We start from the raw sequence: 49,506 nt of genomic DNA on the forward strand, positions 1-49,506 counted from the left end.
CCCCGGGCCATTGCTGGTACGGGTTTTTTTGTAGGGCTTTATCCGTCACCTCCGCGTACGCGGAGGTCCATAGTCCGGCGAGCTGAACCTACGCGTCCACTGTTAGCGAGTCTGACTTAATGTGGCCTTACCGACCTGTTAGGTGCCAAGTGATTTTCGGTATTGGCTTGGGGTCTGCCCAACTTCCTTTGACTTTTGGTGCTGACTCTCAATACGGGTAAGCCTTCTTTCCCTCAGTTCTTATCTAACCCTCAACTCTGTCTTGGGGACGTCCACAGGCCGATTTTTTCGGGCTGGGTACCGTTGTGTTATAGTTTTATCAATCCCTGACGTACCACGCACTGAGTTGTTATGCATCTGAACAATAAAGAAAGCGCGCTTTTCCTCGATTTTGACGGTACTTTAGTCGATTTTGCGGCTACACCCGAGGGCGTTGTGGTTTCTGAGGCACTGCGTGGCTTGCTGGAGGACCTGTGGGTCCAGTTTGGTGGTGCGCTGGCGTTGGTGTCCGGGCGTTCCATCGATTCGCTGGACAGTCTGCTTAACTTGCCCCAACTTCCAGTCGCTGGCGGGCACGGTGCGGAGTGGCGCTGGCCAGGTGGAACGCGTTCAAGCTTGGAGATTGATAGCCTCGATTTTGCTGCGGCCATTGATAAGCTGCGCGCGTTTGCAGATGCCCAGGGCTTGTTGATGGAAGATAAATCGCATTCGGTGGCTCTGCATTTTCGGCAAAAGCCGGAACTGGAGAACGCTATCGATCATTTTATACGCGAGCAAATCAGCGAGCTTCAAGGTCTGAGGGTGATCTACGGAAACTGCGTACGAGAAGTACAGCCCTTGGGTGTTGATAAAGGTGTCGCAGTGGCTCGCTTTATGCAGGAACTGCCGTATCGAAATCGGATCCCATGCTACCTTGGAGACGATACCACCGATGAAGACGCCTTTGCCTGGGTCAATGCCAACCAGGGGGTTTCCATCAAGGTGGGGGATGGAGCCAGCTGCGCAACTCACCGGCTTGCGGATACCGCTGAAGTCTTGAATTTTTTAAGAAGTTTGTTGAGGAACTGAAGTATGACGATACCAGAGCGCAATTTGGAGTTGGCCCTGATTGGAAACTGCACCATCGGAGCGCTCGTAGATCAAAAGGCTGAAATTGTTTGGTGCTGCATGCCCCGGTTTGACGCCGATCCCATATTCAGCTCGTTGCTTAAAACCGACTCCCCTGAAGAAATTACAGGCACGTTTGCGATTGATATAGAAAACTTCAGTCACAGCGAACAGAAGTACGAGAAGAACACGGCCTTATTGAAAACCACCCTTTACGATCACGCGGGTAATGGCGTGGAAGTCATTGATTTCATACCGCGTTTCATGCAATACGGTCGCACATACCGGCCCACGATGATTATACGCAAGTTGGTGCCCTTGGGGTCTCCTAAAGTGCGTGTGCGTATGCGCCCCGCCTACAACGATGGGGCAAAGTCGTATCAGAAGGTGCAAGGCAGTAACCACATTCGATTGGTCGCGGACGAAAAGCCATCGATGCGTCTTACGTCCACCTTGTCGGTGACTGCCATTATGGACGAACGCTCCTACGTTCTGGATGGCGAGCATTACCTGATACTCGGGGACGATGAGTCCATTCAGGAGTCGATCTACCATTTGGGCGAGCGTTTTTTGCATGAAACCGAACGGTACTGGCTCGAATGGACCCGTTACCTGGCCATTCCGTTTGAATGGCAGGACGCCGTGATTCGAGCCGCCATTACTTTGAAGCTCAGTGCTTTTGAGGATACAGGCGCAATTATTGCCGCTATGACTACTTCGATTCCTGAAGCGGAACACACTGAACGCAACTGGGATTATCGTTTTTGTTGGTTGCGCGACAGCTTCTTCACGGTTCACGCCCTGAACCGCTTGGGCGCAACTCGAACCATGGAGCAATACCTCCAGTACCTTGTGAATATAGTCGCGTCTATGGACGAGGAGCCGCTCCAGCCAGTATTTTGTATAAATGGTTCCAAGGAAATGCCAGAGCGAATCGCAACGGCGTTCCAAGGTTATCGAGGTATGGGGCCAGTGCGCATAGGTAATCAGGCGGCAGAACAAGTGCAGCACGATGTCTATGGAGCCGTCGTGCTATCGGCAACTCAGATGTTCTTTGATGAACGCATTCGCCGCAAGGGTGATATGCCCTTGTTCAAATTACTTGAGCGGGTTGGTGAGAAGGCTTTAGCGCTTTACGATCAACCCGACGCCGGGCTATGGGAGTTGCGGGGCCGGCAGCACGTGCACACGTTTTCGAGCATGATGTGTTGGGCTGCCGCCGATCGGTTAGCAAAAATTGCTGGCAAAATGAAACTGCATGACCGGCAGGTGTATTGGTGTGAATCTGCGAAACGAATTCGTGAGGCCATCGAAAAACACGGCTTTAACAAACAGTTAAATAGTTACACGGCAACCTGGGGCGGTGACACCATGGACGCCAGTTTGCTGATGGCTTGTGAGCTGGGCTACATTGATGGTACCGATCCGCAGTTTCTCGGCACCATTCGAGCGGTGGAACGAGTACTTAAGCCCTCGACCAGCCGATATTTGTTTCGCTACGTGGTGGAGGACGACTTCGGTTCTCCTGAGAATGCTTTTACCATTTGTTCATTTTGGTATATTGATGCTCTTGCGGCTGCCGGGCGCACAGAAGAAGCTCGGGAGTTGTTCGAGGATTTGCTAGGAAGGCGCAATGCTTTGGGCTTATTGTCCGAGGATATCAACCCGCAAACGGGTGAGCTATGGGGCAATTTCCCGCAAACCTACAGTATGGTTGGCATCATCAACAGCGCCAGGGTGTTAAGTAAATCGTGGGAGTCTGCTTTATGAGTCGATTGGTCGTGGTGTCAAACCGCGTGGCGAAAATGGATAGTTCCAATACCGGATCGCAGGGAGGCTTAGCAGTCGGCGTTATGGCGGCCATGGGCAAAGCGGGAGGCTTGTGGTTTGGGTGGAGCGGCAAGGTCGAAAACCGGGACGACATAGAGCCAAAAATAGAGACGCAGGGAAATATTGATTACGCCACGGTTAGCTTAAAAACGGCCGAGTACAATTTGTACTACAAAGGGTTTGCCAACAGCGTTCTCTGGCCATTGTTTCATCAGCGACCGGATTTGATGATGTACGATGCCAACGACTATCGCGGGTACTTGGAAGTTAACGAAAAAATTGCCAAGCACCTCCTGCCGTTGCTGCGACCCGATGACACCATTTGGATACACGATTACCACCTCATACCTCTGGGTAAAATGCTGCGCGACGCGGGCGTGACGTCTCCCATCGGGTTTTTTCTGCATACCCCTTTTCCGCCGCTGGACTTACTGCGTACCGTTCCTGATTACAAGGACATTCTCCTTTCATTGATGTCTTACGATTTGGTCGGCTTTCAAACTCAAGCCGACTATCGCGGTTTTTACATGAGCGTTACCTATGGCTTAAAGGGGAAGGCGCTGCCTGGTGATCGTTATGAATACCAGGGCTATTCGTGTACGGCGGGGGTGTATCCCATCAGCATTGAAACCGATGCTCTGCGCGGCGTGGGAAAAACGGGTGAGGCGTCGGAAGAGTTTAAGCGGCTGCACTATAGCCTTGCAGATCGGCAATTGATCATCGGTGTAGACCGGCTGGATTACTCTAAGGGACTTGAACAGCGGCTGCTGGCCTACGAGCGGTTGTTGAGAAAGTACCCGGAGTTTTTGCGTAGCGCGGTCTATTTGCAAATCGCCCCGACGTCTCGCGGCGACGTAGAAGCTTATAAGGATCTGGCTAAGAAAATTGATCGGCATGTGGGGCATATTGTTGGCACCTATGCAGATTTTGACTGGGTGCCGCTGCGCTATTTGAATAGGGGCTTCCGGCGTAACACTATTCTCGCCATGTACAACCTCGCTAGCGTGGGCTATGTGACACCGTTGCGCGACGGTATGAATTTGGTTGCCAAGGAGTATGTGGCGGCTCAGAACCCCGATGATCCGGGAGTGTTGGTGCTTTCGGAGATGGCTGGCGCCGCCGCAGAATTGGACGCGGCAGTGCACGTAAATCCTTACGATATCGAGGGAATTACCCAGGGGCTGAACAAGGCTCTGAAAATGCCGAAGGAAGAGCGCAAAGAACGCTGGCAGAGCATGATGGATGTGTTAAAGCGTAGGGATATCCACTACTGGCAAGAAAGCTTTTTAAAAGACTTGTCGGCGGCGCCTCACGGGGATTAAGACGATCACTTGTGGCTGAGCAGTTGATCGATTTCCTGTAGTTGATTGACCAGTTGATCGCTGTTGACGGATAAAGGCCGAAAGTATTCCTCCGCCATGGGTGCGACGCCGCAGTCTACCGGTAAGCTCGACCGGTGTTCCACCAATTGGTACAAGCGCGGAATAAAAATGAACTGTAACCACTGCGGAAATCGCAAGGTATCCACTGCGAATGGCTGGCTACTGGCCAGAGCCTCCCGCGAAGGTGACTGACTCTCCCAAAGCTCCAGGGATCGCATTTCCCTTTCCAATTCAAACAAAGCTTCTGCAACGACTAAATGACGGTTGGTCATAACTTGCTCACTCACTCGATGATGCGTGTAAAGGGTGGCAGCGAATTCAGTATGGCTTTACCGTAGCGCTTGGTCACGATACGCCTATCCAATAGAGTAATTTTCCCTCGATCAGTTTCACTGCGTAACAGACGGCCGCAGGCCTGCACCAGTTTCAGAGCCGCGTCCGGCACAGTAATTTCCATGAATGCATTGCGGCCTCGAGCCTCCACCCATTCCGCCAGCGACGCTTCAATAGGGTCGTCCGGCACCGAAAACGGCAGTTTGGCAATCACTACATGTCGGCAGTAGTCACCGGGTAGATCAACGCCCTCGGCGAAACTGGCTAACCCAAAAAGGACACTGCCTTCACCGATATCTACCTGCTTGCGGTGCTGACTCAGCATTTCTTGTTTGCTGAGGGCTCCTTGTACCAATATGCGTTCGCGCCAGTCTTTGGGTAATTGCTCATAGACATCCAGCATTTGTCGGCGCGAGGAAAACAACACTAAGCTCCCTTCGTCAGGATCCAGTAGCTCGGGTAGAGCGTCAATGACTGCGCAGGTGTGGGCGACAGCGTCCCCGGCTTCTATCGCTTGTGCGGGTACATGCAAGGTGGCACGGCTAAAATCAAACGGGCTGGGCATTTGGCAATAAGCGCTCTCAGCGGGTGTGCCGGCGCGCATGCGAAAACCGTCGAATTTTCCCAGAGCGGCCAGAGTCGCGGAGGTAACCACCGCTCCGCAGCAATGTTGCCACAGGCTCTGCTCCAAGGTCCGCGCCGCCAGAATTGGGCTCGAGCAGACTTCGATATCGATACTGCCACCCATTTCCACGGGCGTCAGCCAGCGGGCCTTGGGTACCGCTTTGTCGCTGTCGGGAACGGCATAGCTGTTCCAGAGTTCTCGGTTTGCTTCCGCTCGTGCCTGCCAGGTCCCCAGTACGGGGTAATGGTTTTCCAGATCCACTTTGGGTACCGAGCAGTGAGGGTCTTCCAACGCCTGAGTGAGTTCACTCAACATCTTGTCCAGCAGGCCAGACAAACGGTCAAAACCCCTCGCCAGCTCCACGGCCATAAGAGTCATTGCATCGGGCACTACACCGCCGGCAAAGCGATAGTGGGACTGACGGGGATCCAGCACCACCTCCTGTGCCAAAGCGTCCAGGGCCGGGTAAATCTGGTCTACCCGTTGCTTGCAATCGGTCAGCGCGGCGGGCAACTGTTCGGCGTATCGGTCGATGTCACCCGCGCCACTGATGTGGCTGAGTAGGGTGCCCAGGTGTTTATTGCACTGATTTAGCCAAGTGCCCGTAGCGATGATGCGACTATGATAAGAAAAGTGATTGAGCGCCTTGGCCGGAAGTTGGTGGCCTTCGTCAAAAACGTAAATGGCGTCGGCTGGTGCGGGCAGTATGGCTCCGCCCCCCAAGGCGAGATCGGCCAGCACCAAGTCGTGATTGGTGACAATGCAATCCATGCTGTCCAGGGATTCTCTCGCCCGGAAAAACGTACAACTGGAGACATTGGAGCAACGCCGGCCAGTACATTGTCGGTGATCTGTCGTAACGGGTTGCCATTCCACCTGCTCAAGACCACCGGGCCAGCTGTCGCGCTCACCGTCCCAGCGGTTAGCCGCCAGCGCGTCCACCATGGACTCGTAGAGCTTCACCGCCTGGGTATCTATTTGCGGGCGCTCGTCTTCGTATAGTGCGCGGTTCGGGTCCAGGCCGCTCTGTACTTCCGTTAACAGATTGTCCAGCTTGGTCAGGCACAAGTAACGGCCGCGGCCTTTGGCGAGGGCATAGCTGAATGATAGCTCGCTGTGTTGGCGCAGATCGGGCAGATCCTTGTGAATAATTTGCTCCTGGAGCGCTACAGTGGCGGTGGAGACAACAAGCTTTTTACCCAGAGCCTTGGCCACCACCAGGGCTGGTAACAGGTAAGCCACGGTCTTACCGGTACCGGTGCCGGCTTCCACGACGCATACCTGCCCCTGACTTTCGCGCACGCCTTCGTCGTCCAGCTTGATACTGCCGAGAGTCTTGGCAATCTCGGCAATCATCAGTTTTTGCCCATAGCGGGCCTTTAGCCCCTTATTATTCAAGAACTGTGTGTAGGCGTGCTGAATTTCTTTCTTGAGCGAATCGCTTAACATAGGGCCGATGCTTAGGTTGCGTGGCAGTGCTAGTTAAATAGACCGTTTTTATCTATTCGCTTGGTTGCCTTGGGCTGCAGGCGCCCGCGCAACGCCTAAAGCCGAGCAATGTTAATTGCCCGGCTCAATGGGATTCTTTACCAACTTGGCATTCACTGGGTTGGCGTACATCTCCAACGCGATGTGCCGGTGTTCGTCCGGAATTGCCGCCATGCGCTGACTGAACTGAGCCTGCTCATCGGGCAGTTCAGATGGATCGAAAGGGGTTTGCCGGTCTGAATAGAGTACCTGCGGTGGTTCGCCATGTATCATTTGCCAAGCGAAGCAATTGCTGGCGTGTAGAACATAATTGTTGCGAATTTGGCGATCCAATTCCGCCACTACGGCGTCGTTGTCCGGATAGTCGCCCTGCAACGGTTCGCCGAAGGCGACATGTACGTGACCTTTTTGTCCGGCAATGCCCATGGCGATGCTTTTAACATCCTCATGCTGGGCTTTTTGATAACCACCACTAAAGCGTTGCTGATAAAGCTCCCGGGCTTTGGCAGCATCGCAGGGGTCCCACTGGTAGGAAATCGATACAGGCACGATATTCAGTTGCCGGATGTACTCAGCGAAATTTTGATTCTTGGCGCGGTTGAGGGAAAACATTCCCACCACGGCGGAATTGGTCTTATCCAGGCCGTCTTTCGCACGTCCCTCCCGTTGAGCAATCCAGATGTTGGCTTGGTCGTGGGTGATGGAATGATGAATGTAAGCGGAAAGCTTCTTGGCGGCTTTCAGCTTTTCCCGGGGAGCCTTGGCCGAGCGATTGACCACGAAACTTTTGTTCAAACGCATTAGATCTGACACGTAGGGCTTGGTCAGCAGGTTGTCACCAATGGCAATGCGCAGGGTATGGAAGCCGGCGTGATGAATCGTCCAATTGACGAAGGCCGGGTCCATGGCTATATCCCGGTGATTACTGACAAACAAATAGGCACCGTTGGCGTCCAGCCGTTCCAGCCCTGACGTGGTCAAACGGCTGGTGGTTTCCTCGATCATCCGAGCCAAGTAATGCTTAACGACAGTTTGGAAGTCGAGGATCGTCTCTACCCCTGTCGTTTGCCGACGCAAGTACCGACTGACCAGCGGGCGCAGCAGCCAACCCATTGGTTTGGCGGCTCGCGGAAACCTGAGTTGCGTTACTGCGTGCAACAACTCTTGGTCGTTGAGCAGGCGCTCCAACGTGGGTCTAACTTCGTCGTCGTTGTAGGGACGGATATCGTCAAAAACTTCGCTTGAAACCATGAAACAGAGTCACCGGATACAGTGGTCGGATTGGGGTACCGAAGGGTGGGAGAGATCCCAAAAATAGCCGCACAAGATACCGAAAATGGCCTCAGAATGCTACTCTACAGTATGTAGGCTGCTCTTTCGTGGTGCGCCCGCAAAACGATGCCGTAGATGGGCCATCGACCCAGTGGCCTTAACCCTATAATATGCGGCCCCGGGCTCAAGAGCGAGAGCGCCGCCCAGGCTCCAAACAATAACAATACCGCGATTCGCGGGGGCTATTGAAAGCTGCTATGAAAATTCTCCTGGTCGAAGACAGTGCCACCCTGCGCCACGCCATGTGTCAGTACATCCGCGAGGCGGGTCACGAGCCGCTGGTCGCCCAAAGTGGTGAGGCGGCATTGCAAATGCTGGAAGACACCCCGGTTGACCTCATCATTATGGACGTGGAAATGCCCGGGCTGGACGGGTTTGAGACTACCCGCTTAATACGTGAGTGGTTGGGTGGCCATTGGGTTCCCATCATCTTTCTCACGGGTAAAAACGAAGACTACAGCTACCGGGAGGGCATAGAGGCCGGTGGCGATGATTATTTGATCAAGCCCATCAGCCCGGTCATTATCAAGGCCAAAATCCGCGCTATGGCTCGGATTGCGGAGATGCGCGATCAACTTAAGCAGCTTAACGCCGAACTGGCAGTTTTAAGTCAATTGGACAGCCTTACCCAGATCCTGAACCGTCGTACTTTTAACGAGCAGGCTGAGCACGAATGGCTGCTGGCAGTGCGCCATCAAAGCCCCACCAGCGTCTTGATGATCGACGTGGACCACTTCAAGCCCTACAACGACCACTATGGGCATCCTGCAGGGGATGAGTGTCTGAAGCGGGTTACGGAAGCCATGAAGAAGTGTCTGCATCGGCCGTCCGATTTATTGGGTCGCTATGGTGGAGAAGAATTTATTGCTCTTTTGCCAAACACCGACAGTGCCGGGGCTGAGCGGGTGGGCGAGTGCATTAATCAAAGCGTGCGCGCTCTGGCGTTGGAGCACAAAAACTCTCCGACTGCCTCCGTGGTCACCGTGAGCGTTGGTGGGGCCACCTGCAATTACACCACCGGCCACAAGCTGGAGGATGTCATCAAAAGTGCCGACCGCGCCCTCTACAAAGTCAAAAACAGTGGCCGGGATTCTTGTCGGGTAGAAGATCTGGCATCACACAGAACGCTGTTGATTGCCGCCCGCAGCGCCAATCAATTGTTCCGTACAGCCGAGCTGCTTCAGGAGGATTGCAATATCGTCACGGCGGACAGCAGCGACGAATGCCTGGAGATTGCCGAGAATGTGCACCCGGATTTGATTGTTTTGGACGCGGACGCGGCCTTTCACAATGACAACTACCTGTGCAGGCAATTGGCTCAACGATCAGCGACCGCGATGATCCCATTGTTGGTGTTGACCGACAGCGACAAGCCCGAGCAACTCTTGAACGCGTCGGCCCCCCGACCGCGCACCCTGGCGTGGCTACAAAAACCCTTTACCAAAGAAAGCCTGCGCGCCAAGGTGCAAATTCTGTTGGGTTGATTAAAGGGTGCGCAAAGAGTTGTACCAGTTCACGTCGCGCGCCTCTTTGTGTACCTGATCAACCACATCCAGTACCAGGCTGAATAACGCCATTCTCACCAATACGCCGTTGTCCGTTTGGCGAAAGATTGCCAGATTAGGGTTTTGATTCAGGTCGTTATCCAGCTCGTTGGCATTGGCGCGGGAGTCGCGGGGCAGGGGGTGCATAATGACCGTATTCGGCTCGCAATACTGCGTGTAAATGGCTTGATTCAAGCGGAAGCGGCCTCGGTAAATGTCGGCCTCTTCCTGACTGGCAAAGCGCTCCTCCTGGATGCGGGTGGAGTAGGCGATGTCCACCCGGGAGATACTTTGAGGTAGATCCTCGGTAATGCTCACGGAATGGCCGACTGCACGCATCTCCTCTACGATCGGTTCGGGCATGGCCAATTCTGGGGGAGACACCAGAGTGACCTGAATATTTTCGAACAGACACAGCAGCTTGCACAGGGAGTGGACAGTACGGCCATACTTGAGATCACCGATCATGGCGATACGCAGCCCGTCGATGCCCCGTCCCTTGGAACCCAGCTCCTTGCGGATGGTGTACAAATCCAATAACGCCTGGCTGGGGTGCTCGTTGGCGCCGTCACCGCCATTGATGACCGGTACCCGGCTGGCCTCTGCAAACTCCGCCACTGAGCCGGAGTCTGGGTGGCGCATGCAGATCACGTCACTGAAGCCTGACAGAACCCGCGCGGTGTCGTGCAGGGATTCCCCTTTGGCCAGGGCCGAACTCTCAAAACCAGTGGTTTCGCGAACTTCGCCACCGAGGAGATTGAAGGCACAGCCAAAACTGATGCGCGTCCGAGTGCTGGGCTCAAAAAACATATTGCCCAGGATGGCGCCTTCCAAGACGCGTGTTACCTTGCGCCGCAACGCATAAGGGGCCATGGAGTCGGCCACTTCGAACACGCGCTCGATATCGGCGCGCTGGAACTGTTGGATGGACAGTATGTGGGAGCCAGTAAAATTCACGGGTGTTTCCTTAGTGATAGCGCGAAAGGCCGCCATGAACGGCGTGGGTGCTGGACCCAGGCGGCGCTCTGGTCTAATCTTCACGTCGCCGGGAAAAGACCGCCAGTATACCGATTTACCCAGGGGTTCAAAAAGCCATATTCCGGCCGATAACAAAAAGTGAGCCGGAACCCCATTACTGTCGACACCTAAGGAACCACCGTGCCCGAGCATCCAGATACTTTGGCCAAATATTGCACTGCCGATACCGCCGAGAAAATTCTCAGCGGCCGGGCATTGCGTTGGCACGGCCCCCATTTACTGGGCGACCCTTTTGAATTGACCCACCAGAGCCCACTGGGGTTCGATCCATCTACCCTGCTCGATGGCGTTATCCGTACCGCAAGCGCCATGATTTTCGCCCGGGAGCTGCCACGCAGCAATTCGCCCCTGGTGGCGGTTATTCGCCGCTGGCGGGACGAGGAGCGCTTTAACTCCCCGGAAGAGGCTGAGGAGGTGCTGAAAGAGCTGATGGGTCGCATGGTGGACCAGCGTCAGGGTGCCATTGATGAGCTGATGGCCGACTGGCGGTCGTTTACCCGGCAACTGCGTATCTGTGCCTTTGGGGCCAAGGTGGACAACCTGGCATCCTGGCAGCGCTATGCCGATAATCACCGCGGTGCTGTAATTCGTTTTCGTTGCGGTGAATATTCGGCGCTTACGGACCCCCGTCCGGTTCAATACCAAAACACTCGGCCGGAAATCACCACCGTCAAGGAACAGCTCAACGCCATTCTTCACAATGAAGCGGTTACCGCGCGGGACCACTTCTTGGACAAGTTTTTGGTCAAACCAGCACAGGCCAGTGCGGAGCAGGAGTGGCGCTGCTTCCGCCACGCCGTGAATGAAGCGAGCAGCAAACAGAGCGACGACCGCCGTTGGTACGACGATCATCCGTTCGAGCGCAGTGAGGTCAGTGGGGTCTATTTCGGGGCTTTCATGGCCATTGAGCACAAGCAAAAATTGCTGGCCATCGTGAAAGAGCATTACGCCGACGCCAAGCTTTTCCAAGCCGAGCCCGTACCGGGTAAGTACGAAATTGAATTTGTCCGTATTAAGAAAAACTAGCCGGCTAGCGCGGTGGAGTCAGCGGTATTTCAGTCGTGCTGGCGATGGCCGGGCGTTTCGGTAACGAGGGTGCCAGCCGCGCCATGGCCTGCTCTGCGGTAGCGCGATAGGTGGTTAGCTTACCCCCCATCAAAGACAGCAGGCGCGGCTGTTCAGGATTGTCTGTGTGGAACAGCACTTCTCGCGAGCGCCCGAAGGCACTTTGCTCCGACCGGGGCAAAACCCGTAAACCCGCAAAACTGTCGATCTCCCCCACCGGCGGAATCTCCAAGGTGGGAAAGTATTGGCACAAGGTTTCCAGCAAATAATCTCTCTCACGGTCCAGACAGTGAGCGTCTTCGGGTGCTCCCGCGTGGGGGGTTTCCGTCGTGCCCAACAGTAAACGCCCCTCCCAGGGCAGCGCGAACACCGCGCGTCTATCCTGAGGCGCTTCCAAATAGAACCGGTGTTTGAGCAGGGGCGGGAGCAATAAATGGCTACCCTGCACCAGTTCCACGGCCGGACTAGGCTGCTGGGGGGTGACCCGGGCCAGCGTTTGAGTGACCCAAGGGCCGCTGCAGTTTACCAGCACGCGGCTGCGCACAGATCGGCTTTGGCCGCTCTGTCGATACTCGATTTCACAGCCTTCGGCGTGCAGTTGGGCGCCGATAAACTCGGCGGGAATTCGCACGTCTGCCCCCAGTGATTGGGCTGAAGCCAGTACCGCCGCCGTGAGTAGAGCGTCGTTGGTTTGCGCTTCGTAGTAGCGAAACACCTGCCGCAGCCCCTGGGTTTTCAGTCCATCCAGTTCGGCCCAATCGCGTCGAGATACCCGTGAAAAGTTTGCTTCGGAGCTGAGGCCGGCCAGTATTTTATACAGCCAAAGGCCAGAGTAGATAGTGGCAGGGGAGCGACTGCTGTCGTGATAAATAGGAATGTGCAGGGGTTGTAGTCGGACCAGTTCGGGAGCCAGCTTGAGCAGCAGCGCACGCTCGCGCAGACTCTCGCGCACCAGGGAAAGCTGCCCAGACTCCAGGTAGCGCAGTCCCCCGTGGATCAACTTGGACGAGGCGCGGGAAGTGCCCGCCGCGATGGCTGACTGCTCCAGAACCAGCACCGAATAACCTGCCGCCGCCGCAGCCTGGGCCACTCCGGCGCCCTGGATTCCCGCCCCGATTATCACTAGGTCGTAAGACATGTGGCTCCTTGTGAATACTCTGGAACCCAGCTTACCACAGCGATGAGTGTCTACATGCGCTCCATAACTTCGATGCCAAGCAGATCTAGGCCTGTGGCCAGTGTTTGCGCCACAAGATGGCACAGCCGAAGTCGGCTGGCGCGCACCTGCGGACGCACATCGGATCGGAGTACGGGGCAGGCTTCATAAAAGCGCATATACAAACTGGCCAGTTCATAGAGGTAGGTGCACAAGAGGTGCGGCATGGCATCCTTGGCGACCTGATCCAGCACCTCGCTCAGTTGCAGCAGCTTGAGCGCCAGTGCGTGTTCTTGCTCAGTGGCCACCAAAATGTCGCCCGTCAGAGTCGATGGGTCGGTATTCGATTTGCGAAAAATGCTTTGCACGCGTGTGAAAGCGTACTGCAAATAGGGTGCTGTATTGCCCTCAAAACTGAGCATGGTGTCCCAGTTGAACACATAGTCGTGGGTGCGTGTTTTACTCAGATCAGCGTACTTCACCGCGCCCAGTCCCACTTTGCGGCCAATGTCCGCTCGTTCCGCCTCGCTCAGTTCAGGATTCTTTTCCGCCACTAGGGCCGAGGCTCGGTCCACGGCTTCGTCCAGCAATTGTGCCAGCTTGACCGTGCCACCGGTGCGGGTTTTGAAGGGCTTGCCGTCGGCTCCCATCATGGTGCCAAAGGCGTGGTGCTCCAGGCTCACGTCCTCCGACACTAAGCCCGCTTTGCGCGCGAGAGTGAAGACTTGTTGCATGTGCAGAGACTGACGGGCGTCGATAAAGTATAGAATTCGCTGGGCGCCCAACTGCTGGGCGCGGTACCGAAGTGCAGCCAGGTCTGTGGTGGCATACAGATAACCGCCCCCCTGTTTTTGAATCAAGACCGGGGAAGGGTTGCCGTCTTTGTCGGCCAATTCGTCCAGGAACACCACTTTGGCCCCTTGGTCTTCCACCGCTAAACCCTGTTGCTCAAGCTCTGCAACCAAGGGCGCCAAGTCGTCGTTGTAGGCGCTTTCACCGCGTACATCCGCTTCGGTGAGCAGGACGTTCAATTTTTGATAAATCTCAGTGCTGTGCGTCAGGGAGATACGGGTAAATTCCCGCCACAGCTCCAGCACACCCGGGTCTCCGGATTGCAGTTTGACCACATAGTCTCGGGCCTTGTCGGCGAATGCTGAGTCCCGATCGAAATGCTGCTTTGCCTGCTGATAAAAAACTTCCAGATCTTGCAATGCCATCCCGGCTTCGCGCTCTTCGCCCAGTTGCTCCTCCAGTTCGGCAATCAACATGCCGAACTGAGTGCCCCAGTCCCCCACGTGGTTTTGCCGAATGACTTGGTGACCTTGAAACTCCAGCAGCCGCGCTACGGCATCACCGATAATGGTTGAACGCAGGTGGCCCACATGCATTTCTTTGGCGAGGTTGGGGCCGGAATAATCCACGACCAAAATGTCTGGTTGTTGCACCGGTGCTATACCCAAACGCGGGTCGCTTTGAGCGGATGCCAGCTGTTCTCCCAGCCATGTTTTGTCCAGATGAATATTAATGAACCCGGGGCCAGCCACTTCCAATTTTTCAGCGATGCCCTCCAGCTCCAATTGACCGACAATTTTCTGCGCCAGCTCGCGGGGGTTGGTGCCCATGGCCTTAGCGGCGCCCATGGCACCGTTGGCTTGGTAATCGCCAAAACCGGATTTTTTGCTCGCCGCCACCAACGGTTGGTGTTGGAAGGGGATGCCGGCTGAGAGCATGGCTTGCTGAACTTTACTGGTCAGTAGATCGCGAATATTCATAAATCGGTCTTGGTGGATTGTCGATGGGCGAGCGCGATTGTAACCGCCGGGCTTGGCCGGTGTCATCTATTGCCGCCGATAATCGCGCGGCTGAGAGCGCCGCTTTGAGAGGGCCAGAGTATCAGGGTATAGTGGTACGAAACCATGGGTGGGAGTTCGGCAATGACTGACCCCAGAGGGCAATCGGCGCAATTGGACGCGCAGCTCGACGGTTCCGTACTGTGGCTGCGCTTCAACCGGCCCGAGCGCAAGAATGCGCTTACCTTGGCGATGTATGCGGCGGCGGCCGATGCGATTGCCAAAGCGCAAAAAGATCCGGCTGTTCGTGTCTTAGTTTTGGAGGGGCGCGAAGGGTGTTTTTGTGCCGGCAATGATCTCGCCGACTTTATGCAGGCGCCTGCCTTGACCGAAGAGCATCCGGTCATCGACTTTATGCGCGCCTTGCAAACCTTTGCTAAACCCGTTGTGGCGTCAGTGCGAGGGCCCGCCGTGGGCATCGGTACCACGGTACTGCTGCACTGCGATTTGGTCTACGCCAGCGACAACGCCTACTTTCAACTTCCCTTCGTTAACCTGGGACTCTGCCCTGAGTTCGCCGCCAGTTACTTGCTGCCGCGTTCTTTGGGGCACGTCAAAGCGTCCGAACTGATTCTACTGGGGGAGGGTTTCGATGCCCAAACCGCGCTTGCTCTTCAGCTTGTCAATGAGGTCCTGCCGGATGCCGATCTGGACGTCCGCGTCAGGGAGCGACTCGCGCGTCTAGCCGCGCAACCGCCCGCCGCCCTGCGGCGCTCCAAGGCTTTGCTCAAGCAATCCCAACAGGCGGGTATAGCCGCTGCCATGAATGCTGAGGTGGCGGCCTTTACTGAAGGGCTCGCTTCCGAAGAGTGCGCGGAGGCTATTGAGGCGTTTTTTGCCAAGCGAGCGCCGGATTTTTCTCGCTTCCAGTAGTTCAAAAATTTACGCAACAGCGAAACAGAGGAATAGCCGTATGGCGCCGTGGGATTACACAGGTCGAAATGTTTTGGTGGTTGGCGGAACCAGTGGTATTAACCGCGGCATTGCCGAGGCCTTTGCGGCTGCGGGCGCGCGCGTGGCGGTGGCTAGCCGTTCGCAGGAAAAAGTGGACGACACAATAGCGGCGCTTCAGGCGCTAGGTGCGGAGTCCATGGGCTTTTGCGCCGATGTTCGGGACGCGGAGGTTGTTCGCTTGGGAGTGCAATCGGTACACGAGTCTTGGGGCGAACTGGATGTTGTGGTCTCAGGCGCAGCGGGTAACTTCCCGGCCATGGCCACGGGCATGTCGGTCAACGCGTTTAAGTCAGTGGTCGACATTGATTTGCTGGGCAGCTTTCATGTGGCGCAAGCGGTTTACCCCTTTTTACGTAAACCCGGCGGGTCGTTGATCCATATCTCTGCGCCTCAGGCGCACATTGCCATGCCCGGCCAGTCGCATGTATGCGCTGCCAAGGCCGGTGTGGATATGTTAACGCGTACCCTAGCTTTGGAGTGGGGCGCGGAGGGTATTCGAGTAAACAGCGTTTTACCCGGCCCCATCGATGGCACCGAAGGCATGCAACGATTGGCGCCCAAGGAGCATCACCGACAAGCGGTGGCACAGTCCGTCCCCCTTGGCCGGCTGGGGCAACCTGAGGATATTGCCAGAGCGTGCCTGTTTCTGGCGTCGGAGCAAGCGGCTTACATTGCCGGGGTGGTGCTGCCGGTAGACGGCGGTTGGTCACTCGGCGGCGCGGCGGCTACGGGCGCCGCTCTGGGAGCCATGCTAAATAGCAATTCACCCAAATCGAAGGAGAAATGATGATGACTCAGTTAGCGCAGATGCAATGCGAACCGTGTAAAGCGGGTGGACCGCAAATGAGCGAATCTGAAATTCGGGATTTGATTACAGAGTTGCCGGATTGGAATGTGGATACGGTCGACGGCGAGCAGTGTTTGTCCAGGACCGTTAAGTTCAAAGATTTTGCCGGGGCTCTGGCGTTCACGCAACAGGTGGGTGAGCTTGCGGAAAAGGCCAACCATCATCCGGTGTTGACCACTGAGTGGGGCAAGGTAACGGTGTATTGGTGGACCCACAAAACTGGTGGTTTGCACCGCAATGATTTTGTAATGGCCGCCAAAACTGATCGTCTTTTGGAATAGCCTATACAGGCAATGCTCGCGAAATTTTCCGACCTTTGGTGGCCGCACACGGTAGAAATGCGCAACCTTAGACTGAACCGGAGGGCGCCATGAGTGCTGAAAGTGCTACTTACGTGAAACCCGAAATTCCTGCGGATGAGGAGGAGCGGCTGGAGGAATTGCGTGGGCTGAACCTACTGGGTGTCGCCGCCGATGAACGTTTCGATCGCTATACGGCCCTGGTGGCGAATCTTTTTGAGTTTCCCGTTGTATTGATCACTTTGATTGACGCCAACCGGCAGTGGTTCAAGTCGGCTTGCGGTTGGAGTTTCCGGGAGACCACTCGCGACGTGTCGTTCTGTGCTCACGCCATCAACGAACCGGAAGTGATGGTGATCCCGGACGCGTGTAAGGATGAGCGTTTTGCCGGGAACCCGTTGGTCACGGGCCCACCGTACATTCGTTTTTATGCGGGGGCGCAGGTGCACGGACCCAGCGGGAAAACGCTTGGTACCTTGTGCTTGATTGACCACAAGCCGCGCACGTTCGATGATTGCCAGATTTGGCGCCTGCGGCAATTTGCAAATCTGGTGGAAAGCGAAATTCGGCATAAGAACGATCTGCAGCAGGTGCGTGCGTCGGTAGAGTTTTCCGCCTACTACGATCCACTCACCCGTTTGCCCAACCGCCGTCTACTTACTGACCGTTTGACGCAGTTGCTGGCGCTTTCCCAAGCGTCCGAGCGTCAACTAGCGGTTCTGTTGATGAATGTTGCAGGTTTGCGTTTGGTGAATCAAAGCCTGGGTACAGAAGCCGGCGATGAGCTGCTCGCGCAAGTGGCGGATCGCTTGCGGGACGTGTGTCCAGGTGGCGGTACGGTGGCGCGTTTGCAGGCCGATGAGTTCGTGATGGTTGTACCCAACTTGGCGGAAGACGCTAACGATATTGATCAGGTCGCAGACCGGGTTCGGGGGGAGTTGGAAAAACCTTTTCTTTATGAGGGCGGTGAACAGTATTTGCGTATTTTGATCGGCGGCAGCATCTTTCCCGAGCACGGCGTTTCCCCCCAGGTGTTGATCGAAAAGGCCTCAGCGGCCATTCGTTTTTCGGGGCGGGAAGATTTGGGGATTCGCTACTTTACGCACGCCGAATCCGTGAGTATTTCCGAGCGCCTCAAGATAGAGTCCAGCATGCGTGGTGCTTTGGAAAAGAATCAGTTCTGTCTTCACTACCAGCCCATTGTCTCTCTGCATACGGGCGAGCTGGCCGGAGTCGAAGCGCTGCTGCGCTGGCACTCTTCTGAGTTGGGCGTTATGCACCCGGAGGAGTTTATTCCCATTGCCGAGCAGGCGGGACTGATCGTGCCGGTGGGCCGCTGGGTGCAGGCGGAGGTGTTTCGGCAAATTAGAGCGTGGTGCGCACAGGGGGAGTGGAATATTCCCGTGGCACTCAATGTGGCTCCAGTGGAGTTGCTGAAAGCGGATTTTGCGCAGGTTCTACTGGACCAGTTGAACAGCGCCGGAATTCCCCATGATTTACTGTGGGTGGAAGTGACGGAGTCTCTTCTGCTCAGCGATGATCCCCAGGTGGATTCGAACCTTGCGCTGCTTCATGAAGCTGGGTTGCGCGTCAGCATCGATGACTTTGGCACCGGTTACTCCAACCTTTCCCATTTGCGTCGACTACCCATTAGCACCTTGAAGATCGATCGGTCGTTTATGAGTGGTGTGCCTGGGCAGCCCCATGAGATGGCCCTGGCCGAGGCGATTATCAATATTGCCAAGACTTTGGACTTGAATATGGTTGCTGAAGGGTTGGAAACTCGCGAGCAGTTGGACTTTTTGAAGCGCGCCGAATGCCAGTACGCTCAGGGGTTTCTCATTTCTAAAGCTCTTGCGCCAGATAAAATACCGTCGCTACGCGGTCGTCCGTTGCTCTAGCAAGTAGCGCAAGACCGGTCCGGGTTACCTGGGTTGAACGTGTAAGCGAGCCTGATCCTGGTCGACCTGAAATCGAAAATGCCTAAGTACATTCATGCCCAATAAGCCATCCACACCGTGGGGCATGGAAAAGTCCAGTACGGCTATGTGCACATCGGGAATGGTGTGGGCTCCGAGCTGAAGTTGATCAACACGGTAGACAGTCCCTTTAGCCGCGCCGCCAGCGGTGTTGAAAATTTGCGGGCCAAGCTCGGTAAAACGGGTCTGGTGACGTAGACGGTCAAACGCTTCGTGGGACAGGGTGGTTACGCTGGCGCCGGTGTCGATTAGCAAGTGCACATCGGTCGTGCGATTGAGGCGCAGGGGCAAGTGGAAATGGCTTCCAATGGCGGTAAGTGCAAATGAATCTGTGCGCGGCTCGGTGCTGGCAACCCTCTCTCGGGGTGGACGGCCAGCGCCCTTTAGCAGCGCCGCCACGTCCGCCGCTATGGCGGGGTTGGTCGAGAGGTGTTCAAGCAGCTCATGGCCGAGGTCTTGCTGACCGTGCTGTAAATAAAGCTCGGCCAAGCGCAGCTGATAGCGTGGTTCAGTAAGATCCAGTGATTGCAGAGTTTCGTAGAAGTGGCTTAGCTCGCGCCAGCGTCTCTCAGCCGACAATTGATCGTCTACCCTAGCCACGAAATCCTTAAATGCATTTACCACTGTGGGTTGTTTGTCGCTCTGGGTGAGCGCATAAGTAAAAGTTAACTGGAAGGTGTTGGCCGCTTCGAAGAAGTAATCGGCATTCATCTGGTGTTGCGCCAGCACCAGCAATACGTCGATATCGTCGTAGTTCACCGAAAGTAGGGCGTCGACCAGGCTGATTAAAGCGCTTGCATCGCCTTGCGCTAGATAGTTGTCCAAGAACTGCAGCGCAATCTCTTTTAGCTTCTCACTGGCATGGAGGTCTGTGCGTTCAGTTTCCCGGTACAGCGCCATGGCCTCACTCAGAGCGGGGGCTGCCAATAGCGCCCGAAATTGTTCAGGTACAGACTTGCTGACAGGAGCGGGTTCTTGCTCAGCGTTGTACTCAGCCTGTGTAGTTGCTCGGGGATTCGAGAGTGTGGCGGTTTCAGTAGACTCGTTCTGGAACCAAGGGCTGGAAGGATAAGGGGTAGAGGCTTCCTGTGGGGGGGGGGCGGGCAACCTGTCGGGCCCACGGGCCCACCAGCCAATCGCAATGCCCAGGCTCAGAATCAGTGCAGTGAATAGCGGACTGGCTGGAAACCTGGGGCGCATTGGATAGTACCGTGAGTATAGGTGCGTGGCAGCGGCTAAGCCATGCGGTAGCGTTCGTCCACCTGATCAATGGACTTGATGGGCTTCACCAGCTTGCGCAGCAGGCCATCTTTGATGCTGTAAATCCAACCGTGAATGGTCAGTTCCTGCCCTTGCTTCCAGGCATTTTGCACAATGTTGGTGTGAGACACATTGGCCACTTGTTGTATGACATTCAGTTCGCACAAACGGTCAATGCGCTGAGCATCATCCTCTATCGCATCCAGTGCTTCTTGCTGATGAAAATACACATCGCGAATATTGCGCACCCAGTAGTCCAACATGCCCAGCTGCTTGTGCTCCATCGCCGCTTTTACACCGCCACAGCCATAATGGCCGGTAACAATAATGTGTTTGACCTTAAGGTACTCCACAGCAAATTGCATCACGGACAGGCAGTTAAGGTCCGTCTGAATGACCAGGTTTGCGACATTGCGGTGCACGAACAGCTCACCGGGCAATAAACCGACAATTTCATTGGCAGGCACTCGACTGTCGGCGCAGCCGATCCACAAAAATTCCGGCGTTTGCTGCGCGGCGAGTTTATTGAAAAACTCCGGATCTTTTTCCTTGGTCTGCTCCGCCCACTGGACGTTGTTGGTAAAGAGGGACTCTAAATCCGGCATGGGATCTCCTGCTTCCTTTGGCTCGTCAAGGGTTCCAGTATATTTCAATATCGTCGTGAAATGGTACAGTAGGGCGAGCATACCTTACGGGAGCAACGCACAGTGGCGGGACAACAACAGAATGGAGCCAGAACTCTGTACTGGCACGATTACGAAACCTGGGGCGAGAACCCTGCTCAGGATCGTCCCTCTCAGTTTGCCGGCATACGTACTGACGAACAACTGAACATTATCGGTGAGCCGCTGATGCTCTACTGCCGTCCGGCCCCGGACACACTGCCCAAACCGGAAGCCTGTCTGGTGACGGGCCTTACCCCTCAGCTGGCTTTAGAGCAAGGTGTGCCCGAACGGGAGTTTATCGCGGCTATACTGGCCGAGCTGGGGCAACCCGGTACCTGCGGGGTAGGGTACAACTCCATTCGCTTTGACGACGAAGTCACCCGCTACACACTCTATCGCAATTTCTACGATCCTTATGAGCGCGAGTGGCGCAATGGGAATTCCCGCTGGGACATCATCGACATGCTACGCATGACACGCGCGCTGCGCCCGGAGGGCATTCAGTGGCCCAATTACGATGATGGCCGACCCTGTTTTAAGTTGGAAGAGCTCACCCGAGCCAACAATCTCAGCCATGAGTCGGCCCATGATGCCCTGTCGGATGTCTATGCCACCATTGCTATTGCTCGACTGGTGCGAGAGAAACAGCCCAAACTGTACCAATACGCCTACCGGCTGCGGGACAAGCGCTTCGCCGGTTCTCTGGTGGATATCGACAGCCACAAGCCGCTGTTGCATATCTCTTCTAAATTCCCCAACGAAAACGGCAACGCCGCTCTGGTACTGCCCCTGATGCGGCATCCGGACAACAATAACAGTGTGTTGGTGTTCAATTTGGCTTCCAACCCCGCGGATCTGTTAAATCTGGACGTGGAGGGTTTGCGCGAGCGCCTGTTCGTGAAGACCGAAGACTTGCCCGAAGGCTCGGAGCGCCTGGCTCTGAAAGAAGTTCACCTAAACAAAACCCCAATGCTGCTTCCCCCTAACATGCTGGACGACAAAACCGCGCGTCGCCTGCGAATCAACCGGGAGCAATGTGAAGCCCACTGGCGGCAATTGGCCAACCTGACTCTGGATGAGCGTCGTGCGCTGCAGGTGAAGCTCCACCAGCTCTACCGGGAGCGCTCCTTCACGCCCAAAACCGACCCGGAGCAGATGCTCTACGACGGGTTTTTTGACGACAGCGACAAACGTCTTATGGCCCAAGTGCGCAAAATGAGTGGGGATGAGCTGGCCCAGCAGCACTTCGACTTTAAGGACAGCCGGCTACCCGAGTTACTGTTTCGCTACCGGGCTCGCCACTACCCAGAATCGTTAAGCAGCCAGGAGCAGGCCAGCTGGCGCACGTTCTGCCGTAGCCGCTTGACCGACCCTCAAGCGGGGGGCAGCCTTACTTGGGATCAATTGGTCCAGCGATTGGCCACCTTGCGATCCGGGACGTTGAGTGATCAGCAGCGGGGCATTCTGACTGAATTGGAGCGTTACGGACGCGAACAGCTGCAAAGGCTTGGACTGTCGGTGTCGAGTCCAATCGCAGGGGAGCTTGCCCCAGAGAATTCGACCGCGGCACCTTCTTCGTCTTAAATTGGTGCTCGACTAGAGCCCTCTGACTGTAGCCAGCCGAAACCATCGCCAGCGCTCTGGGATTTCCCTCCAATCGACGGTACAATACGCGCCGCCGCACAGCGGCCCCAGGGCAGTTTTTTGCTCGTTGGGCCCCCTGGCATCCAAATCGAAGTACAGCATTCAGCGGGAGCTCCCTATGTCATCCGTCAAAAAAGTGGTTCTGGCCTATTCCGGTGGCCTGGATACGTCTGTCATCGTCAAGTGGTTGCAGGAAACCTATAACTGCGAGGTGGTGACCTTTACCGCCGATATCGGCCAGGGTGAAGAGGTGGAGCCGGCCCGTGCCAAGGCACAGGCGCTGGGAGTTAAAGAAATCTACATCGACGATTTGCGCGAAGAATTCGTACGCGATTTCGTTTTCCCCATGTTCCGGGCCAACACCATTTATGAAGGTGAATACTTGCTGGGCACCTCCATCGCCCGTCCGCTGATCGCCAAGCGCCTGATTGAAATTGCCAATGAAACGGGCGCCGATGCCATTTCCCACGGTGCTACCGGCAAAGGCAATGACCAAGTGCGCTTCGAACTGGGCGCCTACGCGCTCAAGCCCGGCATCCAGGTGATTGCGCCCTGGCGCGAGTGGGACCTGACGTCTCGGGAAACCCTGATGGCCTACTGCGAGAAGCACAATATTCCCGTGGACTACGCCAAGAACAAGAAGAAGTCCCCTTACTCCATGGACGCCAACCTGCTGCACATCTCTTACGAGGGCGGCGTGCTGGAAGATCCCTGGACTGAGGCGGAAGAAGAGATGTGGCGCTGGAGCGTGTCCCCCGAGGCGGCTCCAGACCAGCCCACCTATGTGGACCTGACTTTTGAAAAAGGCGACATAGTGGCCATCAATGGCGAAACAATGTCGCCGGCTACGGTTTTGGCCACCCTGAACAAACTGGGCGGCGAAAACGGCATTGGCCGTTTGGATATTGTGGAAAACCGCTACGTGGGCATGAAGTCCCGGGGCTGTTACGAAACACCCGGCGGCACCATCATGCTGCGAGCGCACCGGGCCATAGAATCCATTACCCTTGATCGGGAAGTGGCGCACCTAAAAGACAGCCTGATGCCCAAATACGCCGAACTGGTGTACAACGGCTATTGGTGGAGCCCAGAGCGGCAGATGCTGCAAACGGCCATTGATGAGTCCCAGAAGCACGTCAACGGCGAAGTGCGTCTGAAGCTCTACAAAGGCGGCGTTCACCTGGTCGGCCGTCGCTCGGCGGATAGTCTGTTCGACGAAAAAGTCGCCACGTTTGAAGATGATGCCGGCGCGTACGATCAGAAAGACGCCGAAGGCTTCATTAAACTCAACGCTCTGCGCATGCGCATTGCCGCCAGCAAAGGGCGTAAGCTCAGCTAAGCGCCCGAAAAACTTAGCAGGCTCTGCCGAACCAATGTGGGGCGGCAGGGTCTGCTAAGACGTTTGACTCCGGTTTCATCGAAGCCGATTTTTCGCGGGCCAAACCACTCTTCAGAGGGTTTGGTGTGCCAGGATCGCACCCTCCCAGTGTTTCACTCAACTCTCTCTCCTTGTTGCGCAGTAAACGGGACATTGTTTGATGGAAGTCAAAAAATGTGTCAGCGCTTTAAGGGAAAATGCCCTCGCCAACCGGCAGTCTTGCGCCCCTAATGACAGGGCGTCGGCACGCTTGAGGCAGGATTTAGGCAACTCTTTTTGCGCTAGCGCAACACAGTACGGGAATATCCTATGACTAGCAGTTTGGCCGCGGCCGGCAACCACCCGGTATACGATTACAAGGTGGTTCGTCAGTTTTCTGTAATGACCGTGGTGTGGGGTATCGTGGGCATGGCCGTTGGGGTTCTGATCGCCGCCCAACTGGTATGGCCGGGCCTCAATGACATTTGGGCACCATATACGAACTTTGGCCGTTTGCGCCCCCTGCACACCAATGCGGTCATTTTTGCCTTCGGTGGCTGCGCGCTCTTCGCTACTTCCTATTACGTGGTTCAACGCACCTGCCAGGCCCCGCTGTTCGGCGGTTGGCTGGTGCCGTTCACCTTCTGGGGCTGGCAACTGGTGATCGTCTCGGCCGCCATTACACTGCCGCTGGGTATCACCACCACTAAAGAATACGCTGAGCTGGAATGGCCCATCAGTATTCTGATCACGATCGTGTGGGTGGCCTACGCCATCGTGTTTTTTGGCACCATCGCCAAGCGCAAAATCTCCCACATCTATGTGGCCAACTGGTTCTTTGGGGCGTTTATCCTGGCTGTGGCCCTGTTGCACGTGGTCAACAATGTTTATGTTCCCGTAACGTTGTGGAAGTCTTACTCCGTTTACTCGGGTACCACCGATGCCATGATTCAGTGGTGGTATGGGCACAACGCCGTGGGCTTTTTCCTGACCGCTGGCTTCCTGGGCATCATGTATTACTTTGTGCCCAAACAGGCAGAGCGACCCATCTATTCGTACCAGCTGTCCATCGTGCACTTTTGGGCCCTGATTTCCATTTACGTGTGGGCGGGTGCGCACCATCTGCACTACACCTCGTTGCCTGACTGGGCACAAAGCCTCGGTATGGTGATGTCTCTGATTCTCCTGGCGCCCAGTTGGGGCGGCATGATCAATGGCGTTATGACGCTCTCCGGCGCCTGGCACAAACTGCGCACTGACCCGACCTTGCGCTTTCTGGTGGTGTCTTTGTCGTTCTATGGTCTGACGACTTTTGAAGGGCCCATGATGTCCATCAAAACCGTGAATGCGCTCTCCCACAACACGGACTGGACCATTGGTCATGTGCACGCGGGTGCTCTGGGCTGGGTGGCAATGATCTCCATCGGAGCCATGTATCACCTACTGCCGATTTTGTTCGGCCGCAAACAGATGTACAGCATTAAGTGGATCAACGTGCATTTCTGGCTTTCTACCGTGGGTATTGTTCTCTACATCGTAGCCATGTGGGTGAACGGAATTATGCAGGGCTTGATGTGGCGTGCGTTTAACGAAGATGGGACGCTCACCTACACCTTCGTCGAATCCGTGCAAGCCAGCTATCCCGGTTACGTGGTGCGTTTTGTGGGCGGCGCTATCTTTTTGTTGGGTATGTTACTGATGGCCTGGAACCTATGGCGCACCGCCACAGTGCCCGAACCGGCCAATGAGTCCGGGGAGGCAAAAGCATGAAGAATCACGATCTGGTAGAAAAAAACATCGGTCTGATGACCGTGCTGATTATCTTCGCCATCAGTTTCGGTGGCTTGGTGCAAATCGTGCCGCTGTTTTTCCTCAAGGAAACCACTGAACCGGTAGAAGGCCTGATGCCTTTGGGGGCCCTGGAACTGGAAGGCCGGGACATTTACATCCGCGAAGGTTGTCACGTTTGCCACACCCAAATGGTGCGGCCGTTGCGTGCGGAAGTGGAGCGCTATGGACACTATTCCGTGGCGGGAGAGCAAATCTATGAGCATCCGTTCCTCTGGGGTTCCAAGCGCACCGGTCCGGACCTGGCCCGCATCGGTGGTCGTTATTCTGACGATTGGCACAAAGTGCATTTGTTTAATCCGCGCCTTGTCGTTCCGGAATCCAACATGCCGGCTTATCCCTGGCTCTATGACAATGTTCTGGACGGGCGCCATACGGAACGCAAAATGCGAGCTTTGCGCCGGGTAGGGGTGCCGTACACCGATGAAGATATTGAAGGCGCTGGTGAGCGGGTGAAAGGCGAAACCGAAATGGACGCCCTGGTAGCCTACTTGCAACAGTTGGGTACTTTGCTGACGGAGAAACGGTGACATTATGGATTCAGGACTCTTGGGAACCATTTCCACCCTTTTGATGGCTGCGGCTTTCGCAGCGATATGTTGGTGGGCTTTTTCTCCGCGCCGCAAGAAGCGCTTTGAAGATGCGGCCGAGGTGCCCTTCAAGAAAGATGAGAATGACCCTGAAACTCCGTCAGAGGATGACGACAGCGATACCCCGGCAGACCGGGACCAAGCTGAGCAAAACGATTCATCACGGCAGGACAAGCAATGAGCACTTTTTGGAGCCTTTGGATTATCGGGCTAACCGTCACCAATCTAGGGTTGGTGCTTTGGGTCCTGTTGGCGAATCGTAAGGTGGCTGTCCGGGATGACGAAGACCCAGAAAACAAAAAAAGGAGTCACGTCTACGACGGCATTGAGGAATACGATAACCCGCTGCCGCGCTGGTGGTTCAACCTGTTTATTGCTACTTTCATCTTTAGCGCTGTTTATCTCGTGCTCTACCCGGGCATGGGTGCCTTCCCCGGCGTGCTGGGGTGGACCTCCGAGGGTGAGTTGCGCCGGCATCAAGCTCAAGCTCAGGAGCTTTATGCTCATCAATTCGGTGCTTTCGCGGAAACCCCAATTGAGGAATTGGCTCATAATCCGCAAGCCATGCGTATGGGTTTGCGATTGTTTGCTAACAACTGCGCCGCCTGCCACGGTTCCGACGGCGGCGGTGGCTACGGATTCCCCGATTTGACCAACGGTGATTGGCAATGGGGTGGCAGTCCGGCACAGATCAAGAAAACGTTGATGGATGGCCGCGTTGGTATCATGCCGGGATGGGCCAGCTCCCTGGGAGAGCGGGGCATAGCTGACGTGACAGAGTATGTGTTGAAAATGTCTGGCCGCGATCACAATGAAGCGGCGGCTGAACGCGGCGGTCAGTCCTATGCTCAGTTCTGTGCGGCCTGTCATGGGCGCGAGGGGCAGGGTAATCAAGCTCTGGGTGGCCCGGACCTAACCAATGACATTTGGCTGTACGGCGGCGAGCCGAGCGACATTCGTCAGACACTGCGCGAGGGCCGTACCGGCGTCATGCCGGCGCAACGTAACTTGCTTCGCGAAGATCGCATTCACTTGTTGGCGGCCTATGTGTACAGTTTGTCACTGGACCATGAGGAATAAATTCAAGAAGCACACCTGTCACCGGCTGTGTAAGGGAGCTGGCCTTAAGCTGGCTCCCGTTTTGTTTGGAGGTGGATCGGCTTGAGTAAAACTCCGACATCACCCAAGCCGGGTGATCAGGAACCCGGAATTCGATACGTTAATCTGTACGAAGCCGAGGACAAAGTTTACACCCGCCGCATTATCGGCTTTTATCAAAAGTTGCGTCGCTATACCGGCCTGCCGTTGATTCTCGGGTTTTTGCTCATGCCCTGGCTGATCATCGACGGCCGGCCCGCCATGCTGTTCGACCTGCCCGCCCGTCAGTTTCATATCCTCTGGCTAACCTTCCGCCCCCAAGACGCCATGTACCTGGCTTGGTTATTGTTAATTGCGGCCTTTTTGTTGTTTACCGTTACGGTGTTGGTGGGGCGTGTGTGGTGCGGTTTCACTTGCCCACAGACCGTGTGGACGCAAATGTTTATATGGGCGGAGCATTTGTGTCAGGGCGATCGCAATAAGCGCATGAAGCTGGATGCACAACCGTGGAATACCGAGAAGGTACTTCGCAAAGGTGCTACGCAAAGTATTTGGCTGCTTATTTCCCTGATCACTGGGCTAACGTTTATTGGTTATTTTGTTCCCATACGGGAACTGATTGTGGGCCTTGTGACTCTGGAAGTGCATCCGGCCGCCGCCTTCTGGGTGTTTTTCTTTATGGGCGCCACCTATCTCAACGCGGGGTTTATGCGTGAGCAGGTGTGCAAGTACATGTGCCCCTACGCGCGCTTTCAGTCGGTCATGTACGACCAAGATACCCTCGCGGTGCTTTACAACCACCATCGCGGAGAGCAACGGGGCCCGCGTAAAGCAAACGAAGATTACCGCGCAAAAGGTATGGGGGACTGTATAGATTGCTCCTGGTGCGTGCAGGTCTGCCCGGTGGATATTGATATTCGCGAAGGCTTGCAGGCTGAGTGCATCGATTGCGGTTTATGCGTTGACGCCTGCAATCAGGTTATGGACAAAATGAGTTATCCACGGGGTCTAATCAGCTTTACCTCCGAGGATGCCATTGCCGGGGGCCGAACGCGTATCCTGAGGCCGCGCTTGTTTGGCTATGGCGCGATTTTGCTACTGATGATAGGCGTGTTCATTTACAGCATTGGCACTCGTGCTCCGGTAGGGCTTGATGTGATTCGTGACCGGGGCGTAAACATGTATCGTTTGAGCGGGGACATGGTGCAAAATGTTTACACCCTGCGGATTCACAACATGGACCGAGGCGTGCATCACTACGATGTCCAGGTGCATGGCGATTTCCCGTTCAGTGTACAAGGCTATCGACAGTATCCGGTGGAAGAGGGTGAAATCCTAACCGTACCGATTCGAGTGCAGGTTCCGCGCGATGAACTGGACCGCACCCAGACCAACATTACCTTTGAGCTGCAATCCCTGGAAAACCCAGAGATTCGCGCGGTAAGAAATTCGACTTTTATTGGTCCTTAATTCGTCCATTCGCAGGTGATGTGTGCTTCGTAAGGTTAGTTCCAGGCGATTCCCAGGAGGCTTTTCGAAAACGCCGTAAACCCGTCCCTGGGGGCTCTCTCACAAGGTCCCTCTTGTGAGAGTTTCGAAAAGCCTCCTGGGAATCGCCTCCCCGGCTGCAATCAAGTCATTTTTATCATGGACGTTCCGCTGTCTTTGGCAAAGATTCAGGGTAATGGGGAAAAGATCTCAGGAGCCCGATGCTACGGGGGGGTGCAGGGTGAGTGTTCAGCAAGCCTCAAAAGAGGGACCTTTCGGCCGGCGCCCCGGTGAGGCAGTCCCCATGGACGATTCACAGGGAAGTGATGAGTGTCCCAAAGCGCCGGGAGCGCGTAGGGACTGGGTTTACGACGTTTGCTGAACACTCACCCTGCGCGGCCCGAGAGCTCGCTTACGTGGCTGTTCCGGGCAGCAGTACGCGGGCATGACGACTCTACCCTTTTAAAAGCAAACAATCTCAAAACAGGAACCAGAACACAACATGCAACAGCGACGCGACAACGACATTCAGCCGTGGTATCGGCAGTTTTGGTTCTGGTTTCTGATGGCACCGCTTATCGCGGTGTTCTTTGTGGTCGGCGTACTTCTGACCGTCGCCTTCTACAACGCCGACGACGTGGTGCTCGACAACTACTACCGCGAAGGGCGGGGCATCAACCAAGTCTTTGAGCAGGATATCCGCGCCCAGGAAATGGGCCTGCAGGCCTCCTTGAAATTCGACCGGACTACCGGAGAAGTCATGGCCGAAGTCAACGCCGATACGTCCCTGCCCGAGCAACTGCTCTTATTAATGGACCATCCGGTCAGCGCCCGGCTCGACCAGCAAGTAAAGTTACGCCAAGTTCAGCCAGGGCAATATCGTGGCGACATGGACATCAAACCCCAGCATCGTTGGTATTTGTACCTGCTGCCCGAATTGCCGCCCGACCTGCGCGCCGAAGCCGAGTGGCGGCTGCGCGCGGAAATAAATTTCGAGCGTACCGATCAGGTGGAGTTAAAGCCCCGTGTTACCCACAACTAGGGCTAGTTAGTTAGAGCATTTTATGAGTTGTTATCACTGCGGGCTGCCCATTCCCGATCGAGCTTTTTACCCTGTCACCATCAGTGGCCGGGAAGAGCGTATGTGCTGCATAGGCTGTCAGGCGGTGGCGACAGCCATTGTCGATGGTGGATTGGAAAGTTTTTATCGTTTCCGCACAGAGGCTAATAGCCGACCGGATGCGGAACAAACGCTCGCCATAGAACGCTGGCGCGTGTACGACCTCCCGGAAGTGCAATCCGAATTTGTGTTGGAGCTGGACGAGCATCAGCGTCAAGCCAGCCTACTGCTGGAAAATATCACCTGCGCGGCGTGCAGCTGGTTGATTGAAAAACACCTGCACAGTCAGCCGGGCGTGCGCTCGGTCACCGTCAATATGGTCACCCACCGCTGCACCCTGGTGTGGGATGCCGACCAGCAACCGCTCAGTGAACTGTTACTGGAATTGGCCGCCATCGGCTTTACTCCACATCCGGCCACTGATAAACACCAGCAAGACCTGTTGCGGCACGAGAACCGCTTGGCTTTGATGCGCTTGGGGGTGGCGGGTTTTGGCATGATGCAGGTGGGGATGCTGGCGGTGTATATCTACACCGGCGCTACTGGAGAATGGTTGCATTTCTTCCGCTGGATCAGCTTGCTACTGGTCACCCCTGTAGTGTTGTTCAGCAGTTGGCCATTTTTCCGCGGGGCCTGGATCGGGCTCCGGCGCAACAATCTCACCATGGACGTACCCATTGCCCTGGGCATTGGCCTGGCTTACATCGCCAGTGCCTGGGCCACGGTGTCCGGGGGTGGTGAAGTTTATTTCGAGGCCATTTCCACCTTCGCCTTTTTCCTTCTCGCCGGCCGCTATGTGGAGATGCGCGCCCGGCATAAAAACCGACAGGGCTTCGGCAACCTGGCGCAGCTGATGCCGCTGACTGCAAGACGCTTGGACGAAACCGAGGAAACTCTGGTGCCGGTCAAAAGCCTGCGCCCCGGCGAGCGCGTCCTGGTGCGCGCCGGGGAAACGTTTCCCTGTGATGGCCGAGTTCAAACAGGCCACAGCGCCGCCATGGAAGCCCTGCTGACCGGAGAATCGCGGCCTGTGCCAAAGACGGCAGGTGATCCTGTGATTGCCGGCACGCTGAACAGTGACAGCCCGCTGACCGTGGAAGTGGTCGCTACTGGCGCGGGCACCCGCTTGTCCGCCATCGAGCGACTGGTGGATCAGGCCGCTCGGGACAAACCCTGGCAAGTGGCCCTGGCGGACAAAGTGGCACGCTATTTCGTGGCTGCAGTCTTGGTAGTGTGTAGCGCCGTGTTCGCCTTCTGGTGGTGGTACCAGCCGGATCGTGCTCTTTGGGTGGCGCTATCCGTGTTAGTGGTGACCTGCCCCTGCGCTCTGGGGCTGGCTATGCCGACGGCGTTGGCGGCCGCGACCACAAACCTGCGCCAGCGGGGCTTTCTGGTGGCGCGGGGACATGTACTGGAAGGCCTGACGCGAGTAAGCCGCGTGATTTTCGACAAGACCGGAACGCTCACCAAGGGCTCCTTTGTTCTGGAAGAGGTACGTCTGTGTGACTCAATGCCCCGGGAGCAGGCTCTGGCCATTAGCGCGGCGCTGGAAGCCAGTGCCAATCATCCGCTGGCAGCGGCCTTTGAGCCCTGGCGGGGCGAGAGTCAGGCAACGGATGTGCGACAGTACACCGCGGCCGGCGTAGAGGGGCGTGTGGAGGGCCGGCGTTATCGACTCGGCAACAATGAATTCGCGGCCGAGATTTTGCCCACACAGGCGCCCCCGCCGGCGCCAGACGACAAGCTCTGGCTACTGCTGTGTAGCGAAGAGAAGCCTTTGGCTTGGTTCGCCGTTGCCGACGAGGTGCGTCCGGGGGCTTTACAACTGGTGCAGCAATTGACCCGCGAGGGATTGGCCGTGGAGTTGCTCAGTGGCGACCGCTCTGGTGCCGTGGCCGAACTGGCAGGGGTTTTGGGGATCAAGGATTTCCGCGCTGGAGCCAGCCCAGAGGATAAACTGACGCGCCTGCGCGAGGTTCAGGCCGCAGGCGACCGGGTACTGATGATGGGCGACGGTATCAACGATGTTCCGGTGTTATCAGGGGCCGATGTGTCCGTGGCGGTCGCGTCTGCCTCGGACCTGGCCCAAACCAAAGCGGATAGCGTGCTGCTCAATGATAATCTGACCACCCTGGCTGCTGCCATCACTCTGTCGCGCCGGACGCGGCGAATCATCGCGCAAAACCTGGGGTTTTCGCTGTCTTACAACCTGCTGGCATTGCCTCTGGCGGCTGCGGGCATGGTGGCGCCCTGGGTGGCGGCATTGGGTATGACGGCGAGCTCCCTGGTGGTGGTGTTGAATGCCATGCGTTTAAGTCGGGGCGGGGCAGGAGAGGGTGTACACTGAACTTTGGCGGACACATTATGGGAAATCGGAAGTGGACAGTCTTTATCTTTTAATTCCAATCGCTCTGGTGATCTTTGCTATCGCCATCCGATTGCTGTTCTGGGCCATTACCAGTGGCCAGTACGACAACCTGGAAACCGAGGCGCATCGAATCCTGTTCGACGAGGACGAGGAACCCGCAGAACGGCAAGAGGATCAATCCAAGCGTGATTGATCTCCTGCACACTCTGGCCCCTGTTCTGGTGGCGGCCTTTGCCCTGGGGCTGTTCAGCAGCGCTCACTGTGTGGGCATGTGCGGCGGCATCATGGGGGCGCTCACTGTGGCGATTCCCGAAAGCGCCCGCGGGCGCCGTGGTCGCTTGATTTTGAGCTACAACCTGGGGCGACTGCTCAGCTATAGCTTGATGGGCTTATTGGTGGGCCTTCTGGCTGCACCCCTCGGTGAGGGTGTAACGGGCACTGGGCTGCGCGTGCTGGCTGGACTTCTGCTCATTGCCATGGGGTTGTATTTGGGTAACTGGTGGCGGGGCCTGACTTGGCTGGAGCGAGGTGGCTCGCACCTGTGGCGCTACATTCAGCCCCTGAGCAAGAGCTTAATGCCCGTCAAGCGCGCCCCTCAAGCGCTCCTGCTGGGTGGTTTATGGGGTTGGTTGCCCTGCGGTCTGGTCTATACGGCCCTGGCCTACGCCTTGGCTCAGGCGCACCCGTTATCCTCCGCAGCCGTTATGCTGGCTTTTGGTCTGGGCACACTACCCGCTGTACTCGCTACCGGCTTCGCCGCGCACACCTTTACCGATCTGCTACGTCGACCCCGGCTGCGCTGGAGCTTTGCCGTTTTGATCATTCTGTTCGGTGTCTGGACGCTCGTCTGGACGGGCTATCATACGCTGCACCACCACGCTGATGGCGCCCATTTCAGCGCCCCCGAAACTTCTCCACACCGCCACTGATTCTCTAGTGACTCCGGGTTGGGACTCGGTATATGATGGCCCTCGGCATCTGAAAAATGCCCGGCTCAGTCGTTCCCGCGGTCCCCCAGGGTTTAATACCCACTCTCGGTACTGTGCAGGCGGTACTGACCGGGTCCTGGGAAATGAAAAGACGTGATAATTAGCAGCACATGGCACCGGTCGAAAGCGGATAGGACTGTATATGAGTAACCGCTGGCGCCCGCTTGTGTTTTTTGTTTTGTGTTGCGTGACGGCGTACGCCAGAGCCGAAGCCGAACCAGAAATCGAGCCGGAAACGGAGGAATTGGGCCAGGACTGCGTGCGCTACGAGTACGAGCCACGGGATCTGGCTGAGCAGAGCGAAAGCCGCTTGGTGTTCGATGCGTTTGACGACCATCGTGGTAAAACCATCCGCAATATTCGCTACGAAAGTCGCGATATCTTTGATGAATCCCTTCCAGAAGAAAACAATTGGCTTTACCGCAGCCTGAACCGCCTGCACATCAATACCCGCGAGGATGTCGTCGCCGCGCAGTTGTTGTTCTCCGAAGATGAACCCCTGGATATTGGACTGGTACGGGAGTCCGAGCGGATTCTACGCAGCCGCGGTTATCTCACCAGCGCGTTTATTGTTCCAGACGTTATTTGTCCCGATCACATCGATGTGTTGGTGGTTACCAGAGACTCTTGGGTAACCGAGCCGGAGCTCACCTTTGCCCACGAAGGCGGTGAGACCAGCTCTGGAATTGGAATCAAAGATAGCAACTTTCTGGGCACAGGGGAGCACATCTCCATCGGCTACTCCCGGGACGTTGAACGAACCAGCGTCCGCTACCAATACCAAACACCACACCTGTTCCGGACGCGCGTCGCAGCGCGGATCTATTACACACAGCTGAGCGATGGCCGTGACCTTGCCATGAAAGTGGAGCATCCCTTCTATGCTCTGGATACTCCCTGGGCCGCCGGTGTCGAAACCCAAAACCTGACACTCACCAACGTGATTCGGGAAGGGGATGAGATTATTAGCGAGTATGGCCACCGCATACGGTTTCAAGAAGTGTACGGCGGCCTGTCCCTATTAAGAGGCGAAGATAACACCACACTACGCTGGCTGGCCGGTTTGACGTTTCATCAGGATCGCTTTCAAGAGCAGCCGGAAACCGTCAATGGCATTCCGGAGGATCGACGCACCAATTACGCTTGGTTGGGTTTAACCTACTCCCGCAACGAATACGCCACTTACCGCAATCTTTACCAGATTCAAAGAACCGAGGATGTGGCTCTGGGGCCAAGCTACGAGTTGCGCGCGGGCTTCGGTAGTCAGGATATGGGCAATAGCACTGACGTCATGCGCTATGCCGCACAGTATGACCATGTATTTGGCATGGGCAACAGCCATGTGGTGGAGCTATCAGCTTTCCTCGACGGTTACCATTTCACCGGCGCCGATGGTTACGATACGGCTGTAGCCGGTGTGTCCGGCGCCTACAACCGGTTTCGAAACGGGCAAAATCGCTGGTTCGTCCATCTGGAGTACGGGCAGGGGTGGGAGTTACGTCAGCACGAGGAGCTGACCGTGGGTGGCATCTCTGGCTTGCGTGGTTATCCCATCGACTTTCAGCGCGGCGAGCATCGATATATATTAAATGTGGAGCGCCGGTACTTCTCCAATGTGCATCTACTGAACGTGGTACGTATGGGTGGGGTTGCGTTTTTTGACGCGGGCCGAGCTTGGGGTTTGGAAGCCAACGGGAGCAACCCTCATTTAGCCAATGTCGGGTTGGGCTTGCGCTTTAGCTCCAGTAAAGCTCGCGTCGGCAACATTCTGCACATCGACATCGCCAGACCTCTAGCGTCCAGAGAAGGGGTGAGCGAATACCAGCTTTTGTTAAAAACCGAGGGGCATTTCTAAGTTATGCGCATACTACACACCATGTTGCGAGTGGGTAATCTGGAGCGTTCGTTACATTTCTATACTCAGGTTTTGGGAATGAAGCTGTTGCGCAAGCACGATTTTCCGGATGGCAAATTTACGCTCGCCTTTGTGGGCTATGGGGATGAGAGAGAACAGGCGGTGTTGGAACTCACCCACAACTGGGAAACAGAACACTATGAACTGGGCAACGGCTACGGCCATGTTGCCATCGGCGTGGACGATGTTTATCAGACCTGTGCTAAAATTCGCGCGGCGGGCGGCAACATAGTGCGCGAACCCGGTCCGATGAAACACGGCAACACCGTGTTAGCGTTTGTTGAAGATCCGGATGGTTACAAAATTGAACTGTTGGGTGGCCACGAATGAGGCCTATAGCATTTACAACGATAATGATAAGGAATAGATAATGAAAAAACTGATTGGAGTACTGGTTGTAACCGCGGGCGCGTACTTGGCATTGACCTATTACGGTGGTTACGCGGGCGAACAAGCCCTGAGGCAGCAGATAGAACAAAGCGCCGCGCAAGGTGAGGTGCACGGATACGAGGTGGAGCTGGTCAGCTATGAGCGAGGCTTGACCTCCAGCCACACGGTTATGGCCATGCGTTTTGATCTGTCCCACTTGGGCCTCGATGAACTGAACCTTACCAGTACGTCACGCATTCAGCATGGGCCAATATTGTTTACGGCCAAAGGCCCGAAGCTGGGATTATTTGCCTCTCAATCAGACGTGGAGATTTCTACCAGCAGCGACGAAGTGAACCAAATGCTGGCGGAGATTTTATCAGACGGCTTGAGCGATATCCTGATGATTGGCCACTTCAACCAGACCTACAGTGCTTACGCGAGCTTGCCTATGGTGAGCCAGGAAACTGGCGGTGGGCTTCTTAAAATCGACGGCGGCAACCTCTCCATGCAGGGCACCTATGATGGCCAGCATACCGAGGGTACGCTGGAATTGGGTGCGGTACACTTTAATGATGGTGAGAGTGTCACCTTGATGCTTAGTCCCTCGGTCCTGGATTTCGATCTGCATACTCTTGAGGACCTGGTGAACTACGAAGGGCTGTTTAACTATCGGGCGGACAGTTTGACCGTATCGGTTGCCGGAGCTCCTGAATTTGTTCTGGGTAATCTGGGTATGACGATGTCACAAGAGTTGGTAAATGAGCGTCTGGACTCCAGCTTTGCCTTTACCGTTGGCGAAGTTCACGGCAGCCCGATAGCCACAAAAAACTTTGTTTACGAATTTGGACTTAAACAAATTTCGCCCGCCGCTGTAGTGGCATGGCAGGAGCTTGCAAGAGATATTCAACAAGGACCGGGCGAGGTGGATTTTGCAGGGCACGAGGCTGAAGTAATGGCCGTGTTGGAGCTGCTATTGCAAGAGGGTCTGGAGTTCTCTGTGCGCTTGGCGGCGGACATTCTGGAGGGCGATGCGGACATTCATTTTGTAGCCAACTACGTTGGACTGCCGGATAACCGTGCGTTATCTGAAGTGGTTGACGTAATGGACTACTTTGCCATCGCCGACGCCGACTTGGAAATCAAGCTTTCTGAATCGGTCGTCATGCAAACGCCGTTGTACTTTATGCTGGCCCAGTACCTGGACGCCTACTTTACTCAGGAGGGCGAGCACCTGATCATGCGCGCATCGCTGAAGGGTGGCCGTTTGAGTATCGCGGATCAACCCTTTCCTTTGGAATTCCTCTTGGGTGGCTGATTCTCCGCAGCATAAAAAAGCCGCGCCATGACTGGCGCGGCTTTTTTGTTTAAACGACTTGCGCTGTCTAGTTGCTGACCGCCTTATCCACATGTACGTCCATTTGTGGGAACGGAATGGTAACTCCCTGTTCATCAAAGGCGAGCTTCATTTTTTCCGTTAAGTCCCATTTTACTGGCCAATAGTCCGCCGTGTTCACCCAGGGGCGCACCCAAAAATCCACACTGCTGTCGTTGAGTTCGCCCACGACAATGGTTGGCGCCGGCTCTTCCAGTACGCGCTCATCGCTTTGCAATACGCCGGTAATGATTTCTCGTACTTTGCGGATGTCGTCACCGTAACTCACTCCGAATACCATATCCACGCGCCGGGTTTCCCGGGTGGAATAATTAATGATGTTATGGCCGTAGATTGCACCATTGGGGATGGTGACTTCTTTGTTGTCCGGCGAGCGCAGGACCGTGGAGAAGATACTAATTTTTTCCACCACACCGGCCGAATTCCCAGCCTCGATATAATCGCCGGTTTTAAACGGGCGAGCGGTCAACAGCATAAAACCGGACGCGAAGTTTTGCAGTGAACCCTGCAATGCCAAGCCGATCGCGAGGCCAGCCGCACCCAGAACGGCAATCAGCGATGTGGTATTAACGCCCAACTGATCCAGCGCCGCCACGATCACAAAAATCAGTAACAGAGCGTAAACAAGGGTTTGTATAAACTCTACAAGAATGTTGTCCAGCTTGGTTTTGGCCAGGACCTTGCCTAGCACCGAGACCAATAGGTTACTAACCACTTTACCGACAATGAAGATGAGCAGCGCAGCGGCCAGGTTTATGCTCCAGGGCACAAGATAGGTGCTGGTAAAGACGTTCATTTGTTCGGTATTGAACATGGGCACTCCTTCTCATAATGCGGGGGATGTGGCGCCCAGTGTAACGTGAAATGTTGGGAATGGCGAAAACCCGCTGGTGCCTGTTGAAGGGCACCGCGGGTGAAGAGGACAAGCAAAGTGGAAATTAGGAGATAGCGCCAGTCGTGCGAACGCGCTTGCTGCCCTTGATGGGCTTGGCTCTTCTGGTTTCCTGACGGCGCTCAATGCCGCTATCAATCACATTTTTCAGGGCGATCAGAAAACCCGCTACGATAAAGGCGCCCGGCGGCAGAATGGCCACCAAAAAGCCTGGATAGTTGGGGAAAACGGTTAAGGTCCAGCCGCGCGCGCCCTCACCAAACAGTAGATGCATATTGGCAAACAGGGTGCCGCTGCCGAGCAATTCCCTGACTGCGCCTATGGCCAGTAGTACCAACAGGAATCCCAGCCCCATGGTCAGTCCATCGACCGTTGAAGGCAGGAGTTTGTTCTTGCTGGCAAAGGCATCAGCGCGCCCAAGGATGGCACAGTTAGTAACGATCAATGGGATAAAGATGCCCAGAATGGTGTACAGCTCGTACGTAAACGCATTCATGAGCAGCTCGATGCAAGTCGTCAGCGCTGCGATAATCATAACAAAGGCGGGCAGTCGTACGGCGTCGCTCACCCCTTTGCGGATTAACGACACGATCATGTTGGAGCTGGTCACGACCATCAGTGTCGCAAGTCCCAATCCCAGGGCGTTGACGACGGAACCGGTCACTGCCAGCAGCGGACACAGGCCGAGCAATTGCACCAGTGCCGGATTGTTGGTCCAGAGCCCGTTTTTGCTGATCTGTCGGTAGTCGACGGTATCGCTCATAAGTTGCCTGATCGGTTGGTCGGTTAGTTGCTGGGCGTTGTTTCACGGGTTGAGACGTTGCCATTCTCAGCCGATTCGGGGAACAGCAGTTCGCGATTTTCCTCTACATATTCCAGTGTGCGTCGAACCTGATTGATGACTGCCCGCGGGGTAATGGTAGCACCGGTAAACTGATCAAAATCGCCGCCATCTCTGCGCACGGCCCAGCGTTCCGCTGGAGGGTCGCCCAAAGCTCGTCCGTCGAAGCTGAGTATCCAGTCGCTGCGGGATAGATCCACCTTGTCACCCAGGCCGGGTGTTTCCCGGTGGTTTAGCACCCGTACGCCGGAAACGGTGCCTTCGCGGTTGACGCCAACCAGCATGCGAATGGCTCCGCTGTACCCGTCTGGAGCCACGCTGGGAATAATCACAGCGGTCACTTGATCGTTTTGGCGCGCGCGGTGGATCAGCCCGCCAAAGTTGAGTCCCAGTTGTGCCCAACCCTCTTGGGGGATTACCAGTGTGTCTTCCAGCAAATCGTTAGTGTGTTGCTCTTGAGGAATAATTTCAAACAGTGCTGCCTGAGCGGCGGCGCGCTCGGCCAGCTCAATTTGGTCTCGCGTCAGTTGGTAGGTGCCAGCCAGAAGCCCGGCAGTCACCAGGGCGAAACAGGCCAACAACAAACTATTTTTACCAATGGACCTGCCGAGCATCAGTGTTCCCCCTTGTTCGTCGCCGGACGACTCTTCTTATGCCCGTAAGTGCGCGGAACTGTGTAGTAATCGATAAAGGGCGCGGCGAAGTTCATCAGTAGAACAGCAAAGGCGATGGCGTCCGGGTAGTTACTCCAATAGCGCATTACGTACAGCAGGACGCCCACCAGGGCTCCGTAAACCATCCGGCCGCGGTTGCTCACGGCGGACGTGACCGGGTCGGTGACGATAAAAAACGCCCCCAACATAGTGGCGCCAGATAGCAAGTGAAACAGGGGCGAACCACCGCTGTGAGAGCTGCCACCGTCGTAGAACAGTGCCGCCATCAACGTCAATGTCACCAGCATGCTCACTGGGGCGTGCCAGGTGAATACGCGCTGGTAGAGCAAGAACAAACCGCCCAGCAAAAAGCCGATGTTAACCCATTCCCAGCCGGCGCCGGCCCATACACCTTCGCTCAATGTGGGGTCAGTGGTGTAGACGTCGTCCAGAAGCAAGCTAGAGTTTTGTTTCACCACATCCAGTGGTGTGGCGGCGGTGTACCCATCAATGGGAACACCCCCCCAAATTTGCCGCATGCCTTCGATAAAACCCACCTGATCGGCCAACACGCCAGCGGGTGCCGCCCACTGGGTCATGGCGACCGGAAACGAAATCAACAACACCACATAGCCGACCATGGCGGGATTAAAAGGATTAAATCCCATGCCGCCGTACAACTGCTTGGCGAGGATAATGGCCGTGGCGCTGCCCACCACCACCAACCACCAAGGGCAGTAGGGGGGTAGGGCGAGACCGAGAAGCACACCGGTAACCAGGGCGCTGCAATCGCGTAGATAAAACATCACTGGCCGGCCGCGCAGCTTCATCACCAGGGCTTCGCACAGCACAGCGGTGGCACAAGCGAGGGCAACGTTGAACAGACTGCCCCAGCCAAAGAACAGAGTCAGGGCCAGCAAGCCGGGCACCGTGGCCACCATCACCAGGCGCATAATCTGGCCGGAGTCTCGCCTGTTGTGTGTGTGGGGTGAGCTTACCCGTAACATGTGTGTGCGGTCCTTGGTGATTGACTCGGCGTCGTAGTGCGCCTAGCGATTGTTCAGTTGCTGTAGTTTGTCTTCTAACTTGCTGACACCTGTGCGGAACGCTTCAACATTCTCGTCACCCTCCGCCTCAGCTTTGGCCAAACGCTCCTGGGCTTTTTCCAGCCGAGCCTTGAGCGATTCGATCTGATTTCTCAGCTTGTCCTCAGCACTCATGGTCGCCATAGCGGCGGCTTTGGCTTTCGCTTTTTCTATGGCCAGAGAGGCATGATCAGCATCGCTACGAGACGCAGAGCTGGGCTGCGCCACTGTGCTGGGGGCCAATTCGTCCAACTCTTTCTGGGAGGTGGCAATTTTTTCTTTCAGTTTGTCCACGCCCTGTTGCAGCGCGTCTGCTTTGTCACTGCCTTCCGCGCGAGCTTCGGCGGCTTTTTCTTCCGCTTTCGACAGGCGCTTGTAGAGCGACTCCAAACTGGAGCGCAGCTTTTCTTCTGGTGACTGGTTCACCTTGGCGCGCGCGCGAGCAATGGCAGCGGCCACTGGATCTTGTTCTTGCGTGGTTGTAGGCGTATCGCTGCTGGCTTGGAACTGTTGCAGTTTCTTTTCCGCCTCGCGGACTTTAAGTTCCGCTTGTTTGATGCGCGCTTGCTGCTTATCCAGTTGCTCCTGACTGACCGTACCGCCAGGCTCGTTGGCAGTTAACGGCTCGCGAGCTTTGGTCAGGCTGCTCTGCGCCGCGACCAGATTGCGCTCAAGCTTGGCCTGTTGAACGGCGCGCGATGGCTGGCCACCCGTTGCTTGCGCTTGAGCCGTGGACACGGGCCGTAGCTCACTGTCGGCGGCGGGCGCCTGCTCGGCCACTGGGGCTGATTTTTGTTCGGCCAGTTTGCGCTTGGCTTCTTCGGCGGCTTGCTTTCTGGCGGCCCGCTTGGCTTCTTTTTCGGCTTCCTCTTTGGCAATACGCTCCTGCCGGAACTCAAAACGCCGCCGTGCGCGATCGGATTTTTCCTTCTCCTGTTGCTGGTGCCGAATGGTCCCCTTGGCAGCGCGATAATATTGCACCAAGGGAATATTGCTGGGGCACACGTAGGAGCAGGCACCGCATTCGATGCAATCGAACAGGTTGTGGCTTTCCAGTTTTTCGTAATCTTCCGCCTGGGCATACCAGAACAACTGTTGCGGCAACAGACTGGCCGGGCAGGCTTCAGCACACAAGCCGCAACGTATACACGCCTGGGCGGGTGCGGGCGGTGGCAGCTCAACTTTGCTGGGCGCCAAAATACAGTTGGTGGTTTTGATTACCGGTACTGATGCATCCGGCAAACTGAAGCCCATCATGGGGCCGCCCATCACCAAGCGCGAGGCGCGCTGGGCGTCAAAGCCATGCTGTTCCAATAAGTAGTCGATGGGCGTGCCCAGCAGCACCTCCACATTGCGCTGGGTTTGCAGCGCCTCTCCCACCACAGTGGTAATCCGGGACACCAGTGGCTCGCCAAAGCGCACCGCCCGATACACGGATGCCGCGGTGCCCACGTTTTGGCAAACCACACCAATGGTGGCGGGAATCTGTCCGCTGGGGACTTCGCGGCCCGTGAGTATTTGAATCAATTGCTTTTCGCCACCGGAGGGGTACTTGGTGGGGAAGGGCACCACCTGTACTTCGGTCCCGGCGGCCGCCTTTTGCAGGGCGGCGATGGCTTCGGGTTTGTTGTCCTCTACACCCACAAGAATATGCTCGGGGTAATCCAGTAGCTTTGCCAATAGCAAAGACCCGGCGATCACCTCGTCAGCGCGAGTCTGCATTAGAACGTCGTCGGCGGTGATGTAAGGCTCACACTCGGTGCCGTTGAGAATCAGCGTATCAATGCTGTGATCAGCGCGCGGGTTGAGTTTCACCGAAGTGGGAAAACCGGCACCACCGAGGCCTGCGATTCCCGCAGCACGAATTCGGCTCAGTAGTTCGCTTTTGTCAGCGCTCAGGTAATCTTCCAGCGGATGCAGTTCCACCCACTCGTCGGCGCCATCGGGCTCGATGATGATGCACGGAGCACTCATGCCTGAGGGGTGGGGGACCAGGCTGTCCTTAATGTCGCTAACCTTGCCCGAGGTGGGCGCGTGCACGCGTGCGCTGAACACGCCCTCAGCGTCGGCGATCAACTGACCGCCCAGGACTCGATCGCCCACTTCCACGACGGGCTTGGCCGGCGTGCCAATGTGCTGGTTCAGTGGCAGGAACAATGTGGGAGGCAGGGGCATTTTCCCCAGCGGTAGCTGCAGGGACTGTGCTTTGTTCTCCGGTGGATGAACCCCGCCGGGGATCTCCCAAGTTTTGATTAAACTACCCATTAGGCCGCTCTACCCGTGTCGCCGCTATCGCGGTCAGTAGCGATAAGTTGTACGGCCTGTTCGGCCGGAACCGGCTTTTGCCATTTCCACTCTTTGATTGTGGGCTCGAGAGGTACCATGTCTATGCAGTCCACTGGGCACGGCTCTACGCACAGATCACAGCCGGTGCATTCGTCAATGACAACCGTGTGCATTTGCTTGGCCGCGCCAATGATGGCGTCCACCGGGCAGGCCTGAATGCACTTGGTACAGCCGATGCACTCGTCCTCGCGAATGTAAGCGACCTTTTTTACTTCCGACTCTTCACCGTGTTCGGCGTCCAGGCTCGGGGCTTCCACGTCCAGCAGGTCCGCCAGAGCATTAATGGTGGGTTGGCCGCCGGGCGGGCACTTGTTAATGGCGTCGCCGTTGGCAATGGCCTGAGCATAGGGACGGCAGCCGGGATAGCCGCACTGGCCACACTGGGTTTGCGGCAACAAGTCGTCGATTTGCTGGACGATGGGGTCGCCTTCCAGTTTGAAACGCACGGCGGCATACCCCAACACCGCCCCGAAGATCAGCGCTAGGCCGATCAGGGCGATCAGGGATGAAACCACTGGATGTTGTGCTATCAATTCCAACATACGAATGCGAAAAACCTAGGTTGTGTTGACTCTTGTTCGGCCAGCCACTGGCTGCCACCGAAACGCGTCATTTACACCAAACCACCGAACCCCATAAAGGCGAGTGACATAAGGCCGGCGGTAATCATGCCAATGGCCGCGCCTTTAAAAGGCATGGGAACATCGGCCGCCGCCAGACGCTCACGCATGGCGGAAAACAAAATCAGTACCAGCGAGAAACCCAGAGCCGCGCCAAAACCAAACACCGTCGACTCAAAAAAACCGTGGTCGCGGTTGGTGTTTTGCAAAGCCACACCGAGTACCGCGCAATTGGTGGTAATCAGGGGCAGGAAAATGCCCAACACCCGGTACAACAGTGGGCTGGTTTTCTCGATAAACATTTTTGAGAACTGCACCACCACCGCAATCACCAAAATAAACGAGATGGTGCGCATAAACTCAATGTTTAGCGGTGTGAGCACCCAGGTGTTAATGAGGTAACTGCAAACCGCTGCCAGAGTGAGCACGAACGTGGTGGCACCGGCCATACCGATGGCGGTTTCCAGTTTGTTGGATACCCCCATAAACGGACAGAGGCCCAAGAACTGCACCAGCACAAAGTTGTTCACCAGGATGGTGCTGAGCAGAATAATGGCGAATTCGGTCATGCCGTATTTCCCATGGTGCGCCCTCTTCCATTAGCAGGCCGTTGTAAAACTATCTGCGTGGCCGCTGCGGCGTTAAAATCGGACTCAAAATGCTCATTTATCACACATAAACTCCGCTTTTTCGCCCGATTTTGCCTTGCATCGCCTGCCTCGAAAACGTTTTCCAACAACCTGCTAGACGCACATTATCGTTAAGCCCCCTGTCCCGATCAATCTATAAACCCCGGATGGTTAGGCTGTTTGTGTATATGCTTATAGCGCTCTGAGATGTGGCGCCGCCCAATTGAGACAAAATTGCGGTTGGAGTCGTCTACTTGGGACAAGTTTTTCCCATTGGCGCTAGTTGAGGTTTACATCACCCGCTGGCCAGGTTGGGCGCCGCTGTGGGGCTCCAGTATGTGGATGTCTTTGCCACCCGGGCCTGCGGCCAGAACCATGCCTTCACTTACGCCGAACTTCATTTTTCGCGGCGCTAAGTTGGCGACCATGACGGTGAGTTTGCCTTCCAGATCTTCTGGCTGATAGGCGCTTTTGATTCCGGCAAAGACGTTGCGGGTTTCACCGCCCAGGTCGAGGGTAAGGCGCAACAATTTGTCAGCGCCTTCAACGTGCTCGGCTTTTACGATGCGTACAACGCGCAAGTCCACTTTGGCAAAACTGTTAAAATCGATCTCTTCGGCGATGGGCTCATCGGCCAAGGGTCCGCTGGCGGGAGTCGGTGCTTCTTCCTTACTGGCTTCAATCATTGCATCTACCTTGTCTTTTTCCACCCTGACCATCAGGGGTTCAAACGCGTTAATGTTCTCTCCGCCCCGAAAGCTCGGCGCTTGCTGCCAGCTCAGGGTTTCGCCCAGAAACGCTTCGGCTTTGCGGGCAAGCTCCGGCACCACCGGTTTGAGCCACGTGATCAGGGCGCGGAAGCAATTGATCCCCTGAGTGCAAACGGCCTGTACTTCCGCTTCTTGGCCGGCTTGCTTGGCCATTTTCCAGGGTTCTTTGGCGGCGATGTATTCATTGGCGGCATCGGCCAGCGCCATAATTTCCCGCATGGCCTTGCTGAACTCGCGAGCTTCGTAAAGTTGGGCGATGCTTTCATTGGCGTCGACAAATCGTTGCCACAGTGCCGGTTCAGCCACTTCAGTGGCGAGTGTGCCGCCGGCCTTATTAATGAACTTGGCGGTGCGGCTGGCGATGTTGACCACTTTGCCCACCAGGTCGCTGTTCACTCGCTGGATAAAGTCATCCAGGTTCAAGTCCAGGTCGTCTACCGATCCGGTCAGCTTGGCGGCGAAGTAATAACGCAGGTATTCCGGGTTCAGGTGCGCCAGATAGGTTTGGCCATTAATAAAGGTGCCCCGGGACTTGGACATTTTCTTGCCATTGACGGTAACAAAACCGTGTACGCAAATTTTGGTGGGCGTGCGCAGATCCGCCGAGTGCAGCATGGCGGGCCAAAACAGCGCGTGAAAGTTGACGATGTCCTTGCCGATAAAGTGGTACACCTCGGCGTCCGAGTCGCGCTTCCAGTAGTCCAGCCAATCCCCGCCGGTGCGATCCAGTAGATTTTTCAGGCTGGCAATGTAGCCGATGGGGGCATCCAGCCAGACATAGAAAAATTTGCCTGGCTGATCGGGAATTTCAAAACCAAAATAGGGCGCATCGCGGGAAATGTCCCACTCCTGTAAATCGCTATCGAGCCATTCTGCCACTTTGTTGGCCACTTCCGGCTGCAGGTGCCCGGCGCGGGTCCAGTCTTTTAGAAAAGTCGCGAATTCGGGCAGGCGGAAGAAGAAGTGCTCCGACTCTTTGGGCACCGGGGTGGCGCCCGACAGAGCTGAGACCGGGTCAATCAGCTCCATAGGAGAGTAGGTGGCTCCGCAGGCCTCACAGTTATCACCGTACTGATCCGGCGCCTTGCACTTGGGGCAGCTGCCTTTGATGTAGCGATCCGCCAGAAACAATTGTTTCTCAGGGTCAAACGCTTGAATAATTTCCCGCCGGGCAATATGCCCGTTGCCGTCCAGACGCCGGTAAATCATTTCCGCCAGCTCCCGATTCTCCACTGAATGGGTGCTGTGAAAGTTGTCGTGTTCGATCAGAAAGCCTTTGGATACGGTCTCGTGAGCCTCTTGCATAGCCTGGATATGAGCTTCCGGGCTGATTCCCAGCTCCTCCGCCTTCAGGGTGATGGCGGTGCCGTGGGCGTCATCGGCGCACACATACAGGCAATCGTGACCGCGCAGCTTTTGAAAGCGCACCCAAATGTCGGTCTGGATTTGCTCCATAATGTGGCCCAGGTGCAGCTCGCCGTTGGCATAGGGGAGGGCGCTGGTAACTAGAATTTTGCGGCTCTGGGTCATAAACGTCGCTAATCAGGGCGGTTGGGGGCCGGTGCGGCCAGAAAAAAGAGGCGCACTATAGCAAATTTTGCCCGGATCTTCAGGGGGTTAACCATAAAAGTTGACCTTGGCACTTGGTTTTTGACGTGTCGGCGGATAGAGTATTGTCCCGGCCGCCAGTGCCGCGGCCATCGCCTTACCTTCCCTCACACATCGTTTACGGAATTGCTATGTCCGAGATCTCCAGAGAAAGCGTTACCCAGGCCATTCAGTTGATCGAAGAGCCCACGCTAGGCCGTACCTTGTTGGAATTGGGTATCGAGCCACGGGTTTCAGTTGACGGCGATCGGATAGAGGTGAGTATCACCCTGGGGTACCCAGCGGAAGGGGTGAGTCAGACGCTGGCGGAGGCGATAAACCATGCCGTGTCCGGGATTGCCGGTGTGCAATCCGTGGGCGTGGATATCGGATGGGACATTCCTGCTCTGGGCGGCGCCAATACAGCCGCTCGTACTCCTGGGGTGAAAAACATCATCGCCGTGGCTTCCGGTAAAGGCGGAGTGGGTAAATCCACCACGGCTGTGAATCTGGCCGTGGCGCTGGCAGCGGAGGGGGCTCGGGTGGGCCTTCTGGATGCGGACATCTATGGCCCCAGCCTACCGCACATGTTGGGGGTGGGGCAGCGGCGCCCAGAGATTGTTGAGCGCGACGGTAAGCAAATGATGCTGCCTATTCAAGCCCACGGTGTGCAGTCGGTCTCCATGGGCTATCTGGTAACCGAGCAGACTCCCATGGTCTGGCGCGGCCCCATGGTTAGCGGGGCGCTTCAGCAGTTATTGGGCCAGACCCAGTGGGATCAGGTGGATTATCTCATTGTGGATATGCCCCCTGGCACAGGGGATATTCAGCTGACGCTGTCCCAAAAAGTACCAGTAACCGGTGCGGTCATTGTCACCACGCCACAGGATATTGCTTTGCTGGATGCCAAAAAGGGCATTGAGATGTTCCGCAAGGTCAATGTGCCGGTACTCGGGGTGGTGGAAAACATGGCCGTGCACGTGTGTTCCAACTGCGGCCACGAAGAACACATTTTCGGTGCTGGAGGGGGTGAGCGCATAGCCCGCGAGTATCAGGCCGAGCTGCTGGGATCACTGCCTTTGGATTTGGCTATTCGCGAAACGACAGACGCCGGCTTACCCACCGTGGCGGCTGACCCGGACTCCTCGCTCAGCCAGCACTACCGTCGTATTGCCCGCCGCTTGGGTGCTCGTCTTTGGCAGGATGCGGCTGGCGCACAAGAAGCCCCTGAAATCGTGATTACCGACGACTGATACCCCTTCCTGAAGGTAGGCTTTGAGGCCAAAAAGCTTTATTATGCGGCCCCAGCAATCCTTCAGGTTTTTCGGGAGACCCCATGAGTATCAAGTCCGATAAGTGGATGCGCCGCATGGCGGAAGAGCACGGCATGATTGAGCCCTTTGAGCCGGGCCAGGTGCGTCACGATGCCGAAGGGCAGCGCATTGTCTCCTACGGTACCTCCAGCTACGGCTACGATGTGCGCTGTGCGGACGAATTCAAGATCTTTACCAACGTCTACTCGTCCGTGGTGGACCCCAAAAACTTCGATGAAGACAGCTTTGTGGACATTAAGTCCGATGTTTGCATCATCCCTCCCAATTCCTTTGCCCTGGCGCGTACCGTGGAGTATTTCCGCATTCCCCGCTCTGTGCTGACGGTCTGCCTCGGCAAATCCACCTACGCCCGCTGCGGCATTATCGTGAATGTCACGCCCCTGGAGCCGGAGTGGGAAGGCCATGTAACCCTGGAATTCTCCAACACCACCCCACTGCCCGCCAAGATCTACGCCAACGAAGGCGTAGCGCAGATGCTGTTTTTCGAATCCGACGAGATTTGCGAAACCTCCTACAAAGACCGAGGCGGCAAGTACCAGGGCCAGCGTGGTGTGACGCTGCCCAAAACCTGAGCCGCCGCAAGCCACCACATAGCCATAGCCAGCGCGCTCAAGTGCCTGACTTGAGCGCTCCCCGCAGCGATTTAACCACCGAACAGCAAATGATGCGTAACGACAACGCATCATCATCCCCTCACTGACCTGTTGGAAAAATGGAAAATGGCGCATAAAGCAACTTTATGCGCAATGTTTTGTGCGTCTGGACAAACTATTTCCGCATAAGATTCAGCATGAGCAATTTTTCACGTAACCCCCTCCTTTTTTAAAGCAATAGGTCGCGAGCCAGGGCGTGACCTGGGTTATGGCGCGTGGTATAACATGCGGAGAGCGGTAAAAGGTGGAAGTTCTCTGGGTTTCAAATGCGGACACATTCCTTCTAGTAATATTGGTGTTTTGACGAATGGATAGGGATCAAAAAGAGTCATTAATTAGCGAAATCGAAACTAGGTACTTTTTAATAAAAAAGAGTACCGCAGTATACGCGATTGGTGGCTTTGTCGCGGCAATTCTGGCTATGGCCGGCGTCACCTACACCTCGGTTTTAGATGCGGTTCGATCTGAAAGCTCCGAAATTGCAATAGCAGAAATTGCGCACCTAAGGTCACAGGCCCAATCAGAGTATGATTCTTTCATAGTGTCTCTTGGAGAGCCTAATACAATCAATCGCAAATTGGCCAATGTGAGCTCAAAGCTTGGCGACGTTGCGGCGCTTCAGCAAGAAGTCATGGCATTGTCTTACGAGCTAGAGGAAGTGACTCGTTCACTTGGGGAGGCAGCACGCCATCTCGGGGTGGCGGGTTACATGAACAGAAAATTTAGCGAAGAAGATTTCGATGAAATTGGTAATCTTCGACGAGGGATATGGGATGCTGGGGCTGCGCTAGGCAAGGCCTCCGATAAAGTGGGAAGTAATTAGATCAAGCACAGCGACCGCTAAAGCGGCGCGTATTGGCGACGTTGTGCGGGTGACGGACAATGGAGTATGTTTGCTAGTGAAGATAATATTTAATTCCGACCTTCTTTACGCTGACTCATTTATCAAGGACAGACTTCCTCGGCACTTGCATAACTTCCTTGTAGAGTGCAAGGAACATGGCCATGAAATAATTATACCAGAAACAACACTGTTGGAGTTCGATAGGAAGCAGTCAGTTTTTTTGCAAAAGGAGATGTCAGAGATTGAATCCGCAAAAGAGAAGTTGTCGCTGTACGGGGTAGAGGTTGAGCTGGATATAGTCAAGCTTGTATCCAAA

The 49,506-nt window shown here is 55.8% G+C and carries 43 protein-coding genes; 27 read left to right on the forward strand and 16 right to left on the reverse strand.

From position 1 onward, the window contains the following. Positions 1–351: 351 nt before the first annotated feature. From otsB to RBH33_RS17120, 3 genes are read left to right on the forward strand one after another with little or no spacing between them, the layout of a single operon-like run. Positions 352–1,068, forward strand: coding sequence for a trehalose-phosphatase (otsB, locus tag RBH33_RS17110; RefSeq protein ID WP_306733440.1), 717 nt, complete (start codon positions 352–354; stop codon positions 1,066–1,068). A gap of 3 nt (positions 1,069–1,071) precedes the next feature. Continuing rightward, positions 1,072–2,877: a glycoside hydrolase family 15 protein gene (locus tag RBH33_RS17115; protein ID WP_306733441.1), complete on the forward strand. Its 1,806-nt coding sequence runs from the start codon at positions 1,072–1,074 to the stop codon at positions 2,875–2,877. After that, on the forward strand, positions 2,874–4,259 hold the full coding sequence (locus RBH33_RS17120) for an alpha,alpha-trehalose-phosphate synthase (UDP-forming) (RefSeq protein ID WP_306733442.1): 1,386 nt from the start codon (positions 2,874–2,876) through the stop codon (positions 4,257–4,259). Before RBH33_RS17115 ends, RBH33_RS17120 begins: the two co-directional genes overlap by 4 nt. 5 nt (positions 4,260–4,264) lie before the next feature. Here RBH33_RS17120 and RBH33_RS17125 read toward each other — a convergent pair whose 3' ends face one another. From RBH33_RS17125 to RBH33_RS17135, 3 genes are all read right to left on the reverse strand, one after another. After that, the gene (locus RBH33_RS17125; RefSeq protein ID WP_306733443.1) at positions 4,265–4,591 is read right to left on the reverse strand and encodes a YqcC family protein; all 327 of its coding nucleotides are present in this window, start codon (positions 4,589–4,591) and stop codon (positions 4,265–4,267) included. Positions 4,592–4,602: 11 nt separating this feature from the next. Continuing rightward, a complete protein-coding gene (gene dinG / locus RBH33_RS17130) occupies positions 4,603–6,726 on the reverse strand; it encodes an ATP-dependent DNA helicase DinG (RefSeq protein ID WP_306733444.1) in 2,124 nt (707 codons plus the stop codon). Positions 6,727–6,837: 111 nt separating this feature from the next. Continuing rightward, the gene (locus RBH33_RS17135) at positions 6,838–8,016 is read right to left on the reverse strand and encodes a 1-acyl-sn-glycerol-3-phosphate acyltransferase (RefSeq protein ID WP_306733445.1); all 1,179 of its coding nucleotides are present in this window, start codon (positions 8,014–8,016) and stop codon (positions 6,838–6,840) included. A 278-nt stretch (positions 8,017–8,294) separates the two neighbouring features. On the opposite strand from RBH33_RS17135, the gene RBH33_RS17140 reads away from it, so the two are divergent. Then, positions 8,295–9,581 carry a diguanylate cyclase domain-containing protein gene (locus RBH33_RS17140; RefSeq protein WP_306733446.1) on the forward strand — a complete coding sequence of 429 codons (1,287 nt, stop codon included), beginning with the start codon at positions 8,295–8,297 and terminating at the stop codon, positions 9,579–9,581. Here the strand turns inward: RBH33_RS17140 and RBH33_RS17145 are convergent, their stop codons facing one another. After that, the gene (locus tag RBH33_RS17145) at positions 9,582–10,598 is read right to left on the reverse strand and encodes an aspartate carbamoyltransferase (RefSeq protein WP_306733447.1); all 1,017 of its coding nucleotides are present in this window, start codon (positions 10,596–10,598) and stop codon (positions 9,582–9,584) included. 201 nt (positions 10,599–10,799) lie between these two features. Here RBH33_RS17145 and RBH33_RS17150 point away from each other — a divergent pair, with 201 nt between their 5' ends. Beyond that, positions 10,800–11,705: a DUF2971 domain-containing protein gene (locus RBH33_RS17150; RefSeq protein ID WP_306733448.1), complete on the forward strand. Its 906-nt coding sequence runs from the start codon at positions 10,800–10,802 to the stop codon at positions 11,703–11,705. Positions 11,706–11,709: 4 nt separating this feature from the next. Here RBH33_RS17150 and RBH33_RS17155 read toward each other — a convergent pair whose 3' ends face one another. Together RBH33_RS17155 and argS are read right to left on the reverse strand one after the other, a co-directional pair. Beyond that, complete coding sequence (locus tag RBH33_RS17155) at positions 11,710–12,882, reverse strand: glycerol-3-phosphate dehydrogenase/oxidase (RefSeq protein ID WP_306733449.1); 1,173 nt, start codon at positions 12,880–12,882, stop codon at positions 11,710–11,712. Between the two features lie 50 nt (positions 12,883–12,932). After that, the gene (gene argS / locus RBH33_RS17160) at positions 12,933–14,672 is read right to left on the reverse strand and encodes an arginine--tRNA ligase (RefSeq protein WP_306733450.1); all 1,740 of its coding nucleotides are present in this window, start codon (positions 14,670–14,672) and stop codon (positions 12,933–12,935) included. 162 nt (positions 14,673–14,834) lie between these two features. On the opposite strand from argS, the gene RBH33_RS17165 reads away from it, so the two are divergent. The 4 genes from RBH33_RS17165 (at position 14,835) to RBH33_RS17180 (ending at position 18,751) form a co-directional block, all read left to right on the forward strand. Beyond that, entirely contained in the window at positions 14,835–15,623 is a 789-nt protein-coding gene (locus RBH33_RS17165; protein WP_306733451.1) for an enoyl-CoA hydratase, read from the forward strand. Between the two features lie 40 nt (positions 15,624–15,663). Beyond that, complete coding sequence (locus RBH33_RS17170; protein WP_306733452.1) at positions 15,664–16,491, forward strand: SDR family oxidoreductase; 828 nt, start codon at positions 15,664–15,666, stop codon at positions 16,489–16,491. A gap of 2 nt (positions 16,492–16,493) precedes the next feature. Continuing rightward, positions 16,494–16,832 carry a 4a-hydroxytetrahydrobiopterin dehydratase gene (locus tag RBH33_RS17175; RefSeq protein ID WP_306733482.1) on the forward strand — a complete coding sequence of 113 codons (339 nt, stop codon included), beginning with the start codon at positions 16,494–16,496 and terminating at the stop codon, positions 16,830–16,832. Positions 16,833–16,921: 89 nt separating this feature from the next. After that, the gene (locus tag RBH33_RS17180; protein ID WP_306733453.1) at positions 16,922–18,751 is read left to right on the forward strand and encodes a sensor domain-containing phosphodiesterase; all 1,830 of its coding nucleotides are present in this window, start codon (positions 16,922–16,924) and stop codon (positions 18,749–18,751) included. A gap of 24 nt (positions 18,752–18,775) precedes the next feature. On the opposite strand, the gene RBH33_RS17185 is transcribed toward RBH33_RS17180, so the two are convergent. Together RBH33_RS17185 and can are read right to left on the reverse strand one after the other, a co-directional pair. Then, positions 18,776–20,029, reverse strand: coding sequence for a retropepsin-like aspartic protease (locus RBH33_RS17185; protein WP_306733454.1), 1,254 nt, complete (start codon positions 20,027–20,029; stop codon positions 18,776–18,778). A 35-nt stretch (positions 20,030–20,064) separates the two neighbouring features. Beyond that, a complete protein-coding gene (can, locus tag RBH33_RS17190) occupies positions 20,065–20,694 on the reverse strand; it encodes a carbonate dehydratase (RefSeq protein ID WP_306733455.1) in 630 nt (209 codons plus the stop codon). 102 nt (positions 20,695–20,796) lie between these two features. Here can and sbcB point away from each other — a divergent pair, with 102 nt between their 5' ends. The 14 genes from sbcB (at position 20,797) to RBH33_RS17260 (ending at position 36,858) form a co-directional block, all read left to right on the forward strand. After that, positions 20,797–22,338 (forward strand): exodeoxyribonuclease I, encoded by a 1,542-nt coding sequence (sbcB, locus tag RBH33_RS17195; RefSeq protein WP_306733456.1) that lies wholly within the window; start codon positions 20,797–20,799, stop codon positions 22,336–22,338. A 178-nt stretch (positions 22,339–22,516) separates the two neighbouring features. Then, a complete protein-coding gene (locus RBH33_RS17200) occupies positions 22,517–23,737 on the forward strand; it encodes an argininosuccinate synthase (protein WP_306733457.1) in 1,221 nt (406 codons plus the stop codon). 348 nt (positions 23,738–24,085) lie between these two features. Then, positions 24,086–25,525 carry a cytochrome-c oxidase, cbb3-type subunit I gene (gene ccoN, locus RBH33_RS17205; protein WP_306733458.1) on the forward strand — a complete coding sequence of 480 codons (1,440 nt, stop codon included), beginning with the start codon at positions 24,086–24,088 and terminating at the stop codon, positions 25,523–25,525. Continuing rightward, on the forward strand, positions 25,522–26,133 hold the full coding sequence (ccoO, locus tag RBH33_RS17210; protein ID WP_306733459.1) for a cytochrome-c oxidase, cbb3-type subunit II: 612 nt from the start codon (positions 25,522–25,524) through the stop codon (positions 26,131–26,133). Before ccoN ends, ccoO begins: the two co-directional genes overlap by 4 nt. 4 nt (positions 26,134–26,137) lie before the next feature. Next, positions 26,138–26,374 (forward strand): cbb3-type cytochrome oxidase subunit 3, encoded by a 237-nt coding sequence (locus RBH33_RS17215; RefSeq protein WP_306733460.1) that lies wholly within the window; start codon positions 26,138–26,140, stop codon positions 26,372–26,374. Next, positions 26,371–27,273, forward strand: coding sequence for a cytochrome-c oxidase, cbb3-type subunit III (gene ccoP / locus RBH33_RS17220; RefSeq protein ID WP_306733461.1), 903 nt, complete (start codon positions 26,371–26,373; stop codon positions 27,271–27,273). The genes RBH33_RS17215 and ccoP overlap by 4 nt, the downstream gene beginning before the upstream one ends. Positions 27,274–27,354: 81 nt before the next feature. Further along, positions 27,355–28,761: a cytochrome c oxidase accessory protein CcoG gene (ccoG, locus tag RBH33_RS17225; protein WP_306733462.1), complete on the forward strand. Its 1,407-nt coding sequence runs from the start codon at positions 27,355–27,357 to the stop codon at positions 28,759–28,761. 520 nt (positions 28,762–29,281) lie between these two features. Beyond that, complete coding sequence (locus RBH33_RS17230) at positions 29,282–29,821, forward strand: FixH family protein (protein ID WP_306733463.1); 540 nt, start codon at positions 29,282–29,284, stop codon at positions 29,819–29,821. Positions 29,822–29,843: 22 nt separating this feature from the next. Further along, a complete protein-coding gene (locus tag RBH33_RS17235) occupies positions 29,844–32,246 on the forward strand; it encodes a heavy metal translocating P-type ATPase (RefSeq protein ID WP_306733464.1) in 2,403 nt (800 codons plus the stop codon). 31 nt (positions 32,247–32,277) lie between these two features. After that, positions 32,278–32,460 (forward strand): cbb3-type cytochrome oxidase assembly protein CcoS, encoded by a 183-nt coding sequence (gene ccoS / locus RBH33_RS17240; protein ID WP_306733465.1) that lies wholly within the window; start codon positions 32,278–32,280, stop codon positions 32,458–32,460. Next, positions 32,453–33,196, forward strand: coding sequence for a sulfite exporter TauE/SafE family protein (locus RBH33_RS17245; RefSeq protein ID WP_306733466.1), 744 nt, complete (start codon positions 32,453–32,455; stop codon positions 33,194–33,196). The genes ccoS and RBH33_RS17245 overlap by 8 nt, the downstream gene beginning before the upstream one ends. Before the next feature lie 202 nt (positions 33,197–33,398). Continuing rightward, positions 33,399–35,111, forward strand: a complete 1,713-nt coding sequence (locus RBH33_RS17250; protein WP_306733467.1) for a BamA/TamA family outer membrane protein — start codon at positions 33,399–33,401, stop codon at positions 35,109–35,111. 3 nt (positions 35,112–35,114) lie between these two features. Further along, complete coding sequence (gene gloA, locus RBH33_RS17255) at positions 35,115–35,501, forward strand: lactoylglutathione lyase (protein WP_306733468.1); 387 nt, start codon at positions 35,115–35,117, stop codon at positions 35,499–35,501. Positions 35,502–35,541: 40 nt separating this feature from the next. Further along, a complete protein-coding gene (locus RBH33_RS17260) occupies positions 35,542–36,858 on the forward strand; it encodes a DUF945 family protein (protein WP_306733469.1) in 1,317 nt (438 codons plus the stop codon). Between the two features lie 67 nt (positions 36,859–36,925). Here the strand turns inward: RBH33_RS17260 and RBH33_RS17265 are convergent, their stop codons facing one another. The 8 genes from RBH33_RS17265 to metG form a co-directional block, all read right to left on the reverse strand. Then, positions 36,926–37,750, reverse strand: a complete 825-nt coding sequence (locus RBH33_RS17265; RefSeq protein WP_306733470.1) for a mechanosensitive ion channel family protein — start codon at positions 37,748–37,750, stop codon at positions 36,926–36,928. A 124-nt stretch (positions 37,751–37,874) separates the two neighbouring features. Then, on the reverse strand, positions 37,875–38,591 hold the full coding sequence (locus tag RBH33_RS17270) for an electron transport complex subunit E (RefSeq protein WP_306733471.1): 717 nt from the start codon (positions 38,589–38,591) through the stop codon (positions 37,875–37,877). A gap of 23 nt (positions 38,592–38,614) precedes the next feature. Then, complete coding sequence (gene rsxG, locus RBH33_RS17275) at positions 38,615–39,283, reverse strand: electron transport complex subunit RsxG (RefSeq protein ID WP_306733472.1); 669 nt, start codon at positions 39,281–39,283, stop codon at positions 38,615–38,617. Continuing rightward, positions 39,283–40,329 (reverse strand): electron transport complex subunit RsxD, encoded by a 1,047-nt coding sequence (gene rsxD / locus RBH33_RS17280; RefSeq protein WP_306733473.1) that lies wholly within the window; start codon positions 40,327–40,329, stop codon positions 39,283–39,285. The genes rsxG and rsxD overlap by 1 nt, the downstream gene beginning before the upstream one ends. A 42-nt stretch (positions 40,330–40,371) precedes the next feature. After that, positions 40,372–42,672 carry an electron transport complex subunit RsxC gene (gene rsxC / locus RBH33_RS17285; RefSeq protein ID WP_306733474.1) on the reverse strand — a complete coding sequence of 767 codons (2,301 nt, stop codon included), beginning with the start codon at positions 42,670–42,672 and terminating at the stop codon, positions 40,372–40,374. After that, on the reverse strand, positions 42,672–43,295 hold the full coding sequence (rsxB, locus tag RBH33_RS17290) for an electron transport complex subunit RsxB (protein ID WP_306733475.1): 624 nt from the start codon (positions 43,293–43,295) through the stop codon (positions 42,672–42,674). Before rsxB ends, rsxC begins: the two co-directional genes overlap by 1 nt. A 71-nt stretch (positions 43,296–43,366) precedes the next feature. Next, positions 43,367–43,942 (reverse strand): electron transport complex subunit RsxA, encoded by a 576-nt coding sequence (gene rsxA / locus RBH33_RS17295; RefSeq protein WP_306733476.1) that lies wholly within the window; start codon positions 43,940–43,942, stop codon positions 43,367–43,369. Positions 43,943–44,292: 350 nt separating this feature from the next. Beyond that, positions 44,293–46,302, reverse strand: a complete 2,010-nt coding sequence (metG, locus tag RBH33_RS17300; RefSeq protein ID WP_306733477.1) for a methionine--tRNA ligase — start codon at positions 46,300–46,302, stop codon at positions 44,293–44,295. A 209-nt stretch (positions 46,303–46,511) separates the two neighbouring features. On the opposite strand from metG, the gene apbC reads away from it, so the two are divergent. The 4 genes from apbC to RBH33_RS17320 all read left to right on the forward strand — a co-directional run. Continuing rightward, entirely contained in the window at positions 46,512–47,612 is a 1,101-nt protein-coding gene (apbC, locus tag RBH33_RS17305; RefSeq protein WP_306733478.1) for an iron-sulfur cluster carrier protein ApbC, read from the forward strand. 83 nt (positions 47,613–47,695) lie between these two features. Then, complete coding sequence (dcd, locus tag RBH33_RS17310) at positions 47,696–48,265, forward strand: dCTP deaminase (RefSeq protein WP_306733479.1); 570 nt, start codon at positions 47,696–47,698, stop codon at positions 48,263–48,265. A gap of 388 nt (positions 48,266–48,653) precedes the next feature. Then, positions 48,654–49,169, forward strand: coding sequence for a hypothetical protein (locus RBH33_RS17315; RefSeq protein WP_306733480.1), 516 nt, complete (start codon positions 48,654–48,656; stop codon positions 49,167–49,169). A gap of 76 nt (positions 49,170–49,245) precedes the next feature. After that, on the forward strand, positions 49,246–49,506 hold a 261-nt coding region (locus RBH33_RS17320; protein WP_306733481.1), incomplete at its 3' end, for a hypothetical protein.

It is taken from the genome of Marinimicrobium hydrolyticum, assembly GCF_030848505.1.
Taxonomy (GTDB): domain Bacteria; phylum Pseudomonadota; class Gammaproteobacteria; order Pseudomonadales; family Cellvibrionaceae; genus JAVDDU01.

What these genes read in the sequence shown, in the direction of transcription:
- otsB (WP_306733440.1), top strand. Translation starts at nt 352, where the DNA reads ATGCATCTGAACAATAAAGAAAGCGCGCTTTTCCTCGATTTTGACGGT.
- RBH33_RS17115 (WP_306733441.1), top strand. Translation starts at nt 1,072, where the DNA reads ATGACGATACCAGAGCGCAATTTGGAGTTGGCCCTGATTGGAAACTGC.
- RBH33_RS17120 (WP_306733442.1), top strand. Translation starts at nt 2,874, where the DNA reads ATGAGTCGATTGGTCGTGGTGTCAAACCGCGTGGCGAAAATGGATAGT.
- RBH33_RS17125 (WP_306733443.1), bottom strand. Translation starts at nt 4,591, where the DNA reads ATGACCAACCGTCATTTAGTCGTTGCAGAAGCTTTGTTTGAATTGGAA.
- dinG (WP_306733444.1), bottom strand. Translation starts at nt 6,726, where the DNA reads ATGTTAAGCGATTCGCTCAAGAAAGAAATTCAGCACGCCTACACACAG.
- RBH33_RS17135 (WP_306733445.1), bottom strand. Translation starts at nt 8,016, where the DNA reads ATGGTTTCAAGCGAAGTTTTTGACGATATCCGTCCCTACAACGACGAC.
- RBH33_RS17140 (WP_306733446.1), top strand. Translation starts at nt 8,295, where the DNA reads ATGAAAATTCTCCTGGTCGAAGACAGTGCCACCCTGCGCCACGCCATG.
- RBH33_RS17155 (WP_306733449.1), bottom strand. Translation starts at nt 12,882, where the DNA reads ATGTCTTACGACCTAGTGATAATCGGGGCGGGAATCCAGGGCGCCGGA.
- argS (WP_306733450.1), bottom strand. Translation starts at nt 14,672, where the DNA reads ATGAATATTCGCGATCTACTGACCAGTAAAGTTCAGCAAGCCATGCTC.
- RBH33_RS17165 (WP_306733451.1), top strand. Translation starts at nt 14,835, where the DNA reads ATGACTGACCCCAGAGGGCAATCGGCGCAATTGGACGCGCAGCTCGAC.
- RBH33_RS17170 (WP_306733452.1), top strand. Translation starts at nt 15,664, where the DNA reads ATGGCGCCGTGGGATTACACAGGTCGAAATGTTTTGGTGGTTGGCGGA.
- RBH33_RS17175 (WP_306733482.1), top strand. Translation starts at nt 16,494, where the DNA reads ATGACTCAGTTAGCGCAGATGCAATGCGAACCGTGTAAAGCGGGTGGA.
- RBH33_RS17180 (WP_306733453.1), top strand. Translation starts at nt 16,922, where the DNA reads ATGAGTGCTGAAAGTGCTACTTACGTGAAACCCGAAATTCCTGCGGAT.
- RBH33_RS17185 (WP_306733454.1), bottom strand. Translation starts at nt 20,029, where the DNA reads ATGCGCCCCAGGTTTCCAGCCAGTCCGCTATTCACTGCACTGATTCTG.
- can (WP_306733455.1), bottom strand. Translation starts at nt 20,694, where the DNA reads ATGCCGGATTTAGAGTCCCTCTTTACCAACAACGTCCAGTGGGCGGAG.
- RBH33_RS17200 (WP_306733457.1), top strand. Translation starts at nt 22,517, where the DNA reads ATGTCATCCGTCAAAAAAGTGGTTCTGGCCTATTCCGGTGGCCTGGAT.
- ccoN (WP_306733458.1), top strand. Translation starts at nt 24,086, where the DNA reads ATGACTAGCAGTTTGGCCGCGGCCGGCAACCACCCGGTATACGATTAC.
- ccoO (WP_306733459.1), top strand. Translation starts at nt 25,522, where the DNA reads ATGAAGAATCACGATCTGGTAGAAAAAAACATCGGTCTGATGACCGTG.
- RBH33_RS17215 (WP_306733460.1), top strand. Translation starts at nt 26,138, where the DNA reads ATGGATTCAGGACTCTTGGGAACCATTTCCACCCTTTTGATGGCTGCG.
- ccoP (WP_306733461.1), top strand. Translation starts at nt 26,371, where the DNA reads ATGAGCACTTTTTGGAGCCTTTGGATTATCGGGCTAACCGTCACCAAT.
- RBH33_RS17230 (WP_306733463.1), top strand. Translation starts at nt 29,282, where the DNA reads ATGCAACAGCGACGCGACAACGACATTCAGCCGTGGTATCGGCAGTTT.
- RBH33_RS17235 (WP_306733464.1), top strand. Translation starts at nt 29,844, where the DNA reads ATGAGTTGTTATCACTGCGGGCTGCCCATTCCCGATCGAGCTTTTTAC.
- RBH33_RS17250 (WP_306733467.1), top strand. Translation starts at nt 33,399, where the DNA reads ATGAGTAACCGCTGGCGCCCGCTTGTGTTTTTTGTTTTGTGTTGCGTG.
- gloA (WP_306733468.1), top strand. Translation starts at nt 35,115, where the DNA reads ATGCGCATACTACACACCATGTTGCGAGTGGGTAATCTGGAGCGTTCG.
- RBH33_RS17260 (WP_306733469.1), top strand. Translation starts at nt 35,542, where the DNA reads ATGAAAAAACTGATTGGAGTACTGGTTGTAACCGCGGGCGCGTACTTG.
- RBH33_RS17265 (WP_306733470.1), bottom strand. Translation starts at nt 37,750, where the DNA reads ATGTTCAATACCGAACAAATGAACGTCTTTACCAGCACCTATCTTGTG.
- RBH33_RS17270 (WP_306733471.1), bottom strand. Translation starts at nt 38,591, where the DNA reads ATGAGCGATACCGTCGACTACCGACAGATCAGCAAAAACGGGCTCTGG.
- rsxG (WP_306733472.1), bottom strand. Translation starts at nt 39,283, where the DNA reads ATGCTCGGCAGGTCCATTGGTAAAAATAGTTTGTTGTTGGCCTGTTTC.
- rsxD (WP_306733473.1), bottom strand. Translation starts at nt 40,329, where the DNA reads ATGTTACGGGTAAGCTCACCCCACACACACAACAGGCGAGACTCCGGC.
- rsxC (WP_306733474.1), bottom strand. Translation starts at nt 42,672, where the DNA reads ATGGGTAGTTTAATCAAAACTTGGGAGATCCCCGGCGGGGTTCATCCA.
- rsxB (WP_306733475.1), bottom strand. Translation starts at nt 43,295, where the DNA reads ATGTTGGAATTGATAGCACAACATCCAGTGGTTTCATCCCTGATCGCC.
- rsxA (WP_306733476.1), bottom strand. Translation starts at nt 43,942, where the DNA reads ATGACCGAATTCGCCATTATTCTGCTCAGCACCATCCTGGTGAACAAC.
- metG (WP_306733477.1), bottom strand. Translation starts at nt 46,302, where the DNA reads ATGACCCAGAGCCGCAAAATTCTAGTTACCAGCGCCCTCCCCTATGCC.
- apbC (WP_306733478.1), top strand. Translation starts at nt 46,512, where the DNA reads ATGTCCGAGATCTCCAGAGAAAGCGTTACCCAGGCCATTCAGTTGATC.
- dcd (WP_306733479.1), top strand. Translation starts at nt 47,696, where the DNA reads ATGAGTATCAAGTCCGATAAGTGGATGCGCCGCATGGCGGAAGAGCAC.
- RBH33_RS17315 (WP_306733480.1), top strand. Translation starts at nt 48,654, where the DNA reads ATGGATAGGGATCAAAAAGAGTCATTAATTAGCGAAATCGAAACTAGG.